Here is a 57671-nt window from a genome sequence, read left to right on the forward strand (position 1 = left end):
AAATGAATTTTCTTCTATTCCAATCCATGAGGAGGAATTTTTTTTCACTCCACTCTCTGAAAATGAATTTTCTTCTATTCCAATCCATGAGGAGGCATTTTTTTCTACTCCACTCTCTGAAAATGAATTTTCTTTTATTCCAATCCATGAGGGGGCATTTTTTTCCACCTTCAGCTCAGTGCTTATTTTATGCTTAGAAAAAATTTTATCTATTGGTTTATTACCGATCGGTTTATTAGCGATCCACGGTTTATTCATCATCAATCACTTCCTAACTGATGAATTGAAACGTTAAAACTATATGTCTATCATTTTTCATAGAATATCCTAACTTCCATCCTCCTATTTTTACCACGAATTGACAAAATTATTCAAATTATGTAACATAATTTTGTCAACATGATATGCAATGTATATACTTTTTATTCATATTTCATTGTTGATGAAAAATTCTACAGAACAACTTTAAGTAATTTTTACTTTTAATTACCAAGATGAGCAGCATTTTTGGTGTTTTTTGTTTTCATTCTGAAAAAATCTCATCTTCATGTTCTGAGAAAAGAAAACGCTTAATCGAGGGACCTTACTCGTTCCCCCGAATTTATCAATTTAACCATTAATAAGACAGAAAAACTCATTAATGGAAATAGAGTCATTTATCAAAATATGGAGGGGTTATTCATGTCTGTCTATGCACCACAAGAAATTACTGAATTGGCCGCAAGTTCAGGTCAAAAAAAGGCACTTTTGCCGCTACTACCTATGTTAATTTTAGGTTTTTTTGGCGGGGCTTTCATAGCACTAGGTTATTTACTCGATATTCACGTCATTGGAACAATGCCAAAATCTTGGGGATCCTTTACTAGTTTTCTAGGAGCTGCTGTTTTCCCTATTGGCTTAATTCTAGTTATTCTTGCCGGTGGCGAACTAGTGACCGGTAATATGATGACCGTACCAATCGCTTGGTTTTCAAAAAAAATCTCTTTCTTTAAAGTATTAAAGAACTTAACAATTGTTACGATTAGCAATTTTATTGGCGCTGTATTTGTGGCCTATTTTTTCGGCCACATCGTCGGATTAACAGAAGGGCAATTTTTAGCCAAAACTGTATCTATCGCTCAAGCAAAACTACATGACACACCCATACAAGCATTTGTCTCTGCTATTGGATGTAACTGGCTTGTTTGCTTAGCAGTTTGGCTCAGTATGGGTAGCAAAGAATTCACTGGAAAAGTAATTGGCATTTGGTTCCCAGTTATGACCTTTGTTGCAATTGGCTTTCAACACGTTGTTGCCAATATGTTTGTTATTCCAGCCGCCATCTTTGCAGGGCATCTAACTTGGATGGAATACTTACCAAATTTCATTGTTGTCTTCTTTGGAAACTTAGTCGGCGGTATGCTATTTGTAGCGCTCCCTTACTTCTTGGCTTATAACAAACGAGAGCAGTCTAATAGCAAAACAACGGAATTAAAGAAAGAATCTATAACTGCTTAACAAAAAGAATTTAAGAGAAAACCTATAGTACACTTGTTCTCTTCTCTTTTATACGTTATAATAACAACTTAAATAGCATTATTTACATATGAGGTGAAGATATGAATAAAACAGAATTAATTAAAAATGTAGCACAAACAGCTGAAATTTCTCAAAAAGAAGCTACTGTAGTTGTACAATCTGTAGTAGAATCAATCACAAATACTTTAGCAGCTGGTGAAAAAGTACAACTTATCGGATTCGGTACATTTGAAGTTCGTGAAAGAGCTGCTCGTACAGGCCGTAACCCACAAACAGGTGAAGAAATGCAAATCGCAGCTTCAAAAGTACCTGCATTTAAAGCTGGTAAAGAACTAAAAGAAGCAGTAAAATAATGAAAAATAGCCTTCTCGCTTATGAGAAGGCTATTTTTTATGTTTAAAATGTTATATTCTTCGTTTATGCTCTCTAATTAATGAAATTAACTCCATTATAAAAAGACTCGTCAAACTTATAATCCTAATTGGATAATTACTAAAAGCCCTTCCTACCCCTTCATGTGAGCTAAATAACATTGGAACTACCCATTGATAAACAACATTTCCAGGTACATTTACTAAAATTAAATTTAGAAATAACACTGTGCATAAAAGTATCAACACAGATAAAAAACTTTTCCATGAAAAAATAAAAAACAAGCTAGATCCAATACTAGCTTGTTCTATCACGCTTTTGAGAATCGTTCAAACACTTTCATTAATTCTTCAATTGCTTCGTCTCCATTACCATCTTTAATAGCATTAGAAACACAATGATTTGTATGATTTTTAAGTATCCCCATACCAACCTTCTTCATTGCAGCATTAATAGCTGAAATCTGCACTAAAATATCAACACAATAGCGATCATTTTCAATCATATTCTGGATACCACGTACTTGCCCTTCAATTCTCTTTAACCTATTCATGATTTGTTCTTTTTCTTTATCCGATCTATGGGTAGTAACCTCTGTTTTTTCATTATGATCCATTTTATCACCTTCTTAAAGTTTATCCCCATCCATAGGGAACAATGCCCCCATGAGTATACCAATTATAGCATTAAACTTACATATGGTGATACCCTATATAAGAATCAAATAACAACCTATATCCTCTATTTATTCGTTACTTATATGACAAAACTCAACTACGAAAGCAATTCCCACACAAATTCACTACTACTAAAAAAACAACGATTAGAATAAATTGCTTACAAAGCGCAGTGCCTTACTTAAAACAGTTGGCACTACTGATGCATGATTCTCTCCCTCAGCTTCATAAAATGCAAATCGAAACTTATTATGTTGCAAGTTCATTAAACGCTCAGATAGTGCATTTGCATCTTGAACCATATGATCTCTTTCTAATGCTCCCACTGTCAGAAAGACTCCGACTTCAGAACTCGCTCTACTCAGTTCATTTATAAACGTTGCTTCCTTTTCAAGAACAGACTTATTATTCCACCAAATCGATGGGCTACTGATGAAATAATTTTGAAAGGCGTTTGTATTTGTAAACAATACATGTAAAGCGAATAATCCACCAAGCGAATGTCCAAATATTGTTTGTTTTTCTTTATCAATCTCAAAATTCTTTTCAATTTGCAGCTTCAATTCATCTTGAATAAATGCTAAAAACTCACTTGCTCCTCCTGACTTAGGCCATGGTTTTCCATCAGGTTTCGGCGGTGCATCCACCGAAGGCGAAGAAGGGGTAAAATCGTAGCACCTTTCAGAAGCCGCAAAAACTCCTTCGATTGGATAACCAACACCAACAATAATTGATGGCGCAACCCCTGTTTTTTCTACTCTTACCGATTGAATGTTCATAGCTTCTTGAAACGTTTGAAAAAATGCATTTCCATCTAATACATAAATCACGGGATATCCAGAGTCTGGAGCAGGTTGCTTTGGCTTCGAAATATAAATTTGATACTCACGATTCCCTAGTCTCGAATACATCTTCCATTGCTCTATATTCGAAATAGTAACATCCGTTTTTTCAATACTAGTATTCATGTAATTCTCCCCTCCTTTTATCATTTTAGCTAGTTACATATATTTCAGTATTTTCTTCTTGGAACACACTATCATAACCGAAACATACAGGAGCCCCATTATACGGGTCTATCATGACACGTGCATCAATATGAAATACATTTTTCAGCACTTCATTCGTAATAATTTCTATTGGGTTTCCTATTGTAACAATTTGCCCCTCCTTCATTGCAATAATTTCATCAGAAAATCTTGCTGCATGATTAATATCATGCAGTACCATAACTACCGTACAATTATGCTCCCTATTTAATCGTTCAACAATTTGCAATACTTCTAATTGATGAGACATATCAAGATATGTAGTCGGTTCATCTAATAATAGAACTTCCGTTTCTTGTGCTAATGCCATCGCTAACCATACTTTTTGTCTTTGTCCACCGGATAAATTTGCAATTTGGCGTTTGCGAAAAGCAGTCGTTTTTGTAATATCCATCGCCCATTCAATAATTTCTTTATCTTTAGATGATAATTTATTTACATTGTTTCGATGTGGATAGCGTCCATAAGAAATCAATTCTTCTACCTTAAGCTCTCCCGGAGCAATTGGGTTTTGCGGAAGTAATGCTAGCTGCTTCGCAATTTGTTTTGTAGGAATTGTATGTAAATCTTGTCCTTGTAAATATACCTTACCACTTTTTTGTTTTAAAATTCGGCCCATTGTTTTTAACAATGTAGATTTCCCGCATCCATTTGGTCCAATAATTGTCGTTACTTTTCCTTCTTGTATTTCTACATTTAAATCACGAAACACCGTAAATTTTTCATAACTCGTTTCTAAATTCTCAGCGCTTAGAACCTTCACTTTCTATCACTCCTCTTACGCCTTTGCTTTGTATAACAAATATAGGAAATATGGTACACCAACAATCGAAATTACAATCCCAACTGGTAATTCAGCTGGTACAAAAACAGTTTTTGCAATAAAGTCCGAAGCAATCACGAGTAACATTCCAATTGCACCGCATACAGGAATTACATGATTATGATGAATGCCGACCAGACGTTTCGCAATATGTGGTGCCATTAGACCAATAAATCCGATGCTCCCTGAAATAGAAACACATGCACTCACTAACCCAATACTACTTAATAATAAAATCGACTTTTCTCTTTCTACTGAAACTCCTAAACTTGTTATACTCGTCTCTTCCAATTGAAATAAGTCAAGTAAATACGCTTTTCTTTTGATAATTGGAATTAAGATAATGAGCCATGGCAACATAGCAATAATATACTTCCAGTTTGCATTATATATACTTCCCGAAACCCACACAGCAGCCATTTCAAAGTCAGTTGCTTTCATCTTCAATGATAAATACATAGAAAATGCTCCGAAGCCTGAACCTATCGCAATCCCCGTTAACAAAAGACGCTGTGAATCTAATTTTCCATTTCGCCAAGAAAACATATAAATTAATATAGCAGCACCTAGCCCGCCGACTAGACCAAACAACGGCATCATCATAATAGAAATCCAATCTGTGCTTTTCATTTGTCCTTGGAAGAAAAACATAAAGATCACAATTGCAGTACCCGCTCCCGCATTAATCCCTAAAATACCAGGATCAGCTAAACCATTTCTTGTAACCCCTTGAATAACAGCACCTGCAATCCCAAGACCTAATCCTACTAATCCTGCGATTACGATTCTCGGAAGCCTGAAATCAAATATAACTAAATCATGTTCAGGTACAGGATCAATTCGAAATAGCGTTCGAAATACATCTGTAATCGTAATATCAAACGTACCATTCGTTAAACTAATATAAATTGCACTCAAAATTAAAAGTATGATAATACTCATTGTCATTACATAACGCGACAGTGCATCTCTAAGCATGCTTCTCCCCTCCTCTTGTTCTAATTAAATAAAGGAAGAAAGGAATTCCAATTAACGAGGTAACGACCCCTATTGGCGTTTCAAATGGATAATTTACAAATCTACTTAACACATCACATAAAGCTAGAAAAATACCACCAATTACACCGGCACAAGGTACAATCCATTTATAATCTACCCCGATTAAAAAGCGAGTAATATGAGGAATAATGAGTCCTACAAAACCAATTTTCCCGACTAAAGCAACCGCAGTACCTGTTAAAAACACAACGGATAGAATTGCAGTAGCTTTTACAAGCTTTGTACGCTGTCCTAAATTAATAGAAACCTCTTCTCCTAACGAAAGAATCGTAATAGATTTTGAAATTAGAAGGGATAAAATAATGCCAACTATACCGAAAGGAATTGTTAACTTAAGTACATTCGGATCCACTTGATCTAATCTTGTGTTATACCAAAAACTAATATTTTGCGAAACTTGAAAATAGGAAGCAATAGCTGCAGAAATACTACTTAAAAACGTCCCTATAACAGTTCCTATAATCGCCAATCGAACTGGTGATAATCCATTCCGAAGCAGTGAACCAAAACCAAAAACAATTCCTGCCCCTAATGCCGAGCCAAGCATAGAACATAAAATCATATTTACTGAAGACATTCCTGGAAGAAATACCATACACATCGTAATCACAAAAGCTGAGCCATCCGTCACACCCATAATAGAAGGGGATGCAAGATAGTTTCTTGTCATCCCCTGCATAAGTGCTCCTGATATGGCTAGAAAAGCTCCAACTAAAAGAGCTGCAACTACCCTTGGTAAACGAGAAGTAATAATAATATTATGATTTACATTTCCTGAATCAAAATGAAACAGTGCATTCCAAGCTGTTTCAAAATCGATATTTTTTGCCCCATATAAAATAGATAGCATAACTGTAAATAAAATAAATATGGGCGCTAAGCATAAAATTATCATTGGTACTGCATTTATTTTCCGCATATCATTCAACGCACCTTACTTATTTAGATAAATTTTTCACTACTTCTTTTAAAAATGCTGTTTTACTCCAAGCAGTACCACCTTGCGCGATTGGATCAACAGTATTTACAAATACTTTTTTATCTTTTACGGCATTCATACTTTGCCAAATCGGATTACTTTCTAATTCTTCTAACACTTTTGGTTTATCATTTTCGCTTGCCTCATATTGCAAGAATACATAATCTGGATTGACTTCAGCCAGTTTTTCTAAAGAAATTTTTTCTTGTGCTTTTACAGCTTTAATTTGTTCTGGAACAGTTAATCCTAAATCTTTATAAATTACAGGATTGAAGTATACTCCTTCTGGATAAAGGTATAAGTTATTCGCTCTTAGTCTTATTACAAGCACCTTTTTATCTTTTAATTCATCTCCAATCTTTTCTTTTGCTTTTGCAGCATCAGCTTTATAATCTTTAATAATTTTTTCTGCTTTATCTTTTTTACCAGAAAGTTCTCCCATCAGCTTTAAATTATCTTCCCAATCTGTTGAAACATGTGATATTGGGAACGTTGGAGCTACCTTCGTAAACTTTTCACTGGCCTCTGGTGGGAATTTCGTACTAGATGTAATGACATCTGGTTTTAATTGAAGTAATGTTTCAAAATTCGGTTGCATTTTCTCTCCGATAGATTTTGCACCTTCTAAATCTTTCGCAACGTTCGCTGGTAATTTTCCACCTATAGTAATTGCTCCTACTGGTTTAATACCAAGTACCGCCGCATCCTCCATTGATTCTAAACTAGCAGTTACAATGTTCGTTACTTTCGCGGGTACTGTATATTCTTTTCCTAGATATGTAATCTTTCGTTTCTCATCTTTTTTCGTTTCAGTTGCTTTTGATTCTTGTTTTTGTTCTCCTGAACTTTTATCTGCACTGTTACATGCTGCAAGACCTACGCTTAATACTGTGACCATTCCTAGTGTAAATAATTTCTTATTCATGTCTATAAATACTCCTCTCCAAATTTGCAATCTTTAAATATAGTATTTTAGTGAAATACTCTTTCCATGTATCCCCTTACAATACATCTATTTAAAATTAAAACTCATTTATTTCACTTCCCCTAATAATAAATTATCTTTTTCCTATCTATTGATAATGATTATCGTTATTAAGTATATAGTTATAAATGAATTATTTCAAGAATGATTTGAAAAATTTTAACAAAACAAATAAAAAAACAGTATCTATCCTTCATCCAAGATAGATACTGCTTTTTTATTTTTTCTAAAATTCCATATGTAATTCAACAGGACAATGATCTGACCCCATTACTTCACGATTGATTTTCGCATCCGCTTCCTCTAAGTATTCTATAAAACCACCTTTTGCAATAACTGCTCGTAAACCATTTACATTCCACGAAATAAATTTCACTTTTTGTTCCCCCTCTTGATGTCATAGCATTAATACTCGCCTCATATTTTTATTTTCTGCTTACATGCTAACACAAAATAAAGAGACTATCATTTTTTCACCTTTGTAATCTTGCTCTTACATTCGTAAATGCGTACATGTGTACTTCGTTCAGGGTATACTAATTTCGGAGGTGATCCATATGCAAAATGAGAAATTACAATTAGAAACAAGTGTAAATAATTTGACGGATGAACATTGGCAAGCCATTATACACAACGATTCTTCTTATGATGACAAATTTTTTTACGCTGTAAAGACAACTGGTATTTTTTGCCGACCATCATGTAAATCTAGAACACCAAACAAAAATAATGTGCGAATTTTCCTCAATGCAAAACAAGCATTATCCGAAAGGTTTCGTCCGTGTAAACGTTGTAAGCCAAATGGAATCAAGTTACCTGATGAAGACTGGGTAACACAAATTACAGCGTATATCAATAAACATTATCGTGAAGCATTAACTCTCGAAATACTTGCAGATATGTGTCATGGCAGTCCTTATCATTTACAGCGTACTTTTAAGCGAATGAAAGGTATCACTCCACTAGAATATATACAACAAATAAGGGTTGCTAAAGCTATGCACTATCTTGCGGATACAAATCTAACAATTATGGAAATTGGTTTTACTGTGGGTATACCCAACACTGCACATTTTGCAACATTATTTAAAAAGAAAACGGGATATACCCCTACTGAATATCGAAAAATGAATCCTATAAACGAGGTATAATAACATGGAAGCTAAAACAAACCAAATTATATATTGGACGCTATTTGTTCATGAAAATTGGCATATGTATATTGCCGCAACATCAACAGGATTATGCTTTGTAGGATCTCAACATCAAGCTTTTGAAGAATTAGCCACTTGGACGAAAAAACGTTTTCCGAAACATACTTTCGTTCAAGAACCCTTAAAGCTAGAACCGTATGTTCAAGAACTAGTAGAGTATCTAAAAAAACAACGTGAAGTATTTACATGTCCTATTGACGTTCACGGAACGCCTTTCCAATTAACTGTTTGGAATACATTACGTGAAATTCCTTATGGAAAAACCTATTCCTACTCAGATATTGCACAGCTTATTCAAAAACCAAAATCAGCACGTGCTGTTGGTACCGCGATTGGAGCCAATCCTCTATTAATTACAATCCCTTGCCATCGTGTGATTGGGAAGAATGGGAAATTATCTGGTTTTAGAGGTGGTTTAGCAATGAAAAAAGAATTGTTAACATTAGAAAAAATATTACTGTAGGTGGTTGAAAATGAAGAATGTTACAATTCCTCTTGAATGGGATGCTCCTTATTTTATAGGTAACAAAACAACGAAAAACTACTGCTTCCCTTGGTGCGAACAAAAACAGTCTCCAAGAAACAATCGAAAATTTAAATCTAGAAAAGAAGCGGAACAAACTGGTTATCAGCCTTGTAAAAATTGTTGTCCTGAGCTTCCATATACAGCGTGGAAAGATGAAAATGACAGCATAACATTAATTGTTCCGAAAGAATTTAGCTTTAAACAAAATTCACACTATCTTTCACGTTCCAAAAATGAATGTATGTTTCACATTGAAAATAATAAAATTTATAGAGTCATTCCGATTGAGGGAGAAAACCCATTAATCGAGACAAGTGTAAATGATGAGGGGAACATCCATGTTCGCTTTTTAGGTGGTGAGACGCCACCTGAGAAATGGGTTCGCGCTACAGTAGCGAGATATGTAAGAGAATGGTTTGATTTAGATACGGATCTAACTCCATTTTACGATTTAGCAAAAGACGATGTACTTCTGTCTACACCAATCAACGAATATTACGGACTCCGTAATATGGGAATCCCTGATTTATTTGAGGCACTATGTTGGGGTATTCTTGGTCAACAAATTAATCTCACATTTGCATATACGTTAAAAAGACGATTTGTTGAATCCTTCGGCGAACATATCGAATGGAATGGACAGAAATATTGGATATTCCCATCACCAGAGGTCATCGCAAATCTAACAGTAAAAGATCTAACAGAATTAAAAATGACTACGAGGAAATGTGAATATCTTATTGGTGTCGCAAAACTCATTACACAAGGCAACTTAAGTAAAGAATCGTTCATAAAAAGCAACCTAAAAGATGCTGAGAAAACATTAACCGACATACGTGGTATTGGACCATGGACAGCAAATTATGTTTTAATGCGTTGTCTAAGATTCCCTTCCGCTTTTCCAATTGATGATGTTGGCCTACATAATGTGATCAAACTTTTAACAGGGTCAGATCATAAACCAACAAAAAAAGAAATAAGAGAGTATGCTTCAGCATGGAAGAATTGGGAATCCTATGCGACCTTTTATTTATGGCGAGTTCTGTATTAAATTCTTCAGCACAACAATAGATAGGTTCATTTCAATAAATAAAACCTATCTATTGTTCATATTATAAAGTGAAACCAGGAATTATATTCCCTACTGATATCTACTAACGTGAGAATGCCAAATGCAATTACAAGTAAGTATATCATTGAGCAATTAAAAAGAAATTCAGATAGTCTTTTTTCACTACCTGGATTTTTTTATGCCTGCTCTTCAAATAATCGTGCTATTTCTATAATAACCTGAACAGCTTTTTCCATATTATCTACAGAAACGTATTCAAATTTACCGTGATAGTTTTCCCCACCAGTAAAAATGTTTGGCGTCGGCAAGCCCATATATGATAATTGAGAGCCATCGGTCCCCCCGCGGATTGGTTGAATATTTGGTTCAATATCTAGAGTTTTCATCGCTTCATACGCAATATCAACAATTTCCCTGACCGGTTCAATTTTCTCAAGCATATTGTAATACTGATCATTCATCTCAAGAATGATATTTTCTTCACCATATTTTTCTTTCATCTGTTTCGTAATATTCGTGATTGTATTTTTACGAGTCTCGAAGTTATCACGATCAAAATCTCGAATAATGTAATGAACTTTACTTTGCTCAACATCACCATTTATAGAAATAAGATGATAGAAACCTTCATACCCCTCTGTATATTCAGGTGCCTCTTCTACTGGTAACTTCGCATGAAACTCCATCGCTAACTTACTTGCATTTAGCATTTTATTTTTTGCTGTTCCAGGATGCGTATTATTTCCTTTAAAAGTAAGTTTTGCACTTGCAGCATTGAAGCTCTCATACTCCAATCCTCCAAGCGGACCTCCGTCCATTGTATAAGCAAAAGATGCTCCAAAAGCTTTCACATCAAAGTGAGATGGTCCCCGACCGATTTCTTCATCAGGCGTAAATGCCACTCTAATCTTTCCATGTTTAATTTGTGGGTTATGTAATAAATAATTCATAGCCGTCATAATTTCTGTAAGGCCTGCTTTATCATCTGCACCAAGAAGTGTTGTTCCATCCGTCGTAATCAGGGTATGCCCTTTATATGATGGCAGTTCTGGAAACTGCTCTGGTGTTAAAACAACATTCAATTCCTGATTTAATGTAATTGCCTTCCCATCAAAATCCTCATGAATTTGCGGTTTCACATTCTTTCCTGTAAAATCAGTTGCTGTATCTAAATGAGCTAAAAAACCAATTACAGGAACATCCTTTTCCGTATTGGCAGGAAGCGTTGCCATGACATATCCATTTTCATCCATCGTTACTTCTGTCAAACCAATTTCCTTTAATTCTTCAACTAGTAATTTTCCAAACTCAATTTGCCCCGGTGTTGATGGTACTGTATGACTTTCTTCATTCGATTGTGTATCTACCTTCACATATCTTGTAAATCTTTCTATAAGCTCTTGTTTCAAATTATTTCACTCCTTTTTCATGAACCTCTCTTTATTATAATCCTCATGGTGAAATTTTTTAAAGTTTTTGACTGTAACCATGTCGTTTTTTCATTACTTTTAGTATTTCGCCCCCATTAAAAAGCGTATGTTCTCCCTTGTTTGAAGATATAAAAATATATACTTTCCTCTTAAAATAGTAACAGATCTTATATAGATTTTTTTACTGTAAGTACAAACCAATACATTATCCCTATTTATAAAATCAAAAATATTCATTTTACTAATGAATGATATTTACATAATATACAAACTAACAAATAGCTTGAAATAAGTATATTATCAATAGTACTCGTCTGTTCACTGATAACAACCCCTATATTAAAAGTAGTTTCACCTTTTGATTACTACACACACATAAAAACTAAAATTATTCATTTTCATTAAAAAGAATAAATATTTGTATAATTAAATTTCCACATGTAATATACGTAATTATATATAATATTAGGGGGATTAAAGATGGGACTCACACTCTTTCGGTATTTTCTTTTTTTCTTAGGGTTAACTTTCTTTGGACTCGGAAACGCCATTGCGGTAAAAGTTAAATTCCTTGGTCTGCATCCATGGGAAGTTCTGAATATGGCACTCTTTCAGCGATTCGGATGGACAATCGGCACATGGAGTGTTATATGCGGTTTATTTCTCGTTCTGGTTTCTTTAGTAGTAGATCCAAAATACATAAACGTAGGGACATTCTTAAATGCACTGCTAATCGGTCCTATTATGGATTTTTTCTTGAGATTGAATATCCTTCCTCATGCTACTCAGTATTTATGGATAAATCTTCTTATTTTACTTGCTGGAATCATAATTACAGGCATTGGAGGTGGCATGTATGTCGCCGCCGGAATTGGTGCAGGACCGCGGGATGGATTTATGCTTGCCATTTCGGATAAAACTGGATTATCTGTAAGTCGTGCTAGAATCATTGTGGAGAGTATTGTGCTTGTAATTGGATCCATTCTAGGAGGTCCCGTTTTCATCGTAACATTCTTATACACTTTTATCCAAAGTCCAATATTCCAGCAATCATTTAAAGCATTTCAAATGTTTTTAAATACTTTAGAGAGGAAAAAGAAAGACCACATTAGTGCGAATTTATAAATATATAAAACTTAACAAAAATATAAGAGTCTATTTTGAAGACAGTATCATCAAAATAGACTCTTTTTATATTTAAATTTTTAACGGGAAACTAGAACAAACGACCTCTTTTTTATAAATATACTACTTTTATTTCTCTATATGCATGAGTACAATTCTCCACCCGTCAGGATCTTCTATTGTAATACCTTTTTCTTTCCAGTATGGATTTTCTGGTTCAACTTCATCATAACCCATTGCATGTAACCTGTTAGTTACTTTTTCAATCTCAGCTTTATGAGTCATATAAAACACCAGTAAGTTATCTTTTGTTGGAGCTGGACATGGACTGCCGTTGATATGCCTTGTAAACTCTAAATGATATTCTACATCAGGTAATCCAAACATAACTCCATCATACCCTTCATGATTATGAAACTCCCCTATCCGTTTTAAGCATAATCCTTCTTCATAAAATGCGATAACTTCTTCAAATTTAGCTGTCGGGCGTGCAATTCTAATTTGAACCCAATTCTTCATGCTTTTCTCTCCTTATATTTTTTATGCTCCTATCTGTTAATATAATCGAGTTCCACGTTTATTGAATCCCTCATTCGTATGAAGATGAAATAGTACAAAAGACTTATCGTGCTTATGGTAAAAAATATTACACTGTTTATGTCCCCAAAAAACAGTCCACATTTATTCAGAATATATGTAATAAAATGATGGTAACCGTTCTATTAAACTATTTGTTGAAATTCATGTTAACAGGAGGAAATAAAATGTATGAAAACAATCGAAAAAGAAAATGGAACGGGTCTTCCAAAGCGATCCCGCTTTCTCTTTTAGATGTAAAAAATGAACTAAAGAAAAAAAGCAAAAGTAGTACCGCTTCCTTTAAAAAGGCTGCATTAACAATAGAAGAGAAAATGCTTATTTATAACATTACAGAACAAACAAAACAACTGAACAAAAATAACGTGACGAGAACACGTGCTTATTATCAGTTTTACCTTCAGCATCCTGAAATACACTGGGCTCTACTTGGACATATGGTATCACGTAATGGCGGTTGGAATATGACAGATTTAAAAGGGGATTTATATACAAGATTGTTATCAGAAAAAGACCAACTTACCTACTACTCTTTTTTAGAACGGGGAAACTGGTTAATCTTCCAAGATGTGTATCCACAATTTTTACTATATAAACAAAGCCTTAAAAGATCTAAAACTCTCTTTTACCTCCTACCCCATCTCAATGTCTCAACGTTTATGGAAACGATGTGGAACCATTTTTGGAAAACGGGCAATCACTATACATTAGCTATAGCAACGATTATTAATGAACAAAGCTATTTAGAAAAAAGAGTCATTCAAAATGATCACTTTAAAAAGACCGTACTAAATAGTATTGGATTTAAGCTCTTTGACTTCTTCCGTTTTAATCATATCCTTTTTCCATACTATGAGGATGAGACCAAACAAAAAACATTGTTATTTGGTGATACAATGAAACACTTTATCTCCTTACATGAACGAATTCTACTAGGCAAACGATTATACTCTTTATTGTTTCGCAACGAACATACGTTATCCAAAGTAATAAATTGGGCTCACGATCATTCGCATACTGCTTCACGGAAAGACTACTGGCCTCATTTGTTTTCTGATGTAAATGAGTCATTTTCTCGTGAATTTTATAAACGTAGAATAAAAAAATGTCACCTCAGAAAAGATGCAAATCGTTTATACAGCCCTCAATTAATATACGCATGGAAAGATTTGAAACATGAAGAGGCAGAAAAAGGAGACTGGTTTGAAGACTGGCGTATCGTAGACTATTTCATTGATAAAGGAGAAAATACAAATGGGAAGATTGAGGATGACTATTGTAAAACGATGGAAAAAATTGAACTTGCAATTCTTACGAAAAAAAATATCCTTCTCAGAGAAGAAGAAACAGAAGAGTAATCACCTAGCATTTATAGTCGCCATCATTTTCTCCTGTTTCATTGGAACATATTTAGACTATCTATTTGTTAGTAAACAAATGTATGCTTTTCCAGTCAGACCATTTCCAAATATGTTTTCGGTCAATATCGCTTTTACATTATTTATATTGCCAACCTTTACTGCTTTCTTTTTACATATTGCCAAAGCTTTATCTACATTCTCAAGAATTCTATTTATTATGCTAATCGGCATTTGTGCAAGTATATCCGAACAATTTGCTGAAAGCTTAGGATTGTTTACTCACAATGAAAACTGGCATCATTATTATTCTTTCTTTGGATATATGATTTTCATGTTTTTTATGTGGAAGATTTATCGGTGGCTACAATACTAAGTAGTAGTTGTAGATTAATAAAAACAAAGTTACTATATAAAGAAAAAGCAAATTAGAAACCAACTTCTAATTTGCTTTAAAGGTTCCTCATTAAGTCCCATATATTCCTAGATTCTATGTCTGATAACTTAATAATTTTTTCAATAATACATTGCTCATTACTCTGTAGGCTCATAGATGCAACGGAGCGCAACATTTTATGATCACCAATACAAACTCCCTCTTTCGCATGCAAAAACATTGGTACATCATTTGCATCGTTACCGAAAGCGATGAATGATCCTTCTTCTACTCCTAACTTTTGTAATCCTTTCCATTTATCAATCCCTAATGGACTTATATCAATTATGTCCTCTTGATGATGTGCATACATTTGCACAGGTAGTTCATTTAACACTTCCACTAATTTTTCTTCATTCCCATCAGGGAACAACACAACTTTCACCATTTCATCGATGCAATCAATCGATACATTAGTAGCTAATTTATCAGGATCTATGTTGCGATAAATTGGATGATTTTCACTTCCAGTATAAGCATAATCCCATTGACTATCGATCAAATAAGCAAGGTGATGCTCCTCTATTAATGAACGAATAGACTTCATTGTTGATTTATCAAATGGTGTAACCTCAATGACTTTTCCTTCTTTTACAACAAATGCCCCATTTCCACCAATCATTGAATAGTGATGCATATGCCTTGGTATTACAGGTAATAAATCTCTTATTGGTCTAGCAGATGCAAATATGATTTCATGTCCTCTAGCATGACAAGTATCTAATGCTTGAATTATACCTTCCGTTAATGGGTTTCCTTTAAAACAAATTGTACCATCAATATCAAAAATAAATTTCATATACATCACTCCTTTCTTTTTAATGTAAAAAAATTCTTTTATAATGAACAGGACAAATGTCCGAAAAAGGAGGAAAATCATGAAAAAAATTGAAGACGACTTGCTACTATCAACTTACTTAGCAAATGAACATATACAGAAACTTTTTACACATCTTCATCACCCATTTCAAATTCGACGATATGATGTAAAAGAGATTGTGTTACACGAAGGAGAAGCTATTGACGGTCTATACATTCAAATATCTGGACGTACAAAAATTACGACGAGTGTAATTACAGGAAAAGCATTATTACTTCGATTTTGTTCTGCCGTTTCCATTATGGGTGATATTGAACTCATTCAAAATGTAAATATACAATCGCATGTAAGCGCTGAAGAAAAAACCGATTTTATTTTTATCAATAAACACTATGTTAATAATGTACTTTTACATGACATTGCTTTTTCACAAGAACTTTTACACCATGTGACTTACAAACTACAAACATGTACGACTGCCTCACGTATTAATTTGTTAGCTTCAGTGGAAACACGATTTGCAAGTTACTTATGCACAATACGAAATACCTCTAAACTATTCGGGAGAGAAATCCGTACAACAGATCATCACGAGATCGCTTCACTTATCGGTACTACAACTCGACATCTAAATCGCATTATCGAAAAATTAAGTATAACGAATGTCATTCGCAAAGAAAACAAACAAATTATCGTAAAAGATTGGGAATCTATTGAACGTATTTCTAATGGTTTAAGATACAAATAATATCGTTATACTAAATATTGTCGCATTCCAAAAAGGAGCAACTCATTCCAATTGCTCCTTCTCTTTATGATTTGTCTTTGTAATGGGTTTTAGACCGTCCCTTTAAAAATCTGTTAAACTACCTCTCCCATTACTAACATAGAATGGTTTTGAAGGCTTTTGGAACGCAGACTATACGCGACTACTTTCCTCTTGTACTGTTTGACTACATCAACATGATCGTTATAACTATAAACCCAAAACCTAACATCGTTTTTTCCTCTCTTCGTATCAATGATCAATGGAGTCTCACTGCCCTCTGGTGGAAAATAATATTTCTCTAAAAATATTGCTTCGTTAAAGTAATCAATAATTTGAAGTTTATCTTCATCTGCTAATCGGTTTCCATCAATTGTTACAGTAACAGCCTCACCATTAAGTTGTGGATGCAATTCAAATCTACTGACAAAAGACTCCACAACAGAGGTTGGAAGACTGGACACTACTATTTTAAGACCACCGAAAAGAACTAACATAACTATAAACCAGGTCGTCATATTTTATCATCTCCACTACATTCTAAATTCTTATTATTACATGATTCCTATTATCGTCGAATACTATTTAGAGTCTCTACAAATCTTTTAATCCCTACATGAATAAGATCTGTGTTCGCTCTTCCAAAAGTAAAACGTACATATTCTTTTTTCGAACCTAATACACTCCCTGGAACAAAAGCTACACCATTTTGTATCGCTCTTCCTAATAAATGATATTCATCAATTGAACCCTGCACTTGACACCACAAATGGATACCGCCTTCTGGAACATGAAATTCAACCTGATTCCCTAAAAGTTCCCCAAGACTTGTGATTAATTGATCCTTTCTCTGTTTCAGTTGTTTACGAAGCATAGAAATATGCGCATGAAAATTTTCTGATTCTAAGAATTGATTCGCTATCCATTGAGGAAAGACACTATGTCCAAAATCTACTTGCTGCTTTGCATCTGCTAAACGCTCAATGACCTGAGGTGGACCAATCACCCACCCAATTCGCAATCCAGATGCTACGATTTTCGATAATGAACTAATATATAGAACATTTCCATTCGTATCCATAGACTTTAAGGTTGGATTTACTTCTCCATTGAAAGAAGTTAAGCTATAAGGATCATCTTCCACAATTGGTATACCAAATTCAGATGACAATCCCAAAATCTTTTTGCGACGAGACAATGAAAGGACCGTTCCGGTTGGATTTTGATAATCCGGATTTAGAAATACCATGCGAATTCGGTGCTTTCTGTGTAAATCTATCAAATCATCCGGATTCATGCCATGTTGATCCACAGGTAAATGGTATATTTTTAACCCGGCAGATTTAAACATCGGAAGCGAAAAACAATACGATGGATCCTCAATAGCAATGGCATCTCCTGGCTTAAGCAAGCACTGCACAATAAGATTAAGTGCCTGCTGCGCCCCTGATGTAATTAAAATAGAGCGTGGATCAACATCGATATTTTTATATTTATCTACATGTGAAGAAATCGTTTCCCTTAACTTTTCATTTCCTTGTGGATGATCATATCCTAGATTCTCCATAAATATTTGTTCTGAGAGAATCCTGCGAAACTGGTCAGCAGGAAACAAATCCCGTGACAACTCACCACTTGCTAAATTAATCAAATCATCCTTCTGCGTTTCTGTTCGAATTTGTTGAACTAGCGGTAGATTCGGGAGGAATGAACCATCTTCTACATATCTCCCCCAATTTGGCGTACGTTTACGCGATATCCCCCATATATCTGTGTTTACACGCGTTCCACTTCCTTTTATTCTCTCTACTACCCCAAGTGATTTCAGTTCCTCATATGCCGCTACTACCGTACTGCGGTTCACTTGCAACTCTTTTGCTAAAGTACGTTCCGAAGGTAACATACTATCTGAAGAAAATTCTCCTGAAGAAATCCCCTGTTCTATATAGTCAGCAATTTGTTTGTAGACTGGCGTTTTATCTGCACGATTGGGTCTCCATTCCATCTAATTCCCTCCCCCTTATCAGCAGACTTTTTATTGATTAAAATAAAATTAAGGTGTTAACCTCTGTTTGTTATATACTAAGTATTTCGCTGTTTGAATTTAGCATAGTTTGCCCTATTCATTCCCAACTATGAAGATATTCACTCATTCTACAATGTGAATAGTAGTAACTAAATAGATATACGAATTGAATTCCCACTCCTATTGTACATTCACATATTTGAGGAATGGAGCTTCTTTACATTAAAAGGTGATGTCTCTATATCCTTATAAAAAAGAATAGTGTTAAAAAATAAACATTCCATTTCATTTAGGCCACCTACTTATCTAAAGTACAAAGACTACAAGACAGCAACCGCATACCACGTAACTCCTATAAGAAGACTTAATAAAAGGACGATATAAATAACAGACAAGTTCGTCACATTCTGCTTCGTAGACTGACCGTAATTTCCCTCCGTGTTTCTTGCAACTAACATCGTTCCCAAAAGTGATACAATTACAATAATAATAACTAATGAAATTGCAAATTTCATTGACTTTCTCCTCTCTAAAACCAGTCTATTTGAACAGAAAATCTAATCGTTCGACTTAAAAACTTTATACTTTTTGGATGAGAGCATAATCAAGATACTTAAAGCATACTACCCTTCTCTTTTATAATAAGGGATATTTATTTCAAAAGGACCATCCACTTTCACAACTTTTTACTCATCCACTTTATGAGTGAAAAATAGTGTTTCTAAGTTATTGCTACCACTAAAAAAATAAAAAGAACAATACAAAAAAGCAAACAACCTACTGAGTCTTTCTCATCGGTTGTTTGCTTTTTATTAGCACTATGAAACATTCGGTTGTCTTGATACCTCATCAAAAATTCTTCGTATTATTGTCCAATTAGAAAAACGTTAACCAAACAAAGTAAATTATCGGTTAGCCACTTCATTTTCTGTTTGAACCTCTACTGGAACACGCTTACCTATTCCAAAAGCATAAAAGCTAATGACAACGATAGCCAGGAAAATAACGCCTACAATAAGTGAGATTCGTGTGTCTTCGTTGAACCACATACCGATTAGTACCATGATTAAAAAGGCAATCGTTACATAGTTTGTAACAGGCGCAAATGGCATTTTGAACGGATGATTGTCCATTTCAGCTCCTTTTGCTTTTCTGAATCGAATTTGACTAATCAGAATGACAAACCACGGAATCATACCAGGAAGTACACTTGCACTGTATACATACACGAATAAGTTTTTTGGTGCAATATAACTTAAAATAACGCCAATCGCTAAGCCAATTAACACGCCAATCGTACCAAATAAAGGCACACCATTACGGGAGACTTTTGCAAAGTATTTTGGTGCTTGTCCATTCATTCCTAGTGTATAAAGCATACGTCCTGCACTGTAAATACCACTGTTACAGCCAGACATTGCAGCTGTGATTACGACAAAGTTAATCAGTCCAGCAGCTGCTGTAATCCCAACTTTCGCAAAAGTTGCCACAAACGGGCTACCAATTGAGCTTAGTTGATCCCAAGGGTAAACAGTTACAATAACAAAAATTGCCCCAATATAGAAAATTAAAATACGCCAAATCGTACTTTGAATCGCTTTAGTTAACGTTTTTCTCGGATCTTTTGCTTCGCCAGCTGTAATCCCAATTAATTCGACACCTTGATAAGCCCCAACAACTAGTGATAGAGCAAAGAAGAACCCTGACCAGCCACCTGTAAAGAAGCCGCCATTTTCCCAAAGATTAGATAAACCGATTGCATTCCCTCCGTTACCAAATCCGAAGAAAATAAGTCCAACCCCCGCAATAATCATTAACACAATGGTAACGATTTTAATCATCGCAAACCAAAATTCAAATTCACCAAATGATTTAACAGAAATTAAATTCGCCGCACCAAGAATCACCATTGTGATGATACCTGGCACCCAAGCAGGCAGATCCGGGAACCAGTACTGCATGTATGCCCCAACCGCTATAATTTCTGACATTCCAACAATCACCCACTGGAACCAGTTACTCCATGCCGTCATATACCCTGCTAATGGGTGTATATACTTATGGCCAAATGTCGCAAATGAACCTGTACCTGGCTCTACATACAACATTTCTCCCATCGCACGCATAATGAAAAATATAAAAATTCCTGCGATTGCATAAGCAAGCATTACCGACGGACCTGTCCATTTAATCGTACTTGCTGAACCCATAAATAAACCAACACCAATTGTACCGCCTAAAGCAATCATTTGAATATGACGCGCTTCTAAACCCCTCTTTAGTTCTTTGTTTTCCACTTTATTTCCCCCTCTTGCGCTATTAAATCCCAAGCTGAACACTATACTACAATTTCTATTAGGTATCCAAATGATGAAGCAAGCGTCACTTTTTTCTCTCTTTTAAAAGCTGCCCTAAAATCATTTTCCATTTCCTATTAACCATTCGCAATAGTCGGAAAATTCACCCTATCTTCCCTTCGTCATAAAATTACAAAATTACTTATTTTATAATAATTTATCTGTCTGAAAAATACAATTATTTTTTCAGAAAATTATTATATATAAATTAATTAGAAAATAATAACTAGATTAGAAATAAACACCATTACCCGATTATTATAAAAACACTTCATCATCGTAGCAAATCTAGGTGAGTAGTTACCCATAATCGAGCTTAAGAGTAAATAGCGAACTCTAATTTCTATCTTGTAGCATAATCAGCATGAAATGAAACCTTATAAAAAAGTGTTTCGCCTTTTAATCGTAGAGTTACAAGGAAAACATAATAGAGTGAAACTTTAATCGTTGAGAGTTTTCTCCCTCATGAATCAGGCTTTTACGAGCAGTTGATTCCTAATTTAACTTCTTTGTCGTAAGAAGTGAGTCTTACTGTCCGTAAATAGCGTGATTAAAAATGTATTGACAAAATAGCATGTATTTTTTTATAATCCGTTATAATAACTTAAACAACTGTAATTTGCCATGATTTTATTTGCGATGAAGAGGAGAGTAGATGGTTAGGAGTGTATCAGAGAGCTCCCCAAAGTCTGAAAGGATGGTAACGATTGAATCATTGAAGGTGGCCTCGGAGCTTTACTTGTGAAATAGATATTTAATGTCTAAATTAGTAAGTAACAGTTGGTCCCGTTAGTATAATTAAAAAAACGAAATCCCTTCTTAAGATAAGGAATTTCATTTTTTTTATAAACAGTTTAACTTTTTTCAAAACAGTGTGACTTCCTTACAAACGTCGCGACTTTGTTTTAAAGATCATGACTTTATTTTAAATCCACAAAAGGCTAATAACATATCATTTCCAAGTACTGTGTTATGAAAAAATTAGCAGCAGGTGGTTATATAATTAACAAGAGGCTTTCGAAACAGCCCCTTTCTATTATTTTACTTCTATTGTATACTTCCCTGTTCCACTGCCATATTTATATACACTTAAATAATATTTCCCCGGATTCGCATAATAGCTTCCCAGCAATTTATTTCCTTCGTACTTTGTTGCATAAGTAACATAGTTATTCAAATCTGACTCGTGATATAATACCCAATTCAATCCAAGATTTTGCTCATTCGTAACGGTAATCTGTAAATCCTTCGCTTCCCTTATATCAATTACAAAGCGATCAACTTGATCTTGATTATTTAGGCTACCTCGTAATAACGTGTTCAGAGATAGAGGGTTAGCTGTATCGAATGAATTATTTGGTTCTTTTTCTACACTAGTATCCTCCTCAGTGTTCACTCCGTTAAACACAATATCATATTCAAATTGCCCAGCTGCATTGACACGGTAATTTACGAAATAAGCAGTTAATGTTTTATATCCGCTCCACTCTTTTTGCGAAAGATGTTTAAGCATCTCATTCGTTGCTTGATTCATCGCTTTCCAGTCTTCATTTTCTCCTTTTGACGTACTTCCTGTATATGTTCCTTGTAGTGTAAATGTATTAAAGAATTGTGATTTATTCTTTGTTACCTTCACATTTTTTAACTTTGCTTCATTTGTGATATCCGCCGCAACATCCGAAAGCGCTTTCAGTTTATGCCCTGCTAAATAATCATCTGATACTTGCGGAATTGTATACTTATCACGATTATTAATAAGCATTTGCATATAAGATTGGTAATCTTCATTTAATTTATTGTCTTTACTTAATGCAGAGCGATACGCATCGTAACCTGGGACATCATTTGCACGAATTAAATCATGTACTTTATCGAACATATCAGGACGGTTATTATACATATAAGATTGCAATGCAAACGAATAGTTATAAAAATCCCACGCTCCATATTTTGCATTTAATGTTTGCTCAGCTGTGTATCGCTTAGCTGGATTATTGGATAATCCACCAATTATACTTTTTCGCGGTACAACACTATCTACTCGAGTTGAACCTGCAAAGAATTCCGCATTTCCTTCTTCAAACCAAGTCAAGCGTTCATTTTGATATAGTTCTCCTTGTCCCCATAACCCAGGCACTTCATATCTTCCTTGCAAATAGTGTGTAAATTCATGACGGAACAATTCTTCTAAACTATAAATACTCTGCTGCGGTGTACGTTCATATGTAAAGAAAGTTCCGATTCCTTCAATGTAAATTCCACCATTATTTGTTTCATAGCCGTACAATTGACGATTAAATTGATATTCATCCGGACTATTGTAAATCACCATTGTTAACACATCATCAGCATGTCCACTTTCAAGTGGCTTATCACTACCAACTGTACGATAAAATTGTGCTTTCACTTCTTTTGCTGCCCAATACAAACGTTTAATTTTCTCTTCAGTAACCTTATCTCCCGCTTTAAAGACAATTGTCCCGTCATCAAATGTATACGTTTTCGGCAAATATTTTTGCTTGCCATCTTCTCTAATTTTATCTAAATTTATTGTCTTTCCGTTTGCATCTACTCCGCCATAATTTGTAGTGATTTGTTCTGCCGCAACAAAATATTGCTGTCCTAAATATGGATAAATACGCATCGCTTCTGTAACAACTTGCTGTCCTTTTGTTGGTGTACTATGAAACTTGCCAAATCGGCTAGCATAGTAAATGCCATTATTAATTAACCATCCATTTTTATCCGTTACCGTACCAATTAGTGCAAAACGACTTACTTCATTAATAAAGCTATCGATGTTCTTATACCACATCGTATCTTTTGGTTCTTTGTCCGTAGTATACATATACGACTGAACATCATAATCAATTTCTTTCATCAAGTTATATATAGCATCACCTTTTGTCCGATCTTCAATAAACGTAGAAAGATTATCATTATATTGTTTAAGAATTCCAGCAGCATATTGAATTATTTCAACATCAGCCGACGCGCCTCCAATTAACATTCCATACGACGAAATTACTTTATTTTGTTCTGATGTACCAAGTTTAAAATTCGGGTTCTTCGCAATTGTTTTTAACGCTGGTAAACATTTGTCATGATAGCTACGCTCACTTAGTTTACTTAATTCTTGATGATAAAAGCCTAAATAAAAACCCGAGCGTATAACTTCTACTAATGTCTCAACTCCTTTTGAATCATCTTTCGTATACGTTTGACCTTGTTCTGCTAGTTTATCAATGAGTGCTTGCATACGGCTATCATCTTGATAGAATTTCAAACTATCATTATTAAACTGAAATAATTCCGGAATTTGATTCCATTTAATTGTCACAAGAAGATCGGCTAATTGTTTGTTGCTTAATTGATTCAATTCAGCCATCGAATATTTTCTTTCTTCAACTAGCTGTTTAGTATTCTCTTTTGGCATTGGTGGACGCTGCGATAGGTCTGCTAACTTTAACCGTTTTGTAAATGAAGTACTTTCTTGTATGTTCGAAGAGTGTGCCAACTCATCAGGAGATTGCCTTGACCCTATCGGCTCCATTTGTAATGTATTCTTCGTATATTTTTCTTTTGTCTCTGCTTGAACTTGCAATCCATTACATGATATAGTAACAAGTCCAACGCCCAGCATCAATTTATAAAATTTCGAGTATTTCACCATGCTGTTGCCCCCTTTTTAATAGATAGAAAATTCGGACTTTTTAAAAATGAATTGTTCAATCTGTCTTTATTAAACAGCACCCTATTGATACTAGTAAATTTAGTGATATAATGCTAAGTCACTTTTTTACTACTAATGATACATCATACTTATTGCTTGAATTTACTTCCCCCTTCCTTTAATGTAATATAAGCAAAAATTGTGCCAATGTTGTATCTTATGAATAGGCAACTATTCTTTATTAATACTGTCAAATAAAATATACATAAACAATGTAGTAATGTATATTTTATTTGACATAAAACTCCCCTTTCAAAAAAGAAAAAAGCCCGCTACTGACAAATCACATAAGAACAGGGTTCTTTGAATTAGTTGCACACTTTTTTTACTTTTTTGGCGAGTCATTTCATAAAACGAATAATATATTTGTGCATCCTTTTTCACTAATCATTCCGCTTTTTCATACAAATCAATTGTATTTTTATATAAAAAATCATATTTATCTTGTAATGGTTCATCGTTTTAATGAAACGAGAAGTGTGCTGTCAGTTTTATTGACAGCACACTTTTCATTTTCTTAGAAATTGTAATAACATGTTCATCTTCTGTTCATAAACATCTCTTATTCTATAAAAGTGAAAGAAGGAACACTTATGCTTATTACATTTTTCACTTCGTTGGATTTTCCAATTTCTCACATCATTTGTGATCATCATTTTATATAAAGTGAAACTTCCATCAGTGGAAGTTTTTCTTTCCGCCCTACTGCTCAGGCACATGCCAGCAGTCAACTCCCTCCTATCTTCTGTGTTTTCTCAAAATCTTGATACGGGAGGTCTTACTTTCAAAAAATAGAACGATAAATTAGAGGTGAAAAAATATGCGCTCATTATATGCTAGATTTGTTATCATATCAGTTTTTATTATGCTGGTTAGTAGTATATTGGCATTTTTACTTACAAATGTATATTATCATGTTTATTTAAAACCATATAACAGCGAGAAAATTTTAAAATATGCACAAGAAGTAAAATATTTATATGAGAAAAATACAGAACAAAATAAAGATGGTTATTTACAGTCTATTTCTAACCTTGGCTTTGAAATTTACGTAGTAGACGATAAAAAACAAGGCAAGCAGTACGATGATAATTTCAAGAAAATGAATATTAGTAAAGAGACAATTGAACATGTATTAAAAGGAAATATATACAATGGAATTGCAACGTATCCTAATCGTTTATTTGCTACTGGCTTTTTTGATAATACACTTTTGAATAGTATTGGGATCCCTATCGAAAACAATGGTAAGGGTTATGCGCTATTTATTCGTCCGGATATTCAACAGCAATTTGGAGAATTACGTATTTTCTATGCTGTTTTATTAGGATTAATTATCATAATCAGTCTAATTTGTATCGCGATAGCTACCCGCTTTGTCGTTCGTCCTATTCAAAGATTTACACATGCGACAAAAGAGGTTGCATGTGGCAACTATGATTTAGTACTACCAGAAAATCGCCGAGATGAGATTGGAACGCTTGCAACTAGCTTTCGTAAAATGGCCAAAAGATTACGAAATTCAGAGCAGATGCGACAAGAATTTGTTTCGAATGTTTCACATGAATTTCAGTCACCATTATCATCTATTCAAGGATTTTCAAAAACATTACAAACTAATGATTTAACGAAATCTGAGCAGACACATTACCTAGAAATCATCGAATCAGAAAGTCGACGCATGTCCAGTTTATGCAAACAATTATTAATACTTGCATCACTTGATAAAGAAGATCTTACTTTACGTAAGCAATCTTTTGATCTTGTGAATCAAATAAAAGATACTATTTTTATGCTTGAATGGGAATGGAGAACGAAAGAACTTGCAGTTGAAATGGATGTTCCCAACATGCAAATTTACGGAGACGAAAACTTGCTCCATCAAGTATGGATGAATTTATTTACCAATAGTATCAAATTTACAGAAAGCGGCGGAACGATTGCATTTGAAGCAGAAGAGCTGGAAACAGAATGGCGCATTTCGATTACTGATATGGGTATTGGTATACCTGAAAATGAAATAAAAAAAATATTTGATCGATTTCATAAAGTCGATACTGCCCGAAACAGAAATGTAAATGGAAGTGGATTAGGTCTTTCTATTGTAAAAAAAATCATTGACCTTCATAGCGGAGCAATAACAGTGGATAGTGAACTTGGAAAAGGAACGATTTTTTCTATTTACCTTCCGAAACAACAAGAAGGGACTATTCATATGCAAAATAAAAAATAACCTGCATTCACTAATGCCTACTGAAAAAATACCTACTTTGAACAAAAAACAAAATTTTTATTAATATACAGCGATCAAAAAGAAGATAACTTCCTTTATACAATAGGGAGTTATCTTCTTTTTCTGTAACATATTTATATATAAACTGTATACCCGTCTTTTGTAACCTTTTGTTCATATTCCGTTCATATTTCCTCTTTATGATAAGAACATAGAATGAAACAAGGAGGAATGAACCTAATGTTTTTAGCACTTAAAGAATTAAAACAATCGAAATTACGGTACGGATTAATCGGCACAATCATGATGTTATTATCATTTCTTGTACTTATTATATCAGGTCTAGCAAATGGTTTATCTCATGCTAATGCCTCTTCTATTATCGAAATGAAAGCAGACAAGTTTATATTATCAAATGATGCAGAGGGTAAATTATTACGCTCCCAAATTAAGAAAGAGGATGTAGATAAAGTATTGGCACAGGTTGATGCAAAAGATGCGGTTCCAATGCATATTAAGGTCGCAACATTTGAAAAAGAAGGCAGTTCAAATAAAGTTGATGTTGCTATTTTTTCAAGTAAACAAGATTCATTCATTGCCCCAAAAGTTGTTGAAGGAAAAAACGGTACTTTAGAAAACAATGAAATCATTGCTGATGAATCCATCAAGGAAAAAGGGATAAAGCTTGGAGATGAACTAGTAGATCCTGTTTCTCAAAAGGTTTTCAAAGTTGTCGGATTTACACAAAATCAAATGTTTAGTCATGCACCTGTTGTTCATATGAATGAAAATGTATGGGACAGCATTGCACTGCCACATCAAAAAGATTACAGTGTAATCGCCCTAAATACTGATAAAAAAATCGATAATGCAACAGTTGTTGATAAAAAAGAAGTACTGCAAAGTATTCCAGGTTATAAAGAAGAACAAGGAACATTAACGATGATTATTGCGTTTTTACTTGTAATTTCAGCATTATTAATTGGCGTTTTCTTCTATGTCATTACATTACAAAAAACACATCAATTAGGTGTATTAAAAGCAATCGGAACAAAAAACTCATATTTAGCAAATAGTTTAGTTGTACAGTCTATATTCTTATCTGGTGTTGCTCTTATAATCGGCATTGGCTTAATCTTTGCAGTACAGGCTGTTTTACCAGCTAGTATGCCGTTCTTATTAACAACAACAACAATCTTGCAATATGCAGGTATCTTTATCTTAATTAGTATATTCGGTACACTAATTTCTCTATATCAAGTATTAAAAGTAGATGCATTAGAAGCAATCGGAGGTGGCATGTAATGGTAACAGAATTAAAATGGGATACCCCATCGTCATTATTAAAGTTGGATCAAGTAAGTAAAGTATATGGAGAAGGAGATACAGAAATAACAGCTTTGCACCCAATTACGTTAGATATAAAAGAAGGCGAATTTATAGGCATTGTTGGTCCGTCTGGTTCTGGGAAAAGTACATTGCTTTCCATCGCAGGTGCACTTTTATCCCCTTCTAAAGGAAATATTTATATTTCTGGTCAAAATATAACAAGCTTATCAGAAAAAGAGATGACCGATATTCGTTTAAGAAAAATCGGATTTATATTTCAATTTGCAAACCTCGTACCTTTCTTAACAGTGAAAGAACAACTCTTATATATCGCTAAGTTAAAGGGAGAAGATAAAAAAGAAGCTAGTAAACTTGCAGAACAATTACTGAAAACTTTTGGATTATCACATCGAATGAATCATTATCCAAATCAACTTTCAGGTGGTGAAAAACAACGTGTAGCCATTGCTCGTGCATTTATGAATAATCCAGACTTAATTTTAGCTGATGAACCTACTGCTAGTCTTGACTCAAAACGTGCTAGAGAAGTAGTTGAACGAATGAAACATGAAGTTAAGAAAAATAAAAAAGCAGCAATTATGATTACACACGATGAAAAAATGCTTGATGTATGTGATCGAATTTTAATACTTCGCGATGGAAAATTACTACGAGAAAACGAAGTATAAGAACACCTGTACAATAGCGATGACCTAAAAAGACTTTCTTATCCCCTATTTAAGGGATAAGAAAGTCTTCTTTAATTAACAGCACATTTTAATTTCTTGTTTACAACATAATTGAATTCAAATGTAATAATCCAGCGAAATTCATATGTAATATTGCGTTCATATTCTATTCATAATTCTCATGTAACATGCTTTATATAAAGCAACTGACGGTTAGAAAGGAATGATGAACGTGTTAGCATCTGCTATTACATTTATTACAGCTGCACTCATTTTTTATACAATCGGAGTATGGAGTGAAAAATTTCAAAAGACATTAAAATTTTGGCATGTCATTATTTTCTGGCTTGGACTCGTATGTGATACGATCGGGACCACATTAATGGAGAAAATGGCAGAAGCAGGATCCCTGTTCAGCTTCCATGGAATAACAGGCTTATCAGCCATTTTACTTATGCTATTCCATGCTGTTTGGGCAACAATTGTGTTAATAAAAAAAGATACAAAAATGATGACAACATTCCACACACTAAGCGTTATCGTATGGTTCATTTGGCTAATTCCATATATTTCTGGACTTATATACGGAATGACAAATAGCTTTTAAATAAAGTTTCATTACCAAAAATCAACATTGCTAAAACTACCTTAGGAGGTATATGATGAAAAAGTTATATAATGCAGCATTCACTTATTTAATTATCGGTTTATTATCAGGTATATTCGCGAGAGAATATGCAAAAGCGCAAGGAATTCAAGGTACTACTCTACTGAACCTGTTGCACACACATGTGTTAGTTCTTGGATTTTTATTCTTCTTAATTGCCTTAGCCCTATCAAAATCATTTGCATTCCATGAAGCAAAAAGTTTTAACATGTGGTTCATCGTCTATAATATAGGATTGGTTTTAACAGTTGCTTCAATGGCGGCCCGTGGACTTCTTCAAATAAATGGAACCGATTTCAATGGATTAAGTCATATGGCAGGAATGTCTCATTCTATCATCGGTGTCGGTCTTGTTTGGTTTATGATTCTATTAAAAAAATCATACAAAGGATAAAAGGAGGTAAAACATGAACTTAGCTGTTCTATCAAGTATTATTGCTCTTTGTATGGCTGTTGGAATGATGTTTCTTCGCTTAAAATCAGCAAAAAAACCTATAACACTTAAAAAAATTATACTCCCGCCAATTTTTATGAGTACGGGAGCATCCATGTACTTCTTACCAGAATTTCGATTAACAACAACAGAAATTCTAGAAGCAGTTATCGTTGGTTTATTTTTCTCTATTTTTCTTATTAAAACGTCAAAATTTGAAATACGTGGAAAAGACATCTATTTAATACCTTCTAAAGCATTTATATTTATTTTAGTCGGTTTACTTGTTGTCCGTATTGTTTTCAAATCATATTTAAGTCAATCAATTGATTTAGGACAATTAAGCGGCATGTTCTTCTTACTCGCTTTTGCGATGATCGTCTCTTGGAGAATTGGGATGTACCGTTCGTTTATGAAATTGCAGCGGGAAATGCAGTTTGTAGGCAAAAGTCTTTAATCGAAAAAGCACATTTCTAATGTTGGATGCTGTTTCTTAGCTCTTACAAAATGATTCATTATAGCTTCTTGTTCAATTTTTTAGTTCTGTATGGATAAAATGTAAAAAAGTAGCGAGATAAGCGACTAAAAAAGCAGTACCACCGCTATAAAAATGTTGGTACTGCTATATAGAGTAACAAATGTTATATTAATTAGAACGTACTTGCTAATTTAACAGCCTTTGCTTCTTCTGTTGTTAAATCAAGTCCCCTACTAGCCTTAAATGTACCATTAATCATATCTACTCCTACATATGGAAATTCTTCCTTGTATAAATCAAGCTCTACTACTGTATCATTTGGATGTGATTCTTTGTAGCTCGCTAAAAAAGCCTCGTATAATTTTACACTACCTGATTGGTTTGCCGGGCGATTGTTTGCTTTTACAAATAAAACTGTTGTCATTCTCTGTTTCTCCTGTTACTTACTCTTACGTTGTTATATATTCACTAAAAACCGCGTTATATTGCCTTTACAATATCTTTTTAAAACTATACTCCATTTCTCCATCTAGCGCTTCAGCTGTATCACCAGTTTCTCTGAAATCATGTGTATGAATTTCTTCAAACGGCTCAAAATTTACTTGTTTATAAAATTCATAACAAGGGAATCCATCATGTGCACCTTCAATATGGACAGTGCCATCTTTTTTGACCTGTACGGTTAATAGGTAGTCAACGGGAGGTGCATATACATTTAATGGATTGCTAGCACTCGCACTCATTTGAAATTTGACGTCATCAGAATTCCATACAATATCAGTGCACAAAATATTTTCTGTACTAGCTTTTCCTGTTCTTTTATTAACGGAACCATCTGAAGTTGTAACCCTTTCTGTGGTTATACCTGTATTTCCATATGTGAAAATTTCTTTTTTGTAAAAATCTACAACTACTTCTTGTTCAATTCTGGAACGCATAGCGTTTACAGCATAAGGTGTAAATTCACGTGAGTCACCTTCAAATTGGATCACATTGCCCGTTTGAATGTCCTTCTTAGGTTCAGTCCAAGACATTGGAATAAATACGCTTGCTCTAATTTTAACGATACTAGTCATGAGACACACCTCTGTAATTCTAATTTTTTTTGGGTAATACAGAAAAACCTTGAGCAAAACAAATCGCAATTTCTTTCGCATATTTAATTGTTTTTTCTTTAATATTTTCTGCTTTTGATTTAAATAGTGACATTCTTCTGATTCATATTTATATCTAGATTATTATTTTAAAACTAGCGTTTATACTTTTTGGAGTAATCTTAGTATTATGGGGTATATATAGTACGAAAAAATATGAATCATTTTTAGACAAACTCACTGGAATAGGACAGTTTTTAGGCGGAATTACATGCATAATTGCTGGGATTTTATCCTTTATAATGAAAGAATTTATACATAAAAGGAGACCGAACTAGAAAACAATCTAGTTGAGTCTTCTTTTTATTTTAAAATTATCTACGCAGTTTTTTCAAATATCTTTAGATAAGTGAAAATCCTTGTCTATAAAGAAACCACAATTTTCTCATCATCTACTTCATATTTTACTAAGCAATCATTTTCCATGACTAGTTCTTTGTCAACTAAGTTACCTGTGACACGATCAACTATTTTTTTATAAACTTTATTTTGTCTGTATACTTGGCCATCTACTTTTTTTGCAAAACGATGATCTTCTTCAACGATAGAATACTTATATGGAGGATACTGGGATGCCCTAATTTCTCCATAGATGTATTCTTCGTCAAGATGTAGATTGACTTGATAGGAAATATTTGAATTGTTTCTCAATTTGAGATCAATAATACCATTCATCAAAGTGGCGCCTGTTCCAAATGGAATCACACGTCCATAGTCAGGGAATGGATCGAAACTATGACGATATCTTTCCACTGTTTCCAACTCTGAATGAAGAAACATCCAGTAAAGAAGATTCCCTAACTGACAGAGACCACCGCCTATTCCCTTTATCGCTTCGCCATTCATTAGAATAATTCCTTCTCTATATCCAGCCTTTTCACTGGAATTACCAACAAGATGCCAAAATGAAAATGTTTCTCCCGGTTTAATTACAACCTGGTTTATTTTGCAGATGGCTAGCTTTAAATTGGTGATTTTGTTATACTGCAGCTGTATATCCGTATCACCTAACTTTCTAATAAGCAAAGATTTATGTTTATAAATCCTGTAAGGTAATGGATTTTGCTCAAATGTTTTTGAAAACTTATGACCTTCAAGACGGTCTCTTATTTTTTTAAACATCCTACGTTGTCTGATTCTAATAGGAATTAAAAGAGGAAACCTTTGTGTTAATAATTTTCTTGCCATTGAGAGTTGAGCTCCTTTATATATTATTCATCTATATATTGTATTCAAATTTACACCTTATTCATCATCACTAAGCAAATTGATATGTATTTCTTACTGTATTACCTTATAGTACATATAAAGGTTCTGGTGCAAAGATAAACTAAAAGAGAATATAGCGCATATATTTCTAGCGAGATCGTATTTTATGCTATAAGTCCAAACACTTGGTGGATGAACTCTTTTTGATTTTGGACAGACTGATTCTGTAAATCTACTGTTTATTGAATAATTAAAATCCCTTATTGCGATATTAGGTATTTTTCTCTGAAGATGGAACTTAATTCACTCCAAACATCAAATTTATTACCATCTAAATCATAAAAAACAAAATTCTTTCCAGTGTGTCCTCTGTTTTCAATCTCTCCAACTTTTATTTCTTTTTTAATAAAATCACTATGGATTGATTCAAGTGCATTTAAACCATTAACTTCAAATGTTAAAGAGAAGCGCTCTTCACCGCAAAAACCGTGAAAATTCAAGCTTTGATTTTCTTGGGATTTAACCAGGAAAAAACTTTGGTTTGCAAAGTTAAGAATAGCCTTGTCTTCGTCTTTATAGACTAACTCTGCACCTAGTTTGTTTACATACCTTTTTGAAGAAAGTTCTACATTGGTAACAGGAATATAAATAGTTCCAACCCTCAATAATTTATCTTTCATTCTATTTTCTCCTTTCAGTAACTTAAATAACATTAATAAATATGTTCTCTTTTTATGTACCTATTGCCTTTGTAAATTCCATAATTTTCTTTATGATGTTTCGTTAGTTCAACAAACATGCTCCATTAAATGCTCCGATTGCGGAAGATTGTTTTCCAGTTAGTTTCTTTTCATGCATTAGTGGAAAAACAACCCTTTAATAAGAAACAGGTACTTTTCTTTCATTTTTTTCACTAACTTTAGAGTCTAGCGTTTTTGTTATTATGTAGTACAAAAATGTACCAGTTAATCCTAGAATAAGAAGCAATCCCCCCATATATATGGGACGAATCCACTCTCCAACGATGATCAACAACGAAGATACAATCATTGCTCCGTAGAAAGTCAAGCCATTAAAAGCCATATAGGTGCTACGAGCGTTAGGTGGTGCAAGTTCCCCTATCATCGCCTGTTTAATAGGAACATACATCAGTTCACCAATTGTTCCAATAAACATGGCAATAAAAAGAAACAACACGCTATTTGTAAAGGCAAAAATACTAAAGCATATAGAAAAGATCATCATTCCTGTAACTAGAGTCCAGCGATCACTCCACTTTTTAAATAAGAATAATACAACACTTGATAGGAGAACTACAAGAATTGTATTCTCCGTTCGGAGAAAACCCAGCATCTTTGTGCCATCAAGCATGAAATCTATTCCAAACAATGAAGCTGAATGATGGGGTATATCTTTTTCAAGACGAATCCCAATATAGTTTGTTAAAGACTGTTCCAAGGAAAAGATCAAGATCGCTCCGAAAATATAAAACATAAACAGCTTATCTTTTAAAACGTTTGAATAGGTTTGAAACATCTCTATTGATGAGAATTTTTTCTTATAATTAGAAGACGTAGATGAAGGTTCCGGTGTATAGGTTTCTGTGATGAAGAATATAGTCATGAATACAGATAACAAAGAGATGAGTGAAATCCCAATAAATAACTCAAACAAGTGGTTTTTAAAAAGAAATGCTCCAATGATTCCTCCAATAGCAGTTGATAAATTCCCCAGCCAGTAGCTAATTGTAAATACGAGCTTTCTCGATTCGGAATTAGTAACATCAATGATCATAGCTTGTGCTGCTGGCTGAAACATTCCTCCACAAAACATATTGATAATAAAGAATGCTACGGAAATATAAGGAAGGTTAAACCAAGGGGAATTACAAAGTGCTATAAACAGATACGAAAGCAATATACCAAGTTCAGAATAAATCATTATTTTTCTCCGACCTATTTTGTCTGAAACATGCCCCCCGATAAAACCTCCAATGACCCCACTAATCACAATTATTATAAGAATAATACCTGTTTCAGTAGCTCCAATTTTCTGAGAAAAATAGATTGCCAGAAAAGGTATAACAGCCATGGAAATAAGGCTGCCTAGAAATTGCATAGCCAGGCGAAGTTTGATGTTGGGATGTATATCTCTCAATTTCATATAAATCACTCCTTATTTATTAGAGATAGGTCCAAATAATCTCAGGGCTTGTATCGTTATATCCTTCCACATCAAGTTTGTATATTCATCAATAAACGTTAAACGCATTCCGTTTAAGATGGATAAGTACGACTCGGCAACTAATGAAGGTGATTCTTCATAAAAGTAACCCAGCCTTTGCCCTGCTTCAATAACCGGATGAATACAGTCTATAAATACATTTACAAAATCGTTTAGTTCTTTAAAAAGCTTTGGAAATCGATCAGGTCTCGCAAGAACCTGCTGAATTAGACGTAGGTATTCACTTTTCATTGAAAAGAGTTGTACATGGCAATCTATCATTTCCTTCACAACTTCAAGAGGCTCACCTTTAAAGTGTTCTTCTATCTCAATAAAATATGGTTTGATTTCCTCCAATGGCTCCAAAATCGCTGATTCATAAAGTGCTTCTTTTGAATCAAAATACGTAAATACAGTACCAAAGCTAACTCCTGCTTCTTTTGCTATTTCGGCAACTTTTGTCTCTGCAAAACCATTCTCACTATATAATTTAATTGCGGCGTTTAGGATAGTAGATCTTTTTCTTTTCTTTTTTTCATCATTAGTAAGTCTAGGTTCCATTTAGATGCTCCTTTCATAATAAATGATTGATTAATCAATCGAATTTCATTGTAATTTGTTTCCATTGTCAATATGATGAAGGAATTTATTTTCATATTTTTACATTTAGTTATATTCGAACTTCGCAAACGAATAAATTTAGCTCAAAAGTCGTTATTCTATTAAATGGCCCTTTAACAGAACAACTCTATGTCACTCAATAATTCCTTAATCCACCTTTTATTCAGATGTTCTTTTTCTTTTAGTCATAAAAACACCCCTTTAGATAAAAATATCCAAAAGGGTAAAGCTTCGCATCTTTTTTATAAACATCGCGACTTTATTTCAAATCAACATCATATAATATCTTTTATTGTAAATCTTTGAACTCCTACAAAAGTAAATATAATAACAAATAAGCAACTTAACACATAAAAGCTACTAAATTGAAAGAAAGTCTGCAAGCCTTCTAGATGAATAGGGTCCATTGCTAATCCTGGTTGCGAAAATGGCCATATATACCCGATATTTAAGTAATGAAATATCATTCCTATACATGTAAAACCAAAACTCATTCCAACTGGAACAGCAAAACTTTTTATAGAAGATGAGAGAAATAATTGTACTGCAGCAATTGAAAATGTACCAATCCATCCATTGAATGACCAATTTAATAATGAAATCCAAGGAATAGGACTTGTAATACCTAGTAGCTTACCAATTACAATATAAGCAATTAAAAAAAATACTTGTGTCAATAAAGTTAACATAAAGATTACTAATAACTTTGCCATGTACACATATCGAAACGGAATTGGTAAAGAGATGATTTTTTTCCAATTTCCCTCGCTATGTTCAAAGCGGCATACAAATGCACAATAAATACTTACTACGACAGGAAATAAAAATAATCCATAAATTAATCCAACTTGTGTCCAAGCTTTCTCCCACTCATTTGTTGAGACTTTCATTAAGACATCATAGTTTACTTGAAAATTTATGAGTCCAAGCGCAATACAAATAAGCGGAATGAATGTCATTACAATCCATATTTTTGAACGTTTTAATTTTAATAATTCGCATCGAAATGAGCTTAATAACATATCTGCATCCTCCTAATGAATATCTTTGTGCGCAAAATGAACAGTGCTAAGAACGATAAATAATATACTAACTCCTAAACTTAACAAAAGATTCATCATGACTCCTTCATTTGGGAAATACACTATTTTCCCATTGGAAAAAGCCCAAGAAATTGGATTTGTCAGAGATGAATATGTCCAAATTATCCATGTTTTCCAAGGAAACATCTGCCCGCAATACCCAAGAAATGAGCCGATTACACCTGCCGTTAAAGAAAATACTTGATTTTTCACTACCAAAGATATCCAGAGTTGCAAAATAACCATAGGAATACATCCTATAATGGTAAAACAACTATATTTCAGTAATAATATCACCGGAATTCCATCATCAAAATTAAAGATTTTTCCCATTAATATAATTACAGAAATAGAAATTACACCTGCGTATACAAGAAAAAAGAGGCTAAAGATAATTTTGGTTATATATACTAGCTGCCTAGATGTGGGAATTGCACACAATAGCTTCCAGGTGTTCCCCTTATTTTCAAAATCAATTATTCGAGATGTAATTGTCGCAATCATTATAGGTAAAAATAATGCATTTATCATACTTACTCTTGAAAGAAGCGACTCCCAATTTAGAAATTCCTTTTTGTCTTGTGACACAATAGCAAATAACCAAAGTAATGCTAAAGACTGTATCAAAAATACTACTAAAAATAATTTCTTTCTTTTTAATTTCAATAATTCACTTCTTAAGGCAGCAATCATTATAAAACACCACCTTTTTCTGTTAGGCTTAGAAATATTTCTTCCAACGTATGCTTCTCTTCTTCAATTCGATACACTGATAAATTCTGCTGTACTAATAAATGATTTATGTGAGAAATAAGGTGATCTTCTTGTTGATGCGTAACTAGACAATTACCTTCAATTCTAAGATGAATTTGATGCTGTTCTAAAATTTGATGAGCCTTCACTACATCATTTACGCGTATTTTCATTGATGCCTGACTTTTTTTGCGTAACACTTCAATTTTATCTTGAAAAATAAGCTGTCCACTATTAATAATGCCCACTTGCGTTGCAATTTGATCCATCTCATTTAACAAATGACTAGAAATAACAACTGTCATATCATATTGCTTTGGCAGTTGTTTGATGAGTTCACGAATTTCTTGAATCCCGGCAGGGTCTAATCCGTTTGTGGGTTCATCTAAAATTAACAATTTTGGATTTCCAAGTAGTGCCATTGCTATGCCAAGGCGTTGCTTCATTCCAAGTGAGTATTGTTTAACTAGTTTATCTTTTTGTTTCTCTAATCGAACGATACACAATACCTCATCAATATTCTTTTTTGGTACTTGTAACATTTGCCGAATTACTTCTAGGTTTTCATGACCTGTTAAATGTCCATAATAAGATGGCGATTCAACAAGAGAGCCAACCTCTCTTAAAATATCTATTCGATTTGTTTTTAAATCTCGATTGAATACTTTAATATTACCTGTAGTCGGTTTTATTAATCCCAGTAACATTCTAATTGTCGTTGTTTTCCCAGCCCCATTTGGGCCTAGAAATCCATAGATTTCACCTTTACCGACTTTCATTTGTAATTGACTCACACTATTTACAGCTCCATATGTCTTTGTCAAATCTTCTGTCTCAACGATATATGTTCCCATTATTGGCACCTCTTTTTCTTGATTAAGCTATCATTTATTATGAAAGTTCTTGCTTAATCTTGAATTGAGCTGACCTTAAGTTTAGCTTAATTTTCTAACGGAAGCTGAAATGTAATTTTTGTACCGTTTCCTTTGCTGCTTTCAACTACAATTTCTCCACCGTGAGCCACGATGATTTCTCTTACAATCGCCATTCCTAAACCTGAACCACTTTTTGGATCTGTATTTGTACCACGGAAATATCGATCAAAAATGTGTGGTAAATCATTTTTATTTATTCCGTCACCATTGTCTTCAATCGTAAATACGGTATATCCAGATGTTTGTTTTATGCGAACTTGTATTAATGTTTCAACATCAGTATGAATAAGCGCATTATTCAATAAATTTACTATCACACGTTGAATTAATCCCTGATCTGCTTTTATAATTAGTTCCTTCTTAAGACATTCAAACTCAATTAATCGATTCTCATAATGAGGCATATTCATAAATTCAATAATCGTTTCTCGGGTGAGATTCACAATATCTACTGTATTTTTATGGATAGGTAACAACGCATTCTTCAATTGATATGTAAGTTTTAAATCATTAATCAATTTTTCAATATAAATTGATTTATTTTGAATGACTTCTGCATATTGGTACATTTCTTGCATATTGATTTTATACTTGCGATTCCCTATAATTTCACTATAACCTTTAATAGAAGAAAGTGGTGTCTTTAAATCATGAGAGATGTTTATAATCCATTCTGCTCGCATCGTATCTAGCCTTTTTCTTTGGAGATTAATATCCTTTAGTTGATGCGATAACTGATTCAAAGTTATATATACCTCTGCATATATTCCTTTTTCTTCCGGTACTTGTTCATATTGTCCTTGTTTTAAATTATTAATATGTTCAATTATCGTGACAACAGGTTTTGACATATACCTTGCCACAATGTAAGCAAATAATAAAATACAAACTACTGTTACTCCTATTAACATTAAAATCCCATATGGATAGAAGCTAGATAAATTATTGAAGTTCAAATAGACAGATTTTCGCAATGCTTGGTTTGATGGAAAAGCGACAATATAACTTTCTACTTGTGTACTTTTATCTAACTTACCCACAAACGTTGTATACCCCCCAATATCGTACTTATAGCGTAAAATCAAATCACTAGGGGTATAATGAGTTGGTGTATTTTTAGGCTTATACATTTGAAATACTTCATCACTATTACGATTTAATACTTGTAACCATGCTCCATGTTCTTGCAAAAAAAATTTTTCCTTTATTTGTTATAGAAATACTTCCATTTTCTACTGTGATTTCTTTTTGAAAAGCTAATACTGAGCCCTCTGGATCGTCCATTCCCTCACGGTTATAAGTAAATACTAAATAACTAAAAGCAAAAAATTGAACGATTAGGATAAACATAATTAATCCTATTAATGAGGTAATATATAGTCTCGTGACCTTCCACTTCATCTTGCATCACCTTTTGTATTAAGTTTATATCCGAGTCCCCTTACTGTTACAAGGTAATGAGGGTTGGAAGGATTATCCTCTATTTTTTCTCTTAAATGTCTCATATGCACCATCATAATATTGTCATTACCCAGATATGTTTCTCCCCAGACAGCTTCATATAAGCGGGCCTTACTAAAAATTTGATTTGGATTTTTTATTAAAAATAGTAATATATTAAATTCTTTTGCTGTTAAAGATAGCAATGTATCACCCTTTAACACTGTTCCTTGTGCCTCATCTATCGTAATGTCTCCAAACTGATACATAATCCGAGCCTTTTCTTGATATTGATTGCGTCGAAAAAATGCTTTCATCTTATATGCTACTTCTTTCGGACTAAAAGGCTTTGTAATGTAATCATCGCCACCTATACTTAATCCAAGGATTTTATCTAAATCTTCATTTTTCGCCGATAAGAAAAATATTGGAACGAATGTAAACTGTCGAATTTGCTGACAAACACTATATCCATCTAAATCTGGAAGCATAATATCTAATATGATAAGATCTGGCTGTACTCGCTTACACATGCGTATTCCTTCTGCTCCTGTTGTATAAGTATAAATATGTTGAAACCCCTCTTTCTTTAAAACTGTTTCTAACAAATTTAAAATCTCTTTTTCATCATCTACTATAAGGATTTTTTTTGTGTAAACATCTGGAATATTATGTATCATCTATTGCACCTCAATATCTTTCTATATAGTTTAAAATTAAATAGTGAACAGTATTACCTTAATTATTAATGTATCATTTCCATTCTACAGTAAAATAGTAATTTAAAAGTTTTCTTACTGATTTTAGAGGAGGATTATCATTTTTTCGATATGATTGCTTTTATTATGAAAATTTTAAGTTAAACACGGGTCACCTAATACAACACAATTTATAAGAAGTGATCATTTGTTTATGCAACATAATTTACAAGAGAGGAGGCAAATACATGGATGTGGCAAAACAGTTTTCTTCCTGTCTAAAACAGGAGAAAAAAAGTGAGCACACGGTTCTATTGCAAAGTTACCCAAAACATAGAGGATCTAGAGTTGCATCGTTAAATGGTTATGCAACCATTAATAATTCCTGTAATTCGTTATACACCGAAAAGGCGGAGCCTATTTGAAGACTTCGCCTTTGTTTGTATAGGGCATGAATGGTTTCAATGCCTTTTATTGTACGAGAAGCATGCCGGAGAGTTTGAAATCCCGATGCCCTAGCAAAACGACGTTTCACATGTCGGTGGTCTTGTTCTATACGATTATTCATATGTTTAACGGTACAATGAACGGTGCTTTTGTAAAATCCTTTCTCCTTTAACTTTTTAAATGCATAAAGTAACGCTGGCGCAATAAATTTTGACTATATATTTAGTCAAAATTTATTGCGCCCATTCTAAATACCTATTTATCTCTTTGTTTCCAAACACCGTTTCTTTTATAATATACATGATTCTCATTCATAAAATTAGCGGTATTACTAGGAATGGCAAACTTCTTATTTGTGCTTTTTCTCTTTTTCCTTTTCTTTTTTCTTTTCTCTTCTTTAATAGTTTGTAAATCTGCTTTCCACTGTTTTAAAAGTTTTTTTCCCTCCATAGCTTCACAAATTACCCCTTCAAAAAACCAATTATTAACTTTATTACTGATAAATTCTTTATTTTCATTGGAATTCCTTTTTATTTATTCATTTATTTATTTATATTAATTTATCTTTTTAAGTTAAAGAGAAAATCGTTAAATAATTCCTCTTTTATAAAATATTAGAGGTAACATGTTGGAAGCCCTAAAGGATTCTTTCTATAAAAAATATATGAATTTTATTATTTATAATTACTAAATTTTTCTTATTTAGGCACGATATAATTAGAAAGTGAATAAATAAATTTAAGGTGTAGTTGCTATGAAACAATTAGCAAAGTATCTTTATTGGATCTAAAATAAAAATTTCACAGCAATTACCTGGAATTTAATTGTAATTCGATATTTTAAGGGGTTTGAAAGTAAACTAATATTGAAAAGTTTACTTTCATGAATGATAAAAAAGGTCTAATTATTTAAGGTGGATTTTATAGGTATTTTCAGTTTATATATTATAATTATGATATTAAGTTATATTTATAGAGTTGTTACAAAGTGAACATCCTTTTCCTGAAGTTGTTCTACTAACTGTAATAGCTGAATGGTATTTCGCCCTAAACGATCCATTCTAGTTACGACCAAAGTATCCCCAATAGTTAGTTTTGACAGTATAGGGGATACGGCAACGATTCCTTCTTTTTGGAGCCACTCACAAATTTATAACAAGAGGGAATTCAAGTAGTTATTTAACTACTCAGGGTCCCGCCAACCAAATGACATAAAACCCACGCTAAGACATTTTATGGAAGATAAAAAACCGACTTTCCTACGTTAAGGAGAAAATCATTCATTTTATAAGTATCTAGATAAAGAAAGAGAACATAAATTTAAATTATATTCTCTTTCTCTCTTATTCATATAGGAAATATTCGATTAAATCCAACCTAGCTACCTTGTTAACTAAAAGAAAGCTAACTATAATGCTAATAAATATTGGATATCCTAATTAAATATAAAGCATATACAGTAAAACATCACATTCTTATTACTTTTTTTCAGGAAGAACAATTCCTTTATATAATTGAACTGTAATAAGGTAATAGATCGAATAGATAACTACGAAAATCAAGATTGGTAACCAAATACGGAAATATGGGTCAATTAAGATGAAACCAAAAATCTTCATACCCAATAATACATGAATTATACCTACTATCCCTGGAAATAAAAACACTAAAAATAACTCTTTATAAATGGATTTTGCTAATAATTCATGACGGACTCCAATTTTACGAAGCATTTCATAGCGTACAATATCTTTTGATGCACCAGAAAGAATCTTAAACATTAAGCAGCTTGCCATCATCGCAAGGAAAGCAATACCTAAGAAGAAACCCATAAATACTGTTCCGCTGGCACTGGCGTAAATCCCAGTATATATTTGATATTTACTGAAGATATCTTCAGCTGTGACATTTTTATATTTAACTAGCTGCAACCCGTCAATTTTTTTCCATTTATCTAAATATGTTACAAAATCCTCAGTTTTTCCAATTACAACAATGTTTTCTTTTTCTTGTATGCCATCGTACATTTTTTGATCTACTATTTTTTTTACTTTTTCCATGTAATTTAAATAGGTTGGTTGAAGAGAGCGTAAAGCGTCATCCCACTCTTCTGGGATAATATTTGTATTCTCCATATTCTCCTCACCATATTTTGAAATTGCTCCTACAGGAAGATTTTCAGAAACTCGTTTTACTTTCCCTCTATCCTTTTTTTCTATTCCAGCTTGCACAAGTGGACGGTTTTTCTCTAGATCTTCTTTCAAGTAGTAAACATATTTATCATCTACTTTATAGTGATATTCATTCTTTTCTTTAAATGTAATACCATCTAAAATATTCTTTTCTTCTGCTGTTGGATTATGAATGACTGTATCGTATATTTCAAGTTGATCCGTCGATTGAATTACGTTATTTTTAAAAGCCATCCCACCTGAAATCGCCCCCGCACCAAGTGCTACTAACATTGCTACTGTTGCGAGTACCTTTGTTAAACTATTAATACGAAAGTTTAATTGAGCAAATGTAAAAGCATTAAGACCTTTCTCACTACGCTTTTTATTACTCTTTAATTTTTTAATAATAAGCGGAAGGACAGAAGTAAATAACATATACGTTCCTGCTGTAGTTGTAAGCATCGCAATCATAGGACCCTGTTCTTTTAACTTATTCATATAAATCATCGAAGCATATCCAATTCCTAATAAAATAATGGCTAAAAATGAAACAATCCCAGTCCACTTACCTTTAATCATTGTACGTTCTGCTGAAGCATCTGCATGTACAAGTTGCAGAACGGAGATGCGTGATAATTTCACACTATTCATAATGGCAGATAACACAAATAATACCAAGAAGAACATACAAGTAACTAACATAGATGGTACATAAAACCCTTGGTAACCACTCGCAGTAAAATCCAGTTGCTTCATGAGGAGTTTACCCATCCCTTGTGAAAGCCCTATTCCTACTGTAATTCCAATTACTAAGGATACTGCCCCAATAATAATCGTTTCCAGAAACATAAGTAATGTAACCTTATGTTTTTTTGCACCTAACATCATATACATCCCAAATTCTTTTTGGCGAAGAGACATCAAAAAAGAATTTGCATATAGAACATAGAAGAATGTAATGATTGCTAATAGAGCTGAACCTGTTTGAAAAATAGGCGCAATTGACCGAATAGTAGTTTTTGCTTCAACAAATGCTTTATTTAATGCTAGCGTTTGAAACATGTAAAAAATTGAAATTGACATAACAAGACCAACTAGTAAGACAATATAATCTTTTAGCTTACTTTTTAGTCCTGATATAGAAAGTTTAAATATCATGGTGGGTGTCCTTTCTTATCCTTTTTGTGTACCTAAATCCGCAAGTACATCTAAAATTTCTTTATAGAACACTTCACGCGTACCACTACGATGAATTTCTTTATATAACTCACCATCTTGAATGAACAAAATGCGCTGGCAATAACTTGCACTATATGGATCATGAGTAACCATCATAATCGAAACATCTTGTTTTTCATTTAAATTTTTCATTGCTTCTAAAAGGCTTGTTGCATTTTTTGAATCCAGTGCCCCTGTTGGCTCGTCCCCTAAAATAATTGCTGGTTCATGTACAAGCGCGCGTGCTGCCGCGGAACGTTGTTTTTGTCCACCAGATACCTCAGATGGATATTTTTGAAGTATTTCCGAAATCCCTAACATATTGGCTACTTTCTTTACTTTTGGACCAATCTTACGCGATGGGACTCCTTGAAGTGAAAGTGGAAGTGCAATATTTTCATAAATAGATAGATTCTCTAATAAATTGAAATCTTGAAAGATAAATCCTAATTTTTGAGAGCGAAAATCTGAAAGCTCTCCTTGCTTCATTTTAGTGATATCGATACCAGCAATTTCAACAATGCCGCCAGTTGCTACATCTAATGTTGAAATTACATTTAATAATGTTGTTTTTCCTGAACCAGACGGTCCCATGATTCCAACAAATTCTCCCTCTTGAATCGAGAACGATACATCTCTTAAAGCGTGTGACTGATTTTCACCTTTTTTACCGTACACTTTTTGAACATTTTTTACATTTACAACTGAGTTGTTCATAATATTCTCCTACCTTTGTTTTTAACTCGATAAATTCATTATTTATTTTTTTAGTTTTTCTTTTGCTTTCTCAGGAACTTCTTTTTCCTGCACTTTCTCAAATTCGTAAACATACTTTCCTTTTACATGAACCTTTAAATAAGAATCTGGATAATCATCCTTACCAGAAACCCCTACTTTAATGGTATTTTCATCGCCTGATTCATCAACTCCGTTTAACATGTAAAAATATCTCTTACCATCAGGTTTTGCTTCTCCTTTTGTAAGGACGTACACATCTTTTTCTTTCACTAATGGATTAAATCTATCTATTGTTTCTCCTCCCATATAAGTTAATAATCCACCTCCTACAACAACTAATCCTGACACTGCAATCCATGCTTTTTTCATCTATCTTTTCCGCCTTTCTTTTCCTATTTAATTAGATGTCATCTCATTCATTCTTTGGGATTTTAATGAGAATGAATATGCTTTCTAACACATTTCTAAGTATAGAGAGTGTTTCTTAATAAATACTGAGGGGGTTTCTTAACTTTTTCTTAACAAAAGCTTTAAACTTTAATCATTCAATAATTTTTCAATCTAATAAAAAAGAACTCTTTTGCAAGAGTTCTTTTTTACCCTGTTAACACAAGGCACATTTTCAGTTTGTATCATTTCATTACACCTAGAAACAATTTATATAACATTATTACTTTTCTGCCTCAATGGGAAGTGAAATAATACAGCGCACAATACCGTATTCATATTCTGCCCGAATGTCTCCGCTTTGCAAATCAACAATACTTTTTGCAATGGCAAGTCCAGATCCTTCTGAGACTCTGCTTCTTGATTGATCCTTTTTATAAAAACGTTCAAATAAATTCTTCAATTCTTGTCTTGTAAATTCTTCGCTTTGATTTGCCACAGAAATTTGAATGCTATCTTGCTGCCTTTGAAGAGAAATTTTAATTTCTCCTTCATCTTTACTGTATTTAATCGCATTCATTAATAAATTATCAAACACACGCATGATTTTCTCCGAATCAAGTTCAGCATATATGCGTTCATCAGGAAATTCCTTCACAAATGAAAGACCATGTTCCTCTGCTTGTGGTACTAATTCTTCAATTAATTGATCGAGCATTTCATTGATGCATACTTCTTGTTTTTCTAACACAACCTTTTCGTTTGTTAATTTTGTGTACTCAAATAAATCTTCTATTAAGTTTTTAAGCTGTTCCGATTTTGAAAAAGCAACCTTTATATACTCATCATATTGTTCTCTATTATCATATTTCGCATCGCGTAATAAACGTAAATATCCCATAATAGATGTAAGTGGTGTTCGTAAATCATTCGAGACATTTGTAATCAATTCATTTTTCTGTCTTTCAATTTCTCTTTCTTTTTCAATATTCACCATTATCTCTTCTGCCATTTGATTAATATTTTTTGTTAGTAAAGCCATCTCATCTTGCCCTTTCTCTTCAATTCGATATGCTAAGTTTCCTTTTGCTATCTCATTTACTCCTTGCGCCATCGCTTCAATTTGCTTCATTTTTCTCTTTGTAATATAAAAGAAAGAAAAGATAAACACGATAATTCCAATAAAGGAAGGGAGAATTCCCTCTTCTGTTTCATATGTGATATCTCCTTCTGGAATCCCACTTACAAACATATACAAGTTTTTCCCTTCGATTGTAACTGGATAAAAAGTAATGAATTCTTTACGTGATCCCGTGATTATTTCTGAATCCTTATTGTAAATTGGTCGATTCATCGCAAAGTGCATCACATTGCTAATGGTACTATGCAAATTAATTTCTACTTCCGGCGCCTGTTTTGTTTTATATAAAACCTTTCCTGTTTCATCCGTAACCAATACTTTTAAAGCCTTTTGCTCTTTTTTATCTTCACTCTCAATCATCTCTTGCAAAGCTGCTACCTTATTTTCACTTACTGCTTTTTCCGCCGTTTCCTTCGCTTGACGATTAATTTGTAACATACTAAAACTATAATCAACATAAGCCCTTTGATTCATATCTTCAGCGAATGGCGCCACAGCTCTTGATACGAAGAAACCAAGTAATGCACAAAGAAAGAATGTTGTAATAAGCTGTATTCTAATACTTCCTAGAATACGATTGCCTAATTTTTTTACTAAGCTTACTATTTTATTATTAAGATAATAGAATGGTTTAAAGATCTTTTTCAATTTTATAACCTACTCCCCAAACTGTTTTAATATAACAAGGTTTCCTTGGATTCTCTTCTATCTTTTCACGTATTTTCCGAATATGTACCATCACAGTATTATCAGATTGGAAAGACTGTTCTTTCCACACTCTTTCATAAATTTGTTCAGCGCTCAGTACCATTCCTTGATTTCGAGCTAATAACTCTAGCACCAAGAATTCCCTCGGTGTTAATTTCACTACTTGGTTCGCAACGATAACCTCATATGTCGCTACATTAATCTTTATATGGGGTCTGTGTAGCAATGGAACCAAATCATGTAATAAGTATTAGCGGACATTATTTGTGCATATAAAAAGGAAGACTTTCAAAATGAGAAAGTCTTCCTTAGTCTTTTCCTAATCCCAATTAATATCTCCAGTAGTTATAGCTCCTTTAGCTTTGCAATAACCTTGACCTATACATTCTAGGTTTAGACTATATTTACCTCGACCTAGTTGTTCGTTTCTTTCAAACATATCACCTGGTTGCAATGTCTTTTCATACCTGACTTCATGATTTTTATATAATGTTACCTTTATGGGCACCTTACTTTCTGAATAATTTGACACATGAAAGAAGGGACTGTAGACTTTCGTGGTTAATTCTCGTGTTTGTTGGGATCTTATATCTACTAAGTTTGCCATACTGATTCGTAAATCTTTTTGCTCTTCATATTGTTGTAGTTGGTTCCAAATCGCTTCATGCCCCTCTGGTATATGTGTAGTAAATAAAAACGTATCGATCTCTTCAAAATGGATTGGATTTTTATCAGCTTGTTTATGAACCTTATCTTGGAAAATTGATATAAAGCCCTTATTGATGAGGAAAAGTCCTAGTCCCCCTAATACTAAAAAAATAACTATACCTAAAATGGAAAGTTTAATGGACTTCCGTTTGAATGCATGCATTTTATATATCCTCCTCGTGCCGACGGGTCAAGTCTATAAATATTATAATAATTATCAAATAGTACTATATTTAATATAATCTTATTTGTCAATGTGATTTATTGTAAACAGTAAGATTAGCTCTTGAAGGGGTACGGCAACGATTCAAGGAGTAACCCGCCACATCTGAAATTTTTTCCAATTCTTAAAAACTATCTTTTTTGAGAATATAATTAGACCTTATTGCCGTTCTTGTCCCATTACTACACAGAACCCGATATTTAAAAAGGAGATACTCCCATTTTTTCGGTTTGGGGGCTCTATAAAATTTTAGCTTGATAGCAATGTATGATGACCCCTATAAGGAAACCTTGACAGGAGTCAAGGTTGAAGACGTACAATCTTAGGTCTATCTATAATACTTGATACACCTTTCTTGAAAAGGGATTCTATCATCGAGCAGCACTTCTTCTTGCAGCAATTTTGTTATATTCTCTATTTTTACAATGAATAGTGCGAAGAAGTCGCCCGAATTTGGATATGAAAATAGTCCATAGCCCTTTGGTGACAGTATTTTGTTGGCCTCCTTGATCTTTTCAGGTAAAAATTCATAATGAAATGCTTCTAATTTCTCGAGTTCTTCTTGTGTTGCTAATTCAATTTGGTGGGCAAATTCGTAATCAAGAATAAAATTGACAATTTCTTGGTATTGCTCACCTTTATAGTCAACGTATAAAAACTGTTTCGTCGTCAATCCATATTTTAATAGGTCTTCATGTAAGTCATAACTTCCTTGCTCCTTCAAAAACGTTTCCAAATCCTTGCTATCAGGAAATATAATCTGCGCTATCCCTTGATCAGGCATATTAGCTTCCTCCCTTTTATTGAAATAATTCTCCATGCTTGTTAGGAATATATTCCGGGTAGTTTTTACGATAAAATTGATCGATGATCTGAAGCACGGGATCCCATTCAGGGTATGGCTCACGTTCTCCAAATACCATTTTCGCTTCTGGAGTATTCATCAGAAAATTATCGATTTGAGTAGGTACTGGCAACCCTAGTTGTTTCCTTATGTGGATCAAGAATAAGATTTCAAAAGGATAAAATCCGTATCTGAAATCGCCAAATTCACCTAGCTGTCCGATTTCAGAAGCTAATGCAGAATGATACTGAGACATTATCGAAATTAGATGTTCTATTTCTTCTAAATCACCAGTCGACCAACGTCCCAGCACTTCATCATAAATGTTCAGGTCTTCAGGGATTAAGTCGCATCGCAGTTCAGCTTCCTTAAACTTATTTTTCACGGCTAGATGCAATTTTTCATTCGTTCCCATGATGGTTTTATTTTTATACTGCAAGTACAGCTCTAGCAAAAACCAAATATGTCTATCCTCTTCATTGGCATCTATTAAATGTCCACCGAAGTGATGAGCCATAAAATCATATAATATATTTTCTTCTTTCTCCCATCCATACATTGCAAAATGAACTAATGTGAGGACGACTTCTCTAAACGTATATCCCAAGATCATCCTTGGATACCTGATTGTATAGAGATCCTGTCCCATGCACTGGTAAAATAAGACCTTCTGCATGTTCTTTAATCCTTCTACATTGTTTCCACCGCTGATCAATACATCGTTTTTCCATAGTGACAAGTGATATGAGAAAATTTTGCTTAGATTTATTAATAGTATGTGATCTTTCTCTGTTTCATTTTGCTCAACGATTTTCTCAATCTTTCTTCTACTAACACTATATTTATCTTTAACATCTTCAAATTTGATTCCATCCACAAAATTTTTGCTATATCTTTTAAAAGCCATTTCTAACTTTTTTTGGTTCATCATTGCATCCTCCCTATGAATTAATCTATTTTCTTATTTCAGTCCTTTACCTTTAACTTTAAGATAATGTTAATAAGACAGATTATTATTTTATTTTTTCTTCATATTGTTTAGCAAGTTTATAAAATGAAGAACGTTTGATGCCATACTTTTTCATGGCTCCTACTGCTGTAATTGAACCGGATTTCCATTCCTTGTAAGCATCCGTGAATTCTTCTGTTATTTCGACAGGCGGACGTCCTAAACGTTTACCTTGTTTTCTGGCAAGAGCAATTCCTTCAGCTGGACGTTGTTTAATATCAATGCGCTCTTTTTCTGCAAAGGCTGATAATATTGTAAGAGTTGCTTTTTGAATCGCACTCTGAATGACATCATTTGTACTTTCCCCAGTGTAATTGACATTAATATATGGTTCCTTTATAAATTGTAAATTTATTCTATGTTTTTCATAGTACCTAAATTCTTCTAATGTATCATTCATATTTCTCCCAAGTCTTGTTAAGGAATCAAATACAATGGTATCTCCAGTACGAGCAAGACGCTTTAGCATTTGGTAATTCTCTCGCTCCATATTTTTTCCAGATTCTTTATCAATGAAAAATATCTCGATCTTCTATCCCTAGATCCTTCATATTTTGAATTTGTCGTTCTTCGTTTTGATCTTTACTTGAAACTCGTACATATCCAAATTTTTTATGTTTCATATGCCACACCTCACTGGTAATTACATCAATAATGTCTGTAAAGGTATATAAAATAAACAGATGTCTGTAAAATTAAAAATTAACATTTATAGACGTGGGTTTTTTTTAGTTTTCTATATATCTGTAAAGGTATACCTTTACCAACATATAAAAAGAACAATCCAAAATGGACTCTTCTTTTGTAAATTTAAATGGGGAAGATTTAGATATGTCAGAGCATTCCTCAAATTGTTCTGTAAGTAAATGCCAGAGTGGCACCTCATTCCCTGAATCGTTTCCGTACCCCTAATTCATCTGATACAGAAATTGACATACAAAAACGCCATCCTTTCCTATGATTCTACAGAAAGAATAGCGTATTTTTTCATTTTAGGGGAATTTTGTTTTGTTAGCTGGATAGCGATGTGGCAAACTTTTCTGATAGGCATGATGTGCTACCTCACATCCATCACCTTAAGTATTTAGAATATATTCAAAGTTAAAAGCACGTTACTATCTTCTTATGTTAATGAGTAAGAGTGACGTGCTTTTTATGGACTTGCATCAAAAACACGAATTATCTTTATTCACCGAAGAGTTATATCGATATATGTCTTTCGCAACTCTTATTAATGAGTATAGCTCAAAGTACTTATCGTCAATTCATTTATCAAGGGAACTAGACAAAAATTCTCTTTTAAACTGAAATATTGCATCAACTGCTTTCTTACATCCACCTGCTTCACGTAAACTCTGACCAATTATTTTGCTTCCTTCCCTATAAGTTTTGTTATTAAGTACATTCCTTACCGTTTCTTTCAATAAATCAGATGTAATTTTTGTATAATCCAAAGTCAAACCAGCATTTAAATCCTCGACTCTTTTTGCTACAAAAGGTTGATCATTTGTAATTGGTAAAACAACAAGAGGCGTGTCATAATATAATCCTTCGCTTACACTATTCATACCACCATGTGTAATAAAGACATCTGTATATTTTAAAACCTCTAACTGTGGAACATAAGGACGAATAATGAAATGGGGTGGCATATTAAGAAAACGTCGCATCTCTATTTCCTTACCTACAGAAATTACAACTATTCCATTAAATTCTTTAAATGCATGCAAACATTTCTCATAAAATTCCGGCTGTTTATTTAACTCTGTTCCCATCGAAATGTAAATAACCTCTTTTCTGTCTAACCTATAAAGAGGAAATTCTACTATTTCCTGCCGTGAAGTGATAGAAGGTCCTATAAACTTAAAGGTATGATTAAAACAATGAGCATGAGGTTGAAAATATTTAGAAGTAAAAACTAATGTCATGTCACTTTCATAATGAAAAAGTTGCTCTAATGAATCAACATTCACCCCATAACGATCACTAATTCTATTTACAATCATTTGACATTCCTCAACCAATGGTGAAGTAGGATTAGATTCGATGTTTCCCAGTGGAATTTCCTCCAACATTTCTTTATTCATAGCAAATGTTGTACAGGATGCAATTGTAGGCATAGGTAACATTTCAGCAAGAATTCTGCCTAAAAGAAAATGCTGATCATAGATCATATAATCATACTTTTCACGAGTAATTTCTTCTAAAAGAAAAGGGATGGCATTCTCTGTTACCCTTAAAAATCTATACATCATTTGTAAAGGGTGAAACATATCCTTCATTCTATTTTTTAAATTAATTTCTTTTAAGTAATCTCCATAGTTTCGAAATTCAACATCTATATTCTTTAATTTATGGCGATATTCTTCCTCGCAATAATAAATAACTTCTTCTCCCCTATTCACTAATTCATTAACAAGACCAATTGTAGGATTGATATGACCTTCTGCAGGAAAATTTATAACCAACGCTTTTGACATAAAAAATCTCTCCATTTCTATATATTTTTATTAGAGTAGATTTCTAGTTGTCATTTTAAGTTTCTTGTTACATTATTTGTCTACACACGACAATTGGAAGTGAACTTTACAATTTCCTCAACTGCCTGTTTATAGCCACCAGATTCACGTAAAGACTCTCCAATCTTACGACTATTTTCTTTAAATTCCTTATCATTCATTACCTTTTCTACTGCTTCACGCAGCATTTCAGGAGTTAATGTTCTGCGATCAAGCTGAACTCCGGCTCCCACCTCAGTGACTCGTTTCGCGACTAATGGCTGATCCCCTGTAACTGGAATCACAACTAACGGGACACCATAATATAACGCTTCGCTAGAACTGTTCATACCACCATGTGTAACAAATACATCTGTATGCTGTAATACTTCTAATTGAGGTACATAATTAAACACTTTAAAATTCTCTGGAATATTTTCAATTTGGTCTATATTTATCCTTTTCCCGACCACTAACACGACCATTGCATTCATATTTCTAAATGCTTCAAAACAGTTCTCATATAAATCCGGTTGCTCATTAAAGACTGTCCCCATGGAAACGAAAATAACTTTCTTTTTTAAAATGTCAACTGGAAAGCTTCCTACCTCTTTACGTACTGCAATTGATGGCCCAACGAATTTAAAAGAATCATTAAATACTTGAGAAAACGGTTGATATTCCTTAGATGTATATACTATCGTAATATCTCCAGGGTGATTCATAATATCATACAAGTTATTACACTTAATCCCATACTTCTCTTCCCATCGTTCCATTCCTAATAAACATGATTGATATAATGGAGAATTTTCATCTACTTTTCTCGATTCAGATTCTTCATTAAAAGTGATGTAATTATTAAAAGCAAATGTTGTACAAGAAGAAATTTTAGGTAACTGTAAAACAGTTGCTATAATGCGACCTACTGCGAAATGATTATCATATATAATATAATCATATTGTTCTTCCTTTATTTCCTCTAAAATCTGGTTTACAATACGATCTGTAGCTGCAATCATATTGGACAACATTTCGACAGGACTATTGCCTTCATTAATTCGATTCATAATATTGATTTGTGGGAGAAAATTTTCATATGCTCGAAATTCCACACCAGTTGCTTCAATTTTATTTCTATAGTCCTCTATACAATACGAAACAACTTTTTCTCCTCTGTGTACTAATTCACTTACAACTGCTAATGTCGGGTTGATATGCCCCTCTCCAGGAAAATTTATTACAAGTACATTCGCCATAATACTCGCTCCTTTCAAACTCATTAACAAAGTTAAATTAATATTTGATTGGCCTTTTAATTTAGATTCTATTATAAACAAATACTTTTTAATATTTCATATGATTAGCTCATTTCATTATTGAGAAATATATTCCTGAGCACTTTGACATGCCTGTTTAACAATAAAAATACTTTTCGATAAACAATTCCCATTTTCTACTTATTCATATTCTCCGGTTAGCAAATAACTGCCTTTGCAAAAACTAGATATTCTTCCTAAATCTCTTAAAAAACATTATTTTAATGATTCTTACAAAAAAAGAATAACACTCTTATTTTCTTTTGTTCTTTTAAGGTTGTTGCAACACCCATAAATATTAAAGCAACTATAAAGTCGAAGAAATGTACTGGTAAAGGTGTTTTTTCTTTATGAAAGATTCCCGCACAAAGTACAGGTACCAAGAACGTATCCTTTAGTTAGATGACCACTTTCAACATAGCAAAATTATATTTCCTATAGCCATAGTGATAAATATCTATACTGAACATTAACAAAATTCCGTATGAATATTCTTAATTTACAATCTATTTTTTATAATGTTAACCTATAAGTGCAGTAACAATTTGTCAAAATCAAGTCCCAAAACGAGATTTTGAAACAGTCATCTCAATACGCGAGAACAAAACAAAAGAACACTCATGTTGAGTGTTCTTTTGTTTTGTAATAATTAATATAAATATAACGAAATATTAATTAGATAGAGGCCCAAATATACACGTATATTTAATTTGGTTCTGGTGCAAAGATAAAATAAAAGATAATATGGCTCATATATTTCTAGCGGAATTCTATTTTATGCTGTAAGCCCAAACAATCGATGGATGAATTCTTTCGGGTTTTGGACAGACTGCTCCCGTAAATCAATCTGTTCTTTTTTAATCATATGCATAGCTTTCACTCCTGCAAGAATGGATGTAGCTGCGCCAAAAGACTTGAACCCTAACATAGAACGAACACGTTTCTTAATAAAACGATGATCTTGTTCCACTATATTATTGAGATATCTAACTTGCCTTAGTTGTATGCCTTCAGGGGTTCTGGTGCAAAAAATACTGTCATTGTGTACACTGAAAATATTCATAAATATTAGAAAAGGACACACTTTCCATGGGGAAAAGTCTGTCCAAAAGCAGATACAACTGATTAATATTCTCTTTGGCCTTACCGCATAAGCAGTCATTCCCTTAGGAATGAATCATTCTTTTTACTCTTCATTATCTTTTTGCACCAGAACCATTATTAATAGTTTCATAAAACTGGCCCACAATATTCCCCATCTCTTTATGTCTTCGGAAACTTTGCAACAGAACCTTAAACTACATTATAAGGCGTTTTTCATTATATTCAAATATCTATTACGTTATTTGAATATCTGCTAGGGCACAATTTAAATTTAATAAAGTTTGTAATACTGAAGAATAAATAATTAATTCAGAAAAATTTTTAGCAACTTCCTTATATCGCAATTACTTTTTAATATTAATCAAAAAATTTTTCCTTTACTTTAAATTCCAGAATTCATATAATTTTCTATGGAATTACATTTTTTTCTAAACAGCTCCTGATTCATACACATTCTAAAGGATAAACACAAATCATTTCACTCGTATATTTAACTAGGTAAAATAAAAATCCATATTTTCACAAGGAGAAGTGACCACATGCAAGATATTTTGAATCTATTTCCGAGCGCTGATGGAAATGAAAAAAAACAAAAGCTTTTTTTAGAATCTATGCAGAAAATAGTTGAAAATCTTAGCCGATTAAAAAATGAAGATCGGGCATCTTTAGGTAACTGTGAGGAAAAATCAGACGGATATTACAATAACTTAATTCATCAAAGTCATATACCACTGGCTGGAATTGCTATGTCTGAGGTTATGGAAGAACTAAACCAATTTATGAATGGTCATCCTTATCCCAATAAATACTATTTGTCTAACGCTGTTCCACTACCAAGTATTCCATCACTATTAGGTACAATAACCATGGCGCTTTTAAATGGTAATGGCGTTTGGGATGTATATGGCCCTGGGGCAGCTGAAGCAGAAGTAAAAGTTGTATCCATGCTTTCAAAACTGATCGGTTATAATCCGCATAATAGCGGTGGTTATACAACATGGGGTGGACAAGGATGTGTATTTTCAAGCTTACGTTTAGCGATTGCTAAACAATTTCCATTAGCAAAGGAACACGGTGTTCCACAAAATGTATATTGCTTTGCTTCTGAAAATGCACACTATAGTTTATTAAAGTCAGCTGAAGCAACTGGCATTGGGACAAATCACCTAATTAAAGTGAAAACTGACCCTTATACAAATTCTATGGATATAGAAGATTTAGAGGATAAAATGATAAATGTTATTGAAAACGGAGGTATCCCCCTTTATATTCTAGCTACTATGGGGTCAACAGATACATTTACAATTGATGATATAGAAAAAATTAAAGATAGTGCTGAATCAATACAGAAAAAATATAAATTAAAACCTATTTATATTCATGCAGATTCTGCAATGGGCGGATTCTATGGTTTCTTTAATAATTATAACTTTGAAGAAAATCCACTCTCATTTGAACCTAATGTGAAAGATGCCTTACAACTCGTTCAAGGGAAAATGCAATATATGTCTCTTGCAGATAGTGTATGTTTTGATTTTCATAAATTAGGACAAACACCTTATACTTCAAGTATTTTAATCGTGAAAAATCATACTGACTTACAACTTATGGACATCGAACAAAATGACACACCTTATCTTGGTAATAGATCATATGGCAGTTATCATACAGGCTATACCTTAGAATGTTCACGAGCTGGTAGTTCTATTCCAATGTATATAAATTTATTAGCCTTTGGAATTGAAGGATATCAAAAATTATTAGCAAATTATGTTCGTGTAAATCTATTATTTAGGGAGAAATTGCGCAAGGCTCTTCCTCAAGTAGCAATAACAAATGATTTTACTTATGGACCAATTACAACATTTCGTTTCTATATGAATGGAGATGGCCAGGTAAATTGGGAAAAGGAGCGTACAGGTCTCGCAACACAAGAAGAGATTGAGGATACAAATCGGTTAAATATAGAACTATTTAATTACCTAGGAAAAAATCGTGATCAAATATTCTTTGGCGATACAACTCGTTCTTGTGTAGTAGATGTAATAAACAGTTGTGATAGAAAACCAATTTCTACATTAAAATTCTTTTCTATCTCGCCATATACAAATGTTGAATGTTTAGATGAGATTGTATCATTTCTTCATAAACATGTATCGATTGCTACTAAACAGATTTATTCATATGTTTAATAACCTTATTTGTTAGCGCTTTAATATTTAAACTTAACTACATTAAATAAAATTTCCAATCCCTTTTAATCAATATCTAATTTCAATTTACCACTA

General features: G+C 33.2%; 50 protein-coding genes and 10 pseudogenes. 18 read left to right on the forward strand and 42 right to left on the reverse strand.

The window, feature by feature from the left end; all coding sequences use genetic code 11:
• Positions 1-258: pseudogene (locus tag C568_RS34315) on the reverse strand (BC_2427 family protein); the annotation flags it as partial.
• A 423-nt stretch (positions 259-681) separates the two neighbouring features.
• Between C568_RS34315 and C568_RS0116855 the strand changes: the two are divergent.
• Positions 682-1497 (forward strand): formate/nitrite transporter family protein, encoded by an 816-nt coding sequence (locus C568_RS0116855; RefSeq protein WP_018765220.1) that lies wholly within the window; start codon positions 682-684, stop codon positions 1495-1497.
• 101 nt (positions 1498-1598) lie between these two features.
• Positions 1599-1871, forward strand: coding sequence for an HU family DNA-binding protein (locus C568_RS0116860; protein ID WP_003199316.1), 273 nt, complete (start codon positions 1599-1601; stop codon positions 1869-1871).
• Positions 1872-2200: 329 nt separating this feature from the next.
• Here the strand turns inward: C568_RS0116860 and C568_RS0116865 are convergent, their stop codons facing one another.
• The 7 genes and pseudogenes from C568_RS0116865 to C568_RS35540 all read right to left on the reverse strand — a co-directional run.
• Positions 2201-2506, reverse strand: coding sequence for a metal-sensing transcriptional repressor (locus C568_RS0116865; protein ID WP_003199315.1), 306 nt, complete (start codon positions 2504-2506; stop codon positions 2201-2203).
• 207 nt (positions 2507-2713) lie between these two features.
• Entirely contained in the window at positions 2714-3535 is an 822-nt protein-coding gene (locus C568_RS0116870; protein ID WP_018765219.1) for an alpha/beta hydrolase, read from the reverse strand.
• A 25-nt stretch (positions 3536-3560) separates the two neighbouring features.
• Positions 3561-4379, reverse strand: coding sequence for an ABC transporter ATP-binding protein (locus C568_RS0116875; RefSeq protein WP_003199311.1), 819 nt, complete (start codon positions 4377-4379; stop codon positions 3561-3563).
• A gap of 15 nt (positions 4380-4394) precedes the next feature.
• The gene (locus C568_RS0116880; protein WP_006097303.1) at positions 4395-5387 is read right to left on the reverse strand and encodes a FecCD family ABC transporter permease; all 993 of its coding nucleotides are present in this window, start codon (positions 5385-5387) and stop codon (positions 4395-4397) included.
• 22 nt (positions 5388-5409) lie between these two features.
• Positions 5410-6417 (reverse strand): FecCD family ABC transporter permease, encoded by a 1008-nt coding sequence (locus tag C568_RS0116885; protein WP_018782209.1) that lies wholly within the window; start codon positions 6415-6417, stop codon positions 5410-5412.
• A 19-nt stretch (positions 6418-6436) separates the two neighbouring features.
• Positions 6437-7402: an iron-hydroxamate ABC transporter substrate-binding protein gene (locus C568_RS0116890; protein WP_018782210.1), complete on the reverse strand. Its 966-nt coding sequence runs from the start codon at positions 7400-7402 to the stop codon at positions 6437-6439.
• 343 nt (positions 7403-7745) lie between these two features.
• A pseudogene (locus tag C568_RS35540) lies at positions 7746-7838 on the reverse strand (exonuclease III); the annotation flags it as partial.
• Positions 7839-8019: 181 nt separating this feature from the next.
• On the opposite strand from C568_RS35540, the gene C568_RS0116900 reads away from it, so the two are divergent.
• Genes C568_RS0116900 through C568_RS0116910 form a run of 3 tightly spaced genes read left to right on the forward strand, consistent with a single transcriptional unit; the run spans position 8020 to position 10253 of the window.
• Positions 8020-8613, forward strand: coding sequence for a bifunctional transcriptional activator/DNA repair enzyme AdaA (locus tag C568_RS0116900; RefSeq protein WP_018782211.1), 594 nt, complete (start codon positions 8020-8022; stop codon positions 8611-8613).
• A gap of 4 nt (positions 8614-8617) precedes the next feature.
• Positions 8618-9139 (forward strand): methylated-DNA--[protein]-cysteine S-methyltransferase, encoded by a 522-nt coding sequence (locus tag C568_RS0116905; RefSeq protein WP_006097308.1) that lies wholly within the window; start codon positions 8618-8620, stop codon positions 9137-9139.
• A 10-nt stretch (positions 9140-9149) separates the two neighbouring features.
• Entirely contained in the window at positions 9150-10253 is a 1104-nt protein-coding gene (locus C568_RS0116910; RefSeq protein ID WP_018782212.1) for a DNA-3-methyladenine glycosylase 2, read from the forward strand.
• A 197-nt stretch (positions 10254-10450) separates the two neighbouring features.
• On the opposite strand, the gene pepT is transcribed toward C568_RS0116910, so the two are convergent.
• Positions 10451-11683 carry a peptidase T gene (gene pepT, locus C568_RS0116915; protein WP_018782213.1) on the reverse strand — a complete coding sequence of 411 codons (1233 nt, stop codon included), beginning with the start codon at positions 11681-11683 and terminating at the stop codon, positions 10451-10453.
• A 501-nt stretch (positions 11684-12184) separates the two neighbouring features.
• Here pepT and C568_RS0116920 point away from each other — a divergent pair.
• Positions 12185-12829, forward strand: coding sequence for a YczE/YyaS/YitT family protein (locus tag C568_RS0116920; RefSeq protein ID WP_018782214.1), 645 nt, complete (start codon positions 12185-12187; stop codon positions 12827-12829).
• Positions 12830-12958: 129 nt separating this feature from the next.
• On the opposite strand, the gene C568_RS0116925 is transcribed toward C568_RS0116920, so the two are convergent.
• Complete coding sequence (locus tag C568_RS0116925; protein ID WP_003199373.1) at positions 12959-13348, reverse strand: VOC family protein; 390 nt, start codon at positions 13346-13348, stop codon at positions 12959-12961.
• Positions 13349-13572: 224 nt separating this feature from the next.
• Here C568_RS0116925 and C568_RS0116930 point away from each other — a divergent pair, with 224 nt between their 5' ends.
• Both C568_RS0116930 and C568_RS35545 read left to right on the forward strand, forming a co-directional pair.
• Positions 13573-14784: a DUF2515 domain-containing protein gene (locus C568_RS0116930; protein WP_196813662.1), complete on the forward strand. Its 1212-nt coding sequence runs from the start codon at positions 13573-13575 to the stop codon at positions 14782-14784.
• Positions 14723-15160: a CBO0543 family protein gene (locus C568_RS35545; protein WP_078211822.1), complete on the forward strand. Its 438-nt coding sequence runs from the start codon at positions 14723-14725 to the stop codon at positions 15158-15160. The genes C568_RS0116930 and C568_RS35545 overlap by 62 nt, the downstream gene beginning before the upstream one ends.
• 76 nt (positions 15161-15236) lie before the next feature.
• Here C568_RS35545 and C568_RS0116940 read toward each other — a convergent pair whose 3' ends face one another.
• A complete protein-coding gene (locus C568_RS0116940) occupies positions 15237-16025 on the reverse strand; it encodes an HAD-IIB family hydrolase (protein ID WP_003199369.1) in 789 nt (262 codons plus the stop codon).
• 73 nt (positions 16026-16098) lie between these two features.
• On the opposite strand from C568_RS0116940, the gene C568_RS0116945 reads away from it, so the two are divergent.
• Positions 16099-16788: a Crp/Fnr family transcriptional regulator gene (locus C568_RS0116945; protein ID WP_018782216.1), complete on the forward strand. Its 690-nt coding sequence runs from the start codon at positions 16099-16101 to the stop codon at positions 16786-16788.
• A gap of 113 nt (positions 16789-16901) precedes the next feature.
• On the opposite strand, the gene C568_RS0116950 is transcribed toward C568_RS0116945, so the two are convergent.
• From C568_RS0116950 to C568_RS0116970, 5 genes are all read right to left on the reverse strand, one after another.
• Positions 16902-17324 (reverse strand): YfmQ family protein, encoded by a 423-nt coding sequence (locus C568_RS0116950; protein ID WP_018765206.1) that lies wholly within the window; start codon positions 17322-17324, stop codon positions 16902-16904.
• Positions 17325-17374: 50 nt separating this feature from the next.
• Positions 17375-18811, reverse strand: coding sequence for a MocR-like pyridoxine biosynthesis transcription factor PdxR (gene pdxR, locus C568_RS0116955; protein ID WP_018782217.1), 1437 nt, complete (start codon positions 18809-18811; stop codon positions 17375-17377).
• 341 nt (positions 18812-19152) lie between these two features.
• Entirely contained in the window at positions 19153-19347 is a 195-nt protein-coding gene (locus C568_RS0116960; RefSeq protein ID WP_003199361.1) for a hypothetical protein, read from the reverse strand.
• 390 nt (positions 19348-19737) lie between these two features.
• Positions 19738-21129, reverse strand: a complete 1392-nt coding sequence (locus tag C568_RS0116965; RefSeq protein ID WP_018782218.1) for an amino acid permease — start codon at positions 21127-21129, stop codon at positions 19738-19740.
• A gap of 1096 nt (positions 21130-22225) precedes the next feature.
• Entirely contained in the window at positions 22226-24862 is a 2637-nt protein-coding gene (locus C568_RS0116970; protein ID WP_018782219.1) for a collagenase ColA, read from the reverse strand.
• 880 nt (positions 24863-25742) lie between these two features.
• On the opposite strand from C568_RS0116970, the gene C568_RS0116980 reads away from it, so the two are divergent.
• The 6 genes from C568_RS0116980 (at position 25743) to C568_RS0117005 (ending at position 30730) form a co-directional block, all read left to right on the forward strand.
• Positions 25743-27155, forward strand: a complete 1413-nt coding sequence (locus C568_RS0116980; RefSeq protein WP_018782221.1) for a sensor histidine kinase — start codon at positions 25743-25745, stop codon at positions 27153-27155.
• Positions 27156-27395: 240 nt separating this feature from the next.
• Positions 27396-28460, forward strand: a complete 1065-nt coding sequence (locus C568_RS0116985) for an ABC transporter permease (RefSeq protein WP_018782222.1) — start codon at positions 27396-27398, stop codon at positions 28458-28460.
• The gene (locus C568_RS0116990) at positions 28460-29173 is read left to right on the forward strand and encodes an ABC transporter ATP-binding protein (protein ID WP_018782223.1); all 714 of its coding nucleotides are present in this window, start codon (positions 28460-28462) and stop codon (positions 29171-29173) included. Before C568_RS0116985 ends, C568_RS0116990 begins: the two co-directional genes overlap by 1 nt.
• Before the next feature lie 232 nt (positions 29174-29405).
• The gene (locus tag C568_RS0116995) at positions 29406-29780 is read left to right on the forward strand and encodes an HsmA family protein (RefSeq protein WP_018782224.1); all 375 of its coding nucleotides are present in this window, start codon (positions 29406-29408) and stop codon (positions 29778-29780) included.
• 55 nt (positions 29781-29835) lie between these two features.
• Positions 29836-30234: a DUF2871 domain-containing protein gene (locus tag C568_RS0117000; protein ID WP_018782225.1), complete on the forward strand. Its 399-nt coding sequence runs from the start codon at positions 29836-29838 to the stop codon at positions 30232-30234.
• A gap of 13 nt (positions 30235-30247) precedes the next feature.
• A complete protein-coding gene (locus C568_RS0117005) occupies positions 30248-30730 on the forward strand; it encodes a CcdC family protein (RefSeq protein WP_018782226.1) in 483 nt (160 codons plus the stop codon).
• A 196-nt stretch (positions 30731-30926) separates the two neighbouring features.
• Here the strand turns inward: C568_RS0117005 and C568_RS30935 are convergent.
• Both C568_RS30935 and C568_RS0117015 read right to left on the reverse strand, forming a co-directional pair.
• Positions 30927-31175 (reverse strand): annotated as a pseudogene (locus tag C568_RS30935) (NAD(P)H-dependent oxidoreductase); the annotation flags it as partial.
• Positions 31176-31242: 67 nt separating this feature from the next.
• The gene (locus C568_RS0117015; RefSeq protein WP_018782228.1) at positions 31243-31827 is read right to left on the reverse strand and encodes a DUF3238 domain-containing protein; all 585 of its coding nucleotides are present in this window, start codon (positions 31825-31827) and stop codon (positions 31243-31245) included.
• Between the two features lie 161 nt (positions 31828-31988).
• Between C568_RS0117015 and C568_RS35550 the strand changes: the two genes are divergently transcribed.
• Positions 31989-32183: a hypothetical protein gene (locus C568_RS35550; RefSeq protein WP_080740334.1), complete on the forward strand. Its 195-nt coding sequence runs from the start codon at positions 31989-31991 to the stop codon at positions 32181-32183.
• Between the two features lie 85 nt (positions 32184-32268).
• Here the strand turns inward: C568_RS35550 and C568_RS0117025 are convergent, their stop codons facing one another.
• From C568_RS0117025 to C568_RS30955, 24 genes and pseudogenes are all read right to left on the reverse strand, one after another.
• Complete coding sequence (locus C568_RS0117025) at positions 32269-33093, reverse strand: VanW family protein (RefSeq protein ID WP_018782230.1); 825 nt, start codon at positions 33091-33093, stop codon at positions 32269-32271.
• A gap of 281 nt (positions 33094-33374) precedes the next feature.
• Positions 33375-33794 carry a VOC family protein gene (locus tag C568_RS0117030; protein WP_018782231.1) on the reverse strand — a complete coding sequence of 140 codons (420 nt, stop codon included), beginning with the start codon at positions 33792-33794 and terminating at the stop codon, positions 33375-33377.
• A 196-nt stretch (positions 33795-33990) separates the two neighbouring features.
• Positions 33991-35277, reverse strand: coding sequence for an MFS transporter (locus tag C568_RS0117035; RefSeq protein ID WP_018782232.1), 1287 nt, complete (start codon positions 35275-35277; stop codon positions 33991-33993).
• A gap of 12 nt (positions 35278-35289) precedes the next feature.
• Positions 35290-35898 (reverse strand): TetR/AcrR family transcriptional regulator, encoded by a 609-nt coding sequence (locus C568_RS0117040; RefSeq protein ID WP_003199336.1) that lies wholly within the window; start codon positions 35896-35898, stop codon positions 35290-35292.
• A 335-nt stretch (positions 35899-36233) separates the two neighbouring features.
• Positions 36234-36980: an ABC transporter permease gene (locus C568_RS0117045; protein WP_018782233.1), complete on the reverse strand. Its 747-nt coding sequence runs from the start codon at positions 36978-36980 to the stop codon at positions 36234-36236.
• 12 nt (positions 36981-36992) lie between these two features.
• Positions 36993-37733: an ABC transporter permease gene (locus C568_RS0117050; protein ID WP_018782234.1), complete on the reverse strand. Its 741-nt coding sequence runs from the start codon at positions 37731-37733 to the stop codon at positions 36993-36995.
• Positions 37733-38647, reverse strand: a complete 915-nt coding sequence (locus C568_RS0117055; RefSeq protein WP_006097324.1) for an ABC transporter ATP-binding protein — start codon at positions 38645-38647, stop codon at positions 37733-37735. Before C568_RS0117055 ends, C568_RS0117050 begins: the two co-directional genes overlap by 1 nt.
• 86 nt (positions 38648-38733) lie before the next feature.
• Positions 38734-40129: pseudogene (locus tag C568_RS31975) on the reverse strand (sensor histidine kinase).
• On the reverse strand, positions 40126-40848 hold the full coding sequence (locus tag C568_RS0117065) for a response regulator transcription factor (protein ID WP_018782235.1): 723 nt from the start codon (positions 40846-40848) through the stop codon (positions 40126-40128). Before C568_RS0117065 ends, C568_RS31975 begins: the two are co-directional and overlap by 4 nt.
• Positions 40849-41230: 382 nt before the next feature.
• Positions 41231-41515: pseudogene (locus tag C568_RS33140) on the reverse strand (DDE-type integrase/transposase/recombinase); the annotation flags it as partial.
• 53 nt (positions 41516-41568) lie between these two features.
• The gene (locus C568_RS0117075; protein ID WP_003199325.1) at positions 41569-41763 is read right to left on the reverse strand and encodes a hypothetical protein; all 195 of its coding nucleotides are present in this window, start codon (positions 41761-41763) and stop codon (positions 41569-41571) included.
• A gap of 534 nt (positions 41764-42297) precedes the next feature.
• Positions 42298-42417 (reverse strand): annotated as a pseudogene (locus C568_RS34325) (recombinase family protein); the annotation flags it as partial.
• A 373-nt stretch (positions 42418-42790) separates the two neighbouring features.
• Positions 42791-44644, reverse strand: coding sequence for an FtsX-like permease family protein (locus C568_RS0117080; protein ID WP_018782237.1), 1854 nt, complete (start codon positions 44642-44644; stop codon positions 42791-42793).
• A gap of 15 nt (positions 44645-44659) precedes the next feature.
• The gene (locus C568_RS0117085) at positions 44660-45421 is read right to left on the reverse strand and encodes an ABC transporter ATP-binding protein (protein ID WP_006097328.1); all 762 of its coding nucleotides are present in this window, start codon (positions 45419-45421) and stop codon (positions 44660-44662) included.
• 42 nt (positions 45422-45463) lie between these two features.
• Positions 45464-45811: a YxeA family protein gene (locus C568_RS0117090; RefSeq protein ID WP_006097329.1), complete on the reverse strand. Its 348-nt coding sequence runs from the start codon at positions 45809-45811 to the stop codon at positions 45464-45466.
• Between the two features lie 301 nt (positions 45812-46112).
• The gene (locus tag C568_RS0117095; RefSeq protein WP_018782238.1) at positions 46113-47618 is read right to left on the reverse strand and encodes a sensor histidine kinase; all 1506 of its coding nucleotides are present in this window, start codon (positions 47616-47618) and stop codon (positions 46113-46115) included.
• Positions 47602-47886: pseudogene (locus tag C568_RS30945) on the reverse strand (winged helix-turn-helix domain-containing protein); the annotation flags it as partial. The gene C568_RS0117095 and the pseudogene C568_RS30945, both read right to left, overlap by 17 nt.
• Before the next feature lie 111 nt (positions 47887-47997).
• The gene (locus C568_RS0117105) at positions 47998-48549 is read right to left on the reverse strand and encodes a hypothetical protein (RefSeq protein ID WP_018782239.1); all 552 of its coding nucleotides are present in this window, start codon (positions 48547-48549) and stop codon (positions 47998-48000) included.
• A 388-nt stretch (positions 48550-48937) separates the two neighbouring features.
• The gene (locus C568_RS0117110; RefSeq protein WP_018782240.1) at positions 48938-49393 is read right to left on the reverse strand and encodes a DUF6630 family protein; all 456 of its coding nucleotides are present in this window, start codon (positions 49391-49393) and stop codon (positions 48938-48940) included.
• A 16-nt stretch (positions 49394-49409) separates the two neighbouring features.
• Positions 49410-50384 (reverse strand): hypothetical protein, encoded by a 975-nt coding sequence (locus C568_RS0117115; RefSeq protein ID WP_029427429.1) that lies wholly within the window; start codon positions 50382-50384, stop codon positions 49410-49412.
• Positions 50385-50466: 82 nt separating this feature from the next.
• Positions 50467-51085, reverse strand: a pseudogene (locus C568_RS31980) (recombinase family protein).
• A gap of 642 nt (positions 51086-51727) precedes the next feature.
• Positions 51728-52942 carry a macrolide family glycosyltransferase gene (locus tag C568_RS0117125; RefSeq protein ID WP_018782242.1) on the reverse strand — a complete coding sequence of 405 codons (1215 nt, stop codon included), beginning with the start codon at positions 52940-52942 and terminating at the stop codon, positions 51728-51730.
• An 80-nt stretch (positions 52943-53022) separates the two neighbouring features.
• The gene (locus C568_RS0117130; protein ID WP_018782243.1) at positions 53023-54219 is read right to left on the reverse strand and encodes a macrolide family glycosyltransferase; all 1197 of its coding nucleotides are present in this window, start codon (positions 54217-54219) and stop codon (positions 53023-53025) included.
• An 835-nt stretch (positions 54220-55054) separates the two neighbouring features.
• A pseudogene (locus C568_RS30955) lies at positions 55055-55294 on the reverse strand (DDE-type integrase/transposase/recombinase); the annotation flags it as partial.
• Between the two features lie 55 nt (positions 55295-55349).
• Between C568_RS30955 and C568_RS36480 the strand changes: the two are divergent.
• A pseudogene (locus C568_RS36480) lies at positions 55350-55433 on the forward strand (IS6 family transposase); the annotation flags it as partial.
• Between the two features lie 489 nt (positions 55434-55922).
• On the forward strand, positions 55923-57575 hold the full coding sequence (locus tag C568_RS0117140) for a pyridoxal phosphate-dependent decarboxylase family protein (protein WP_018782245.1): 1653 nt from the start codon (positions 55923-55925) through the stop codon (positions 57573-57575).
• Positions 57576-57671: the final 96 nt, after the last annotated feature.

The organism is Bacillus sp. 95MFCvi2.1 (assembly GCF_000374965.1).
GTDB classification, from domain to species: domain Bacteria; phylum Bacillota; class Bacilli; order Bacillales; family Bacillaceae_G; genus Bacillus_A; species Bacillus_A pseudomycoides.

Bases quoted from the DNA above. Each gene is read 5' to 3' on its own strand.
- C568_RS0117125 (WP_018782242.1), bottom strand. From the start codon at position 52,942: ATGTCAAAAGCGTTGGTTATAAATTTTCCTGCAGAAGGTCATATCAAT.
- C568_RS0116950 (WP_018765206.1), bottom strand. From the start codon at position 17,324: ATGACGACCTGGTTTATAGTTATGTTAGTTCTTTTCGGTGGTCTTAAA.
- C568_RS0117015 (WP_018782228.1), bottom strand. From the start codon at position 31,827: ATGACTAGTATCGTTAAAATTAGAGCAAGCGTATTTATTCCAATGTCT.
- C568_RS0117030 (WP_018782231.1), bottom strand. From the start codon at position 33,794: ATGAAAGATAAATTATTGAGGGTTGGAACTATTTATATTCCTGTTACC.
- C568_RS0117025 (WP_018782230.1), bottom strand. From the start codon at position 33,093: ATGGCAAGAAAATTATTAACACAAAGGTTTCCTCTTTTAATTCCTATT.
- C568_RS0116970 (WP_018782219.1), bottom strand. From the start codon at position 24,862: ATGGTGAAATACTCGAAATTTTATAAATTGATGCTGGGCGTTGGACTT.
- C568_RS0116870 (WP_018765219.1), bottom strand. From the start codon at position 3,535: ATGAATACTAGTATTGAAAAAACGGATGTTACTATTTCGAATATAGAG.
- C568_RS0117065 (WP_018782235.1), bottom strand. From the start codon at position 40,848: ATGATACATAATATTCCAGATGTTTACACAAAAAAAATCCTTATAGTA.
- C568_RS0116945 (WP_018782216.1), top strand. From the start codon at position 16,099: ATGAAAAAAATTGAAGACGACTTGCTACTATCAACTTACTTAGCAAAT.
- C568_RS0117110 (WP_018782240.1), bottom strand. From the start codon at position 49,393: ATGCCTGATCAAGGGATAGCGCAGATTATATTTCCTGATAGCAAGGAT.
- C568_RS0116930 (WP_196813662.1), top strand. From the start codon at position 13,573: ATGTTAACAGGAGGAAATAAAATGTATGAAAACAATCGAAAAAGAAAA.
- C568_RS0117040 (WP_003199336.1), bottom strand. From the start codon at position 35,898: ATGGAACCTAGACTTACTAATGATGAAAAAAAGAAAAGAAAAAGATCT.
- C568_RS0117080 (WP_018782237.1), bottom strand. From the start codon at position 44,644: ATGATATTTAAACTTTCTATATCAGGACTAAAAAGTAAGCTAAAAGAT.
- C568_RS0116980 (WP_018782221.1), top strand. From the start codon at position 25,743: ATGCGCTCATTATATGCTAGATTTGTTATCATATCAGTTTTTATTATG.
- C568_RS0116905 (WP_006097308.1), top strand. From the start codon at position 8,618: ATGGAAGCTAAAACAAACCAAATTATATATTGGACGCTATTTGTTCAT.
- C568_RS0116865 (WP_003199315.1), bottom strand. From the start codon at position 2,506: ATGGATCATAATGAAAAAACAGAGGTTACTACCCATAGATCGGATAAA.
- C568_RS0116890 (WP_018782210.1), bottom strand. From the start codon at position 7,402: ATGAATAAGAAATTATTTACACTAGGAATGGTCACAGTATTAAGCGTA.
- C568_RS0116990 (WP_018782223.1), top strand. From the start codon at position 28,460: ATGGTAACAGAATTAAAATGGGATACCCCATCGTCATTATTAAAGTTG.
- C568_RS0117005 (WP_018782226.1), top strand. From the start codon at position 30,248: ATGAACTTAGCTGTTCTATCAAGTATTATTGCTCTTTGTATGGCTGTT.
- C568_RS0117085 (WP_006097328.1), bottom strand. From the start codon at position 45,421: ATGAACAACTCAGTTGTAAATGTAAAAAATGTTCAAAAAGTGTACGGT.
- C568_RS0116920 (WP_018782214.1), top strand. From the start codon at position 12,185: ATGGGACTCACACTCTTTCGGTATTTTCTTTTTTTCTTAGGGTTAACT.
- C568_RS0117090 (WP_006097329.1), bottom strand. From the start codon at position 45,811: ATGAAAAAAGCATGGATTGCAGTGTCAGGATTAGTTGTTGTAGGAGGT.
- C568_RS0116860 (WP_003199316.1), top strand. From the start codon at position 1,599: ATGAATAAAACAGAATTAATTAAAAATGTAGCACAAACAGCTGAAATT.
- C568_RS0116960 (WP_003199361.1), bottom strand. From the start codon at position 19,347: ATGAAATTTGCAATTTCATTAGTTATTATTATTGTAATTGTATCACTT.
- C568_RS0116855 (WP_018765220.1), top strand. From the start codon at position 682: ATGTCTGTCTATGCACCACAAGAAATTACTGAATTGGCCGCAAGTTCA.
- C568_RS0117055 (WP_006097324.1), bottom strand. From the start codon at position 38,647: ATGGGAACATATATCGTTGAGACAGAAGATTTGACAAAGACATATGGA.
- C568_RS0116900 (WP_018782211.1), top strand. From the start codon at position 8,020: ATGCAAAATGAGAAATTACAATTAGAAACAAGTGTAAATAATTTGACG.
- C568_RS0116925 (WP_003199373.1), bottom strand. From the start codon at position 13,348: ATGAAGAATTGGGTTCAAATTAGAATTGCACGCCCGACAGCTAAATTT.
- C568_RS0116880 (WP_006097303.1), bottom strand. From the start codon at position 5,387: ATGACAATGAGTATTATCATACTTTTAATTTTGAGTGCAATTTATATT.
- pdxR (WP_018782217.1), bottom strand. From the start codon at position 18,811: ATGGAATGGAGACCCAATCGTGCAGATAAAACGCCAGTCTACAAACAA.
- C568_RS0117105 (WP_018782239.1), bottom strand. From the start codon at position 48,549: ATGCATGCATTCAAACGGAAGTCCATTAAACTTTCCATTTTAGGTATA.
- C568_RS0117115 (WP_029427429.1), bottom strand. From the start codon at position 50,384: ATGATGAACCAAAAAAAGTTAGAAATGGCTTTTAAAAGATATAGCAAA.
- C568_RS0117000 (WP_018782225.1), top strand. From the start codon at position 29,836: ATGAAAAAGTTATATAATGCAGCATTCACTTATTTAATTATCGGTTTA.
- C568_RS0117050 (WP_018782234.1), bottom strand. From the start codon at position 37,733: ATGATTGCTGCCTTAAGAAGTGAATTATTGAAATTAAAAAGAAAGAAA.
- C568_RS0117035 (WP_018782232.1), bottom strand. From the start codon at position 35,277: ATGAAATTGAGAGATATACATCCCAACATCAAACTTCGCCTGGCTATG.
- C568_RS0116885 (WP_018782209.1), bottom strand. From the start codon at position 6,417: ATGCGGAAAATAAATGCAGTACCAATGATAATTTTATGCTTAGCGCCC.
- C568_RS0117075 (WP_003199325.1), bottom strand. From the start codon at position 41,763: ATGGAGGGAAAAAAACTTTTAAAACAGTGGAAAGCAGATTTACAAACT.
- C568_RS0117045 (WP_018782233.1), bottom strand. From the start codon at position 36,980: ATGTTATTAAGCTCATTTCGATGCGAATTATTAAAATTAAAACGTTCA.
- C568_RS0117140 (WP_018782245.1), top strand. From the start codon at position 55,923: ATGCAAGATATTTTGAATCTATTTCCGAGCGCTGATGGAAATGAAAAA.
- C568_RS0117130 (WP_018782243.1), bottom strand. From the start codon at position 54,219: ATGGCGAATGTACTTGTAATAAATTTTCCTGGAGAGGGGCATATCAAC.
- C568_RS0116910 (WP_018782212.1), top strand. From the start codon at position 9,150: ATGAAGAATGTTACAATTCCTCTTGAATGGGATGCTCCTTATTTTATA.
- C568_RS0116940 (WP_003199369.1), bottom strand. From the start codon at position 16,025: ATGTATATGAAATTTATTTTTGATATTGATGGTACAATTTGTTTTAAA.
- C568_RS0116985 (WP_018782222.1), top strand. From the start codon at position 27,396: ATGTTTTTAGCACTTAAAGAATTAAAACAATCGAAATTACGGTACGGA.